The following is a 57,671-nucleotide window of genomic DNA, read 5'->3' as shown; positions in this document are numbered from 1 at the left end:
ATGACCGGGATGGCATTTCTCAGGTTGAACAGACCCTGCTTTTGTAACTCCACCACAATGGCACGGGTCTTTTGACGGTGAGGTACTGAATTGTCGTTCTGAACCTCATTTTTAATCTGGTTTACCAGAGCATTGAGCAGATCAGAGGTATCAGTTGCAAAGTACTCGTTATCGTTGCTGCTGTGCTCAGGTGACTGTTCAAAGTCGGCACACAGGATGTTAAAGAGCTCCTGCACAGGAGTTTCCAGATCAAGGTTGACGCACAGCAGGCCAATGGCCTCATTGCTGTGATTAACAATCACTGTGGTTACAGACTTCATGGCATGGCCATCACAGGATATGGTCTTGTAAGGACCGAACAGACGCTTGCGGGTGGCCTTGTACTCGGAGATGATTCTCAGAGCCTTGTCGGTTACGGGTGAGCCCAGGGTGCGGTTGGTTTTCTTGCCGTTGTGGATATATACAACTGACCTGTCGAGGTCCCGAAGTGAGTGCAGTACCACTTCCACGCTGTCCTTGAAGAACAGTCCTATCATGTCCACAATTATCTTGTACTGATTGAGAATAGTCTCGTTTTCGAGGTTACTCATAAAACCTCCAGCAGAGGGCACAGGGTAAATACGGAACCATTCACTCTAATATAAACGAGTTCATTAAAATTTTGTTAAGTGAACATCCGTTTTGTGAGTTACTTATCAAAAGTTTTAACTTAATCAAAATTAATTGAATCAATACCGCCTGAGAACACAGCCTCTGGGACCACATTGTTACGTGCTCTTTCTGCCAAAAATCCCAATCTATTATCTGCATTATGGTGCAACAGAATCATCCCTGATGTAAAACAGCTTAAACAGGCTATTTTATGCTTGAAAAAAGCCCAGTTTCAGCTCCATAACCAAATACCACCCGTGCCCTTCTCTAAAACTAAAACTGCAGAAATAAGCTGTCAAAAGTACCTGAAATGCAGTATGCAATGAGCCTGCACAGCCCCAGGCCCCCGAATATACTCTACAAAACGCAGCAAAAGGCACCAGAACTACTCTGCAGTCTCCCCGATTCACTCAACAATTGTTTAGCGAACCATACCGGCCATATCCGGCTATGCTGCTATGCTGGCCTTATCCAAGCATGCCTGCCCTATCCTTTGCCCTCATACGGCTCCTGAGGCCAGGGATGGCAGCTTACGCTGATAAATGCCTTAGTGGCCAGAGCCCGGTTGCAGCGCGTTGCACTGGCCGGTTTTGAAAAGAGCTATTCGGGCATGGCTGGGCTGGGCGCGATTGGGCGGGAAATTTTGCGGGCAGCAAAAAGCCCCTGAAATCTGAGACTTCAGGGGCTTTTTTATGACCTGCCAGTCAGGGCAGGGCTGAAGTTAAGCAATTATTACTTCTTAACTTCTTCAGTCTTGGCAGCAGTACCGGTTACGTTGATTTCTACGCGACGGTCAGCAGCCAGGCACTTGATTAAGTCCTTACGGGCCATCTTATCATCACAGCCGGTGGATACTGGAGCGGTTGAACCCAGGCCGGAAGCAGAGATGTCAGACTGAGCTACACCCTTGGCAACCAGAACCTCGGCAACAGCAGCAGCACGACGCTCGGAGAGCTTCTGGTTGTAGTCTGGGTTACCAATACGATCGGTGTAGCCAGTTACGTTGTACTGTACGAACTGCAGGTTGGAGTTCTGAGTCTCGAGGATAACCTGGTTGATAGCTTCCTGACCCTCCTGGCTTACAACAGCGCTGTCAAAGCCGAAGGTGGTGTTGGCGTCCAGGGTGTAGGTGGTGGTAACAGTCTGAGATACAGGCTCAGCAACTGGAGTGTCAGACTTGCCGCCAAATACGAAGCTTAAGCCGGCGTACATGTAGTTAACGTCAAAGTCGATGCCCTGAGTCTTCTCATCGCTGTCATAAGCGTCGAAGTAACGGTCGTAGCCAACACGTACGGACAGGCTGTCGGCAGGCATGAAGCTTACACCCATACCGGCAACTGGAACGAAGCCGTTACCGTCGTCGGTGGCCAGAGCGTACATTACACCGCCACGTAAGAAGAGGTCAGCGCCGTTGTCGTTTAAAGGTAAGGAGAAACGGGCAGATAACTCTGGGCCGTGGAGGCTGATGCTCTTGCTCTCACCTGCGTTGTCCTCGGCCTTGAAACCACCTAAGTAGTTGTAGGCACCTTCGAGGCTGAACCAGCTGCTTAAGCTGTAACCGCCGTAGATACCGCCGCCGATACCCTTCTTGTCGGTGCTGTGCCATAAGTCGGCATCATTGCCATTCCACTCGGAAAAAGCATAGCCTAAACGGCCGCCGAAGTAACCGGTGTCGGAAACAGCAGCAACAGATACGGAAGCAGTAGCTAACAGAGCTGAAGCAACGGATAAAGCTAATAAATTCTTCTTCATAAGATGATATCCCCGCAGAATACTAAATCTCCTGTTACTGTCCGCTGATTACCATGTTTTAAGGCTGAACATAAGCTGTAACAGAAAGAATCCCACATGACCTGTACTGACTTTGATGAGCGTACGGGCCTCAATTTACCCTGTGCCCCGACAGGATATTAGACATGGGGTGAGACGGAGCCTCACACGGGTCTAGTTTGACTTCTCTTCATTTCGCAATGAGAACCAGGGGCAGAACACCAGTCCCAGGCACCTCTGATGAAGAGCTTTCACGGACTGATGCTGGCGCCGGGGCGCCACAGACAGCATCCCTACTGTCATAAAAATTATAATTCAGGTTGAGAAACTGTCAAAATGCCAGGGGAAGGCAAAAGGATGTTCTCTTATTGCAGGCATTGTTACGGGATGAAAGCCGGCGCAGGACAGCTCAGGTTACATATGAACCCGTGCAAGGACCCATTTTTTTCAAGCATGTATCATGCCTGACAGTCCTGTTTTTCTGACTGTTATTTTCCCCTCAGCCAGAACATTGCAGCACCTGCATGTACTGCATGTTTTCCTCAGTTTAATGATCCGGTGCGCTCTGATACTCGTGGTGTTTGCGGGCATCAGAATAATTAAAACAAGACAGCGTACCATCTGCAGCTGACAGTTGCATTCCGCGCAGACTAAACAGGTGAGTGATGTATTTGCAGCCCTGAGACACCAACTGGAAGCTGCTTTTCAAATCAGAATCAATGAATACCTTTTGTTCACGGGAGCGGCCTTGCTGTGCACATGCTCTCCATGTCCAGATCTGATATTTATCAGCCTGAAACCATCCGGGATAACCCTGTGTCAGGCTCCGGGAATACCAGCCATGCTACTCTGTTCTTCACATAATATAAAGCGTTTTTGAACATTTTCACCCATGATGACAGTAAAGTCCCCAAAAGCAGCACACATGTCACACGTCCAACAAGGTTAAAACGCCTTTTTCATAGATACAACATACAGGTATAAAAAAATCGCCAGAGGCGACTTTCATGGGGATGGTGCTGGTTGTAGGTCTCGAACCCACGACCCCCTGTTTACAAAACAGGTGCTCTACCAACTGAGCTAAACCAGCATCAAAGTGGTGCCTATTATAGCAACTAAAAATCAAAGATCAACACAGCCCGTCAAAATTTCCAGATCCGGTAGCCCGAGCCCGTATCTGACGGGCCTGCCGCCCCCAGGTACGGTCCCTGGCACATCCGGTATCCCCAGACTCAGGTGCTGCCAGTGCCGCGCTCCGGCTCAGGCAACAGGTGCTGCCCTGGCTCCTGTTCCGGCGCTGGCAGAGCAACAGACATGAGCCCGTGGCCGCTGCGCCTTGCAGATAAACTTGTTGGGCATTGTTTGCTGATAGAATGCCCGGATAGCCCTCAGTGGGGCCACAGCCAGCCCTTTGAGTATGAGGCCAGGTACAGAATGATTGAAGAATTTACGGCCATGGAGATGAGCAAATGGCACAGACGCAAGAACAGAGCGTACTAGTTGACGGCATGGGACTGTCCTGTCCCGAGCCTCTGATGTTACTGCGCAAATGCATAAGAGAAAGCGCAGCCGGACAGCTCATTGAGCTGCGCTCAGATGACCCTGTATCGCTGCGCGATGTACCTGCATTTTGCAGCTTCATGGACCATGAGCTGGTCAGCATGCCCGATGAGGAGCATCCGCATCGCTTCTTAATCCGCAAGGGCGGAGCCTGACAGCTGCCGCTGCACGGCAGTGGGCCCGGCAGGCCCCATTACCGCGCCCACGGTCGGGCCCACGGTCGGGCCCATGGACTGGCCCATGGCAAGGACATGGGACTGCCCCGGGCATCTGCCTGTGTGGCTGGCCCCCTGCAGGCCGGGGCAAGCTCACGGGGGCATTATCACGCGTACTGGTGCCTGGGCGTGGCCATGGGGGCCGGGAGGCTGTTTTTCAGGCCATATCTGAGTGGGTGCTATCTGGCACAGGCAAGCCATTATTGAGCATTTCTGATAAAATAATGTACTTTTATCATGGCCTGGAATGCCTGTTTATGGCTTAAGGCAGTGGACTAGCAGTTTTATTTTTAGTGGTCGGACTTATACGATGTCTAATAAATATGATCTACAAACCTTTCAAGGTTTAATCTTTACCTTACAGGACTACTGGATGACTCACGGTGGTTGCATGGTAGCCCAGCCATTTGACATGGAAGTTGGTGCCGGTACCTCCCACCCTATGACTTTCCTGCGCTCTCTGGGCCCTGAGCCAATCTCCTGCTGCTATGTTCAGCCTTCCCGCCGCCCAACCGATGGCCGTTACGGTGAGAACCCTAACCGTCTGCAGCACTACTACCAGTTCCAGGTAATTCTCAAGCCATCTCCTGACAACATCCAGGACCTCTATCTTGGTTCCTTAAAGGAGCTGGGCTTTGATCCAACTGTTAATGACATCCGCTTTGTTGAGGACAACTGGGAAAACCCTACTCTGGGTGCCTGGGGCCTTGGCTGGGAAGTATGGCTCAATGGCATGGAAGTGTCCCAGTTCACCTACTTCCAGCAGGTAGGCGGTCTGTCCTGCTTCCCAGTAACCGGCGAGCTGACCTACGGTCTTGAGCGTCTTGCCATGTACATTCAGGGCAAGAATTCCATCTACGACCTGATCTGGGCCCACACTGCCAATGGCGATGTCACCTACGGTGATGTCTTCCACCAGAACGAAGTTGAGCAGTCTGCCTACAACTTCGAGCACGCCGACACCGAATTCCTCTTCAAGATGTTTGAGCAGATGGAAAAGGAAAGCAGCGATCTGCTGGCCCTTGAAAAGCCACTGCCACTGCCAGCTTATGAGCGCATCTTAAAGGCTGCACACTGCTTCAACCTCCTCGATGCCCGTCATGCTATTTCCGTAACCGAGAGACAGCGTTACATTCTGCGCATCAGAACCTTATCCAAGTCTGTTGCCGAAGCCTACTACAAGTCCCGTGAGGAACTGGGCTTCCCAATGTGCCAGCGCGGCAGATAAGCAGACTGAACCTGCCCGACTTTGTGACGCTGCTGCACCTGTGCACTCAATACCTGCACAGCACCGTGCAGCCCGGTTTTAGATTTCTGCAATTCAGATTACAGACAGTACAGTCCTGACCTTGCCCGTTTATGCCATGGGTCAGCCCATCAGGGCTCTGCCATTGAGGCCCGGGACCATTTGAGGTCTGTATCAGCCCATTGAGGCCAGGGACCATCTGTGGTCTGTATCAGCCCATTGAGGCCAGGGACCATCTGAGGTCTGTATCAGCCCATTGAGGCCAGGGACCATTTGAGTCCTGCACCATCCCTTTGAGCCATGTATCTGCCATTTAAGCCTGTACAGGCAGTTGAGCCTGCAAAACAGGATATGGTGAATGGTTTATGGTGCTCTAAGGCCAGTATCCCTGCCCTGCACCGATCAGTTCTGAATTGCCCTGTTGCTATCAGGTTAAACATGGAAAAGTTAAATTTACTCTTAGAATTAGGTACCGAAGAGTTACCTCCAAAGGCCCTGCGCAAGCTGGCTGAGTCTCTGCACGAGAACTTCGTCAGGGAATTAAACAACGAAGGCCTGAACTACTCCCAGTCCCGCTGGTTTGCCACCCCACGCCGTCTGGCCCTGATCATCAATGATCTGGACGTAAAGCAGGCTGATCGTGAGGTTGAGGTCAAGGGTCCTGCCGTTAAGGCTGCCTTTGATGCTGACGGCAACCCTACCCGTGCCGCCATGGGCTGGGCCAGCGCCAACGGTATCAAGGTTGAGGACGCTCAGCGCCTGACTACCGACAAGGGTGAGTGGCTGTACATCAAGTCCGTAAAGCAGGGTACTGAGACCAGAACTCTGGTATCTGACATGTTTGCCCGCTCCCTTGCTGCTCTTCCAATTCCCAAGCTCATGCACTGGGGCGACAAGCGTGATGAGTTCGTCCGTCCAGTTCACACCTTATGCATGATTTTCGGCAACGAGCTGCTTGACGGTGAGATTCTGGGCATCAAGTCCTCAACCACCATCAAGGGCCACCGCTTCATGGGCGCCCAGGAGCTGACCGTAAAGAATGCCGACACCTACGTTGAGCAGCTGCGCAACGAAGGTGCTGTTATTGCAGATTTTGAAGAGCGTAAAGCCTCCATCAGGGATCAGGTAACCCGTCTTGCTGACTCAGTAAATGGCAAGGCTGATCTTGATGATGCCCTGCTTGAGGAAGTTACCTCTCTGGTTGAAAACCCACATGTATTCCTGGCTTCCTTTGAGGAGCGCTTCCTTGAGGTTCCTTCCGAGGCTCTGGTATACACCATGAAGGGTGACCAGAAGTACTTCCCAATTTACGATGCTCAGGGCCGTCTGCTGCCTAAGTTTGCTTTCGTATCCAATATCAATCCTTCTGACACTACAGCCCTGATTTCAGGTAACGAGCGTGTAGTTCGTCCACGTCTGTCTGATGCCGAGTTCTTCTTCAGAACCGACCGCAAGCAGTCTCTGGAGTCCTTCTTCCCACGCCTTGAGACCGTTATCTACCAGCAGGATATTGGTACCATTGCCTACCGCTCCGGCATTGTTTCCCAGATCGCTGCCTATATCGCTCCTCAGGTAGGTGCTGACAAGGCTCTGTGTGAGCGTGCCGCTCACCTTGCCAAGTGCGACCTGGCCTCCACTCTGGTAACCGAGTTTACCGATACCCAGGGCATCATGGGCATGCACTATGCCGAGCTCGACGGTGAGGACAAGGACGTTGCTGCTGCTATCTTTGAGCAGTACTGCCCACGTTTTGCCGGTGACCAGATCCCAACCCGTCCGGTTCAGATCTGCGTAAGCCTGGCTGAAAAGCTCACCACCTTAATCGGCATCATGGGCATCAACCTCATGCCTAAGGGTGACAAGGACCCATTTGGTCTGCGCCGTGCAGCCATTGGCGTTATCCGTATCATTATCGAGAACGGTCTTGAGCTGAACCTCGTTGATATCATCAACAAGGGCTGCGAGTTCCTCAAGGACAAGTTAAAGTCCCAGGACACTGCCAGGAATGTCAGTGACTACATTTTTGCCCGCTTAAAGGCCTACTACCAGGATCAGGGTATCGGCGCTGAAATCTTCCAGTCCGTACTGTCCACCTCCCCTGTTTCCCTGCTCGACTTTGACAAGCGCGCCAAAGCCGTAGTCAAGTTCAAGGAGCTCAAGGAAGCTGAGGATCTGGCTGCTGCCTACAAGCGTGTTAACAACATCCAGGCAAAGAGCGGCCGCAACGATGCTGCCATCGATGAGGCCTTACTGCAGGATGACGCTGAGCGCAAGCTCGTTACCCATCTCAACAGCCTCATGCCAGTCATCAACGATCTGTATGGCAAGGGCGAGTACGACAAGGCCATGAGCACTCTGGCCGAGCTGCGTGACGATGTTGACAACTTCTTTGAGAAGGTAATGGTTAACCACGAAGATGCTGCCATCAAGAACAACCGTCTGGCCATCTTAAATCAGCTGAGCCTTGCTTTCTCCCGTACTGCTGACATCTCCGTCCTGTACTGAAAATAACATACTGCTTTTCCGGGGAATAACTTTCCCGGCCTTAAAAAGGGTGGCCCCTCAGGGACCACCCTTTTTTGCTGCAACTTACCGCCTCTCTGCCTGCACCTTGCCAGCAAGCAGCTGTCTCCAGACCAGGAAGCCAGCGTCATACCCGGCCACGGCCCCAGAGACCTGCTATCGTGCCGGCCGCCAGCACTGAGGCGCCATAGAGCACACTCAGCGCGCTGCAGCGCATAGTCCAGTGGAGGCCTCCTCATACCAGTCATACAGTGCTCACGCGCCGCTGCGCGCCCTGCAGGGCACCTGCAGGGCCCCAGCAGGGCCATACATGTCGCTGGCCACGGCCTTGACTGCAGCGGCAAGTGCTGCTGCAGCATCAGCTGCCGCAGCATTTGCTGTCCACTCTCAATCTGCTCATATCCCCTGACAACCTTCTCTTTGCTTATGCAGGCAGTCCGCCTGCATCTTATTTCATTTATTTATATCAATATATTATCCTGTACCTCACGCGATGGTTTATAGACCATATTGGACAAACTTTATAGTACATATATAACCGGAGCTGTTGCAGGTTGTGGAATGTTTGTGAACGCGGACATGAGGCCTGGCAGGTGATGAACAGGAGATGGTGCTCTGGACGTGGTTTAGAGCTTGTGGGATTCTGATTTAAATGACGAAAATCTGCTTGTGGGAAAAGTGAATTTGTTCTTGTGGGATTGCCATGATTTTCAGAATGTTACCGTTTACTTGCTGGCAGCAATTTTGTGCTGCGCTGTGAGATCAAAAAGTTGTGGGAAAAAGTTTTTTCTGACTGGCTGAGAGCGTACTCAATTGTGGTGGCAGTTTGCTGCAACTGCTGATGCCTGTGTGGGGCGAAAGTGCTGTCATGTGTCGGGGCAGGTATAGTGTGCGACTGCGACATAATTTTTGCTGAGATTAACTTGTGGGATGTTGATTCAATTGCGGTGCAGCAGCTGATTTCAACTTGTGGGAAAAATATTTTCGCCAGGTGAAAAGCATTTGCTTACAACTTGTGGATTACTTTTGATCGCAAAAATTTTTACTTGTGGGATGGGCCTGTTTATCAAAAGCAAATTCATTTTTAGCTGCATTTGTTCCACGTGGAACAATGCCCCAGGCCACCTGGCAGTACCCAGGTCGACAGCGCAGGGTGGGAGGCTGCTGTAAGCCTGTGGGAAATTATTTGTGACAGAAAGAACGCTGGCTCCGAGGTGCAGAGCGCAGCTGCCGGGCACTGGGAACAGTTGCTTGTGGGATGCCCTTATTTAAGCCCTTTATGGCCAATGTTCCACGTGGAACATTCCATGAGGACAGGACAGACGGGGCCTGCCAGGTATCATCCCAGCACAGGACTTTCAGCTCTGAGGCTGTGGGAAAACGCCGGGAATAAATTGCAGCTCATCGCAGCAAAAAACTTGTGGGATAGTAAAAAAATCGGGCAATGTTCCACGTGGAACAATTGCCCGTTTTATTTACTTGTGGGATGCCGATGCAAATCAAATTTGTGACAGCTCTAAAAATTTTTTCAGCCTGTTTAAGCCATTTATCTGCTTGTGGGAAAAATTTCATGATTTTTGTTCCACGTGGAACAATTGTACAGATCTCTTATTATTTACCCAGCGTGAGGGACTACTTGTGGGAAATATACCAAAATGTTCCACGTGGAACATCAGCCTGTGGGAAAGGGTAAAGAAAGGGTATTTCCAGGACCTCAAAAACACCTGGCCTGTCCCGGGTGTTCCACGTGGAACAATTATTCCATAGATACAACATATGCGTTAATTTTACCCATATATAAGCCATTTACTGCCATACATATTTCGTGCAACAGTCGTTATGGGTGTTAAAAATGAGCAGAGATCAGGGCGCAACAGCCCCATGGAGGGATGGTGTTTTTCAGGCGCACAAAGGCCGTGGAACATTGTGGGAAAATGTTCTACACCATATATCTGGACTTTGGAGTAACAGCCCGCCGCAAGCTCCCCTCCATACTGCCATGAGGGCAGACGGATCAGGTACGTTACCAAGGCGCAAGGACGCAAGGACGCGACGCGCAAAGACAGATCCTGGCCTTTCCCGGAAGGACTTTGTTGCTGGCACAGCCAGGGGAGCCATGACCGAATGAGCTTGTGGGGAACATTATTGCTTTTTGTTCCACGCGCGCAGCAGACAGCATAAACGTCAGATGCTGGCATTATTCAGGCAATGCCATGATCCGCAGTACTCAGCCCTGCAGCTGACTGCTGATCGCACCGACACACCAACGCACCGACGCGCTGGCGCACTGACCGCAGCAAAGCCCGGCTGCAGCTGTGGCTGCTGTTGCAGCAAAAGTTGCAGCCGTCCTGGGCACAGGTCAGCGGACATGAGCATGGTTGCCATGTCTGACCTGAGGTTTGTTTGAGGAGAAACTGTAAGTCCGCACGCACCCAGACCGGGGAACACTTCCGCATTTTGTTCCTCAGCAAGCTGCGCTCTTACAGATTATTTGATGGATGGATGCTGCCGTACAGCGGCCAGGCGCCGGAAAGCGGGCAGCAAAAAGGCAGCTTCACCAGGGAAACTGCCTTTATGTTGTTTGAAGCGGGCTGCTGCCCACCTTGATTCTGGTCCTGCCAGGCCGGTTATGCGCTGTTTGCAGGACCTGGCCATAGCCATGGCTATGGCTATTGCTATGGACAAGGTCAGGGCCTGGGCCGGAGCCCGGGACGTGGCCTGAGCACAGGCATGGGCCTGCGCCTGCGCCTGATGGATTAGATATCCAGGACGGCGCGCTCGGCGTTTTCGGAAATGAAGTTACGACGCTCTTCAACTTCCTCACCCATGAGCTTGGTCAGCAGGCTGTCAGCCTCGATAGCATCGCTGATGCTGACGCGCAGCAGGGTACGGGAGGCCGGATTCATGGTGGTATCGGACAGCTGCTCGGCACTCATTTCACCCAGACCTTTGTAGCGCTGAATCTTAACGCCGCTGAAGCCTTCCTTCATCAGGGTTTCATAGGCCTCGTGGAAGTTGCTTACTTCGAACTGCTTGTTGCCTGAGCGTACAAATGCGCCCGGTTCAACCAGATCGCAGATCTTTCTGTTCATATTCTTGAGCAGACCGTAGTCGCCAGAATCGAAGAAAGCTGAATCCAGGCAGTACTCGTAATCCATGCCGTGGATATGGTGAATGATGACAGGGAAGTAGTAACCGGTCTGTTCATCATGACGCAGCTGCCCCTTGAAGTGCAGACCTTCTGAAGGAATGGATGGCAGACGGGCAACAAAACCTTCCATCCACTCCTGCATCTGCTCCTGATTTGCCAGCAGCTCACGGGTAATGAGCGGGTAGTACATCAGATTGAGCAGGATGTCTTTCTGAATACGTGAAGACATCTTAGGCAGCGCAGTCATTACCTTGTTGTAATCGGTAAACAGAGACTCAAGAGCCACGCCGCTTACCGGAGCAGCCTCGGCATTAACATGCAGGCTGGCATTATCAAGAGCCAGAGAGGTGCGGTACTGCAGAGCTTCCTTGTCGCTCTGTACATAGACGCTCTGCTTGCCCTTCTGGTAACGGTAAAGAGGTGGCTGAGCGATGTAAACATAGCCGCGCTCAATGAGCTCAGGCATCTGACGGTAGAAGAAAGTCAGCAGCAGAATACGAATGTGGGCACCGTCCACATCAGCATCGGTCATGATGATAACGTTGTGGTAACGGAATTTGTCAGGATCGTACTCGTCCTTGCCTACGCCACAGCCCAGAGCGGTAATCAGGGTACCAATCTGCTGTGACTGAATCATACGGTCAAAGCGGGCCTTTTCCACGTTGAGGATCTTGCCTCGCAGCGGCAGAATGGCCTGGAACTTGGAGTCACGTCCGCCCTTGGCAGAACCGCCTGCAGAATCACCCTCTACGATAAACAGTTCGCACAGGGCAGGATTCTTTTCACGGCAGGAGGCCAGCTTGTCAGGCAGAGAGTTGATATCAAGACCACCCTTCTTGCGGTTGAGATCACGGGCCTTGCGCATGGCTTCACGGACACGGGCAGACTCGATAATCTTCATGCAGATAACTTCTGCGTCGCCTGGATTCTCCTCAAGGTAATCGTTGAAGCTGTCACCCATGGCAGCGTCAACAGCATTGGCTGCCTCGGAGCTGACCAGCTTGTCCTTGGTCTGGGAGGAGAACTTTGGATCAGGCATCTTGACTGAGATAACTGCAGTCAGGCCCTCACGGGAGTCGTCACCTGAAGTGCTGACCTTGTGCTTCTTGAGCAGGCCTGAGGCCTCAAGGAAGTTGTTCAGGGTACGGGTCAGGGTGCGCTTGAAACCCATCAAGTGAGTGCCACCGTCCTTCTGAGGGACGTTATTGGTAAAACAGAAGATGCTCTCGTTGTAGGCATCAGTCCACTGCATGGCGATCTCAATCTGGATGTTGTCCTTGTTGACGCTGCGGCAGTGGAAAATCTTCTTGTTCAGTACGTTCTTGCCCTTGTTGAGGTAATCAACAAACTCAAGAATGCCACCCTCGTGGTAGAAAGTCTGAGTCTTGCCCTCAACACGCTCGTCGCTCAGGATAATTCTGATACCGCTGTTGAGGAAGGCCAGCTCACGCAGACGCTTTTCCAGAACCTTGTACTCAAAGGTGGTAATGGAGAAGATTTCAGGGCTTGGCCAGAAACGTACGCAGGTTCCGGTGTCATCAGCATCAGCAATGGCGTCAAGAGGAGCCTCAGGCACACCGCCATTGAGGTAGACCTGCTGCCATACCTTGCCCTGACGGCGAATGGTAAGCTCAAGACGGTCAGAAAGGGCATTTACTACGGAAATACCTACACCGTGCAGACCACCTGAAACCTTGTAGGAATTGGAGTCGAACTTGCCACCGGCATGCAGCACTGTCATTACCACCTGAGCGGCAGAAACGCCCTCTTCAGGGTGGATATCAACAGGAATGCCACGGCCATTGTCCTTTACGGAAACAGAGCCGTCCTTGTGGATAGTTACTTCGATGAGATTACAGAATCCGGCAAGGGCTTCGTCGATGGAGTTATCAACGGCCTCGAAAACCATGTGGTGCAGACCAGAGCCGTCATCAGTATCGCCAATATACATGCCAGGGCGCTTTCTTACAGCCTCCAGGCCATGTAAAACCTTGATGCTGTTACCGCCGTAGTTATCTTGGACGTCTTGCTCAGACATGGTGACCTCTTTTTTGCGCACATGATGCAGCTCAGGCGGTCTGGTCTGGAGTGACCATGCCCCTGTTCAAGCTGAAAATCTTGTATTCGGATCTGTGTTTGGGGAAGAGAAGCTCTTGTTGAATATTGCTGATAAAGACCTGATGATTACACTGCAGAAGTGTATTGAGCAATATTTTCTGGGAATTGTCATCTAACTCAGAATTGAGATCATCGATGAGGTAAATGCAGGCCCTGTCGGTCTGTTGTTTGAGGAGCATGCCCTGGGCAAGTCTCAAAGCATAAACCAGCATTTTAAGTTGTCCACGTGAGAGGGTTGCACCTGCAGAAATTGTGTTGTTTTTAATACGCAGATCAGCCCTGTGACAACCATAGTAAGTATATCCCAAAGCCTTGTCTTTTTCAAGGTTTCGGGCCATAAGCGACCGCAGATCCTGGCTTTTATCCCACCCGTAATTAAGCTCAAATCTGATCTTGAAATCGGGCAGAAACTGACCAATTATTTCCTGCAGAATTACCCGCAGATCTTCAAGGTAACGAAGTCGCTTTTCGGTAATCTTTTCAGACAGCTGAGCAAGGCTTTCATCCCAGATGGAAATTTCCTGAGCAGGCGACATTATGCCTGACATCAGCGGCGCGCCACCCATGGCATCAGCCATGGCTGCAGGTCCGGCCACTGGATCGGCACCCTGGCCGTATGCAGCCCCTGATGCCGGTACTGTGGCGCCGGACAGGGCCATGCTTTCCTGGGGCGCAGCGGCTGCTGCCAGAAATCTGCTGAAAGCTGAGGTGCTGCCACCAGATGTGCCGGTGACGGCAGCGCCCGCACCGACAAAGCCCGCGCCCATGACGGCACCATCATCCCAGCCCTCGATCGGAGCGGTTGAAGCATCGGTACTCATACCGGTCAGATCAGGGTTGCCTGACAGGACATCCCCGGCAGACAGGCCTGAGACACCAGCCCCGGCAGACATGCTGTCAGCCCCTGGACTGAACCATTCAGGTCTGCCCTGAGGCACCATGGAGGACAGAGCCGGATCGGCATCAGGATATGAGGCAAATGAGCCATAGCCCTTGCGTTTGTAAGCCTCGCGGCGCAGCAGCGAATTGCGCTGCCTGAGCACCTTGCGGTAGTTGAGCCACAGCGCTTTGAACTCAGGATCGGTGTAGTAAACACCCCAGTCAATGAAGCTGCGGCGCCCCTCTGACTCCCTGGTAACCAGCTCCACACCCTGAGGATGAATGATTTGCACACAGATATGGTCAATCAAATCGACCATGCGGGCAACAGGATTGGAGTTAAGCCTCATAACCGGCTTTTCACCACGGGCACGTGACAGTCCCAGAGTGCAGTCTGTTGGCTGATTGTCCTCATTGAGCAGAGCAAAGATATTAAAGCGCTGAGAGCCCTGACGAATCATGTACTGGTATGAGCTGGTACGAAATGAACGGGCCAGCGACAGATAGTGAATGGCCTCAAGAATTGAGGTCTTGCCACTGCCGTTTGGTCCGCAGATAAAGTTAAAGCCCGGAGAAGGCTCCAGCTCGGCATACTGCAGATTACGAAAGTCATTGATTACCAGGCGCTTTATGTACATCGCTGCTCTCTCAACTGTTGAGTATGGCGCTCAAAGTGCTGTTCCCAAATGACAACAAAGCCCCTGCAGTACAGGCAATGGCCTGTCCTGCAGGAGCAGCTGCGTAACCGGTCCTGTTTTGACCGGTCAGATAATAACTGGTCATGACCGTTCTGAGCAGGCATCACACTGTCAGTGCAAAGGGCCTGAACCATGGTCACAGTCACGGGCTGTGAGCCTGCTCCCTGGTAGCTGTCCAGGGGATGGGTCCAGAGAACTGTCCCGGTACTGCCCCATGGTCACAGTCACGGGCTGTGAGCCTGCTCCCTGATAACTGTCCAGGGGCTGGGCCCAGAGAACTGTCCCGGGGCACCATGGTCACAGTCACGGGCTGTGCCCGGGTATCTGTCCTGTGCCTGCGCTTATGTTTAAACCACGATGTGGCTTACAACATAGCGAACCCTGACGCCCATTTCATTGATTTCCTCATCAGGGCGGATCATGGTGTTGTTGTAAGGAGGGCTGAAGCCGAAGACTACATTGTCAGTCTCAATGGCACCCAGGAACTCCTTGAGGTAATCGGAGTTGAGGTTAACCTCACGGTGAGCATCCTGCTCAGGGAAATCGATAGGTATGTGAGCAGAACCGATTTCATGATCGCTGTTTTGAGAGTGGATACCCAGGCTGTTGTACTCAAAAGTCAGGTTGATGTGGTTAAAGCGCTTGTTGGAGAACAGAGCAACACGCTTTACATAGGTCTTTAGATTGGAAAGCTCAACCCTGACCTCAGGCTCACACTGTCTTGGCAGAACGCCGCGTACATTAGGGTACTTGCACTTGAGCAGACGGTTGGAAATGGTGAAAACACCCACGCTGGTGGAAATAATGCTGTCGGTAACGCTGATATCGAGCATGGTGTCACTGCTGGCAATGAGCAGCTTCTGCAGCTCGGTTACGCCCCTTAAGGTCATGGAGAACTGCATCTCCTTGCTTACTGGGTTGGCCAGAGTGGTCTCAATGGCAGCCATACGGTGACCGTCCAGAGCAAAGACAGCCATCTCATTGTCCTTGAGCTCAAAACGTACGCCCTTGAGGTACTCACGGAAGTTTTCACGTGACACGCAGAACAGGGACTTGTCGATCATGAAGCGCAGCTTCTTTTCTTCAATGCTGAAATTGCTGGCCTCTTCCTGAGCGCTCTCATCATTTTCAAAGGTAGGGAAAGAAGCCTCATCCTGGAGCAGACGGACACGCAGAGAGAAGCGTGCACTGCCGGATGCGATGTTAATCTGCTCGTTTTCAGCATTGAGCTCAATGCAGACATCATCACCACTGCCCAGGACCTTGAAGAAGTCATTGGCCTTGCTGGCCTGCATTAAGAAGGAGCCTTCTGATTCACATGCACCCTCAGGCAGCGGAATCACAGCCTTAAGCTGTACGTTATTGTCAGAACCGGTCAGGGTCAGAGACTCTCTGGTTACCTTGAATAACACAAAGAGGGTCATATCGTCTGGATTGCCGTTGCTGTTGGCGGTACAGATATTGGCAACCCTGGTAACAGGGTCAATAATTGTCTGTACTGGTACAGTAAATTTCATTTGTATCCCCAGGGAGCCATCAGAACACCGATGGCATCCATATTATGCGGACCACAGTCCTTCTCAGTGAAAAATTGAAACCTGCCTGACCTGGACGGTCAGACAAGCATGAATCTGCTTGTGCTCATCACCTGCTGTGCATGAGCTGAGTCTGATTATTATCCGGCTCTGAACTTCTCAATGCTCTCAATAATCGAGCTGTAGCGGTTTCTGAGCTCTACGTTTTCGGCCATACGGCGTCTGGTTCTGACAATGGCCTCATGAACTGAGGAATGGTCTTTCTTGAACAGACGTCCCATGTCGGTCAGTGACAGTGATGCATCGCAGTCACGCACTGCACACATGGCAAAGGAACGGGCCATGGAAATGTTGGCTTTCTTGCTTGCTGACATCACATCCTGTACGGAGACACCAAAGTGCTCACATACCAGGGCGATGACGGATTCTACAGGAAAATCCTCTTCCTTAACGGAAACAATACGGCCTATCTGCCTGTTGAGTTCCTCAAGATCTACTATGGTCATGCTTTCCATGCTGTTAGCCATGGAACGCACCAGTCCTTCAATTTCACGACCGTTGGTATTCAGGTGCCATGAGATGTATTCAACACACTCATCAGTTGGCTTGATACGCAGATCATCGCTGAGCATTCTGACCATACGACGACGGTAGAAGATATCAGGCAGGCTGAGATCTACGGTAATGCCTGAGGTCAGACGTGAAATCATGTCACTCTCAACACCACTGCCTGCCAGCTCTGCAGCACTCAGGCTTGAGGTTACCACCAGACGCTTGCCTGGGGTGCTGGAGAAGAAGTCGATGATATCGGTGACAGTCCAGCGTGACTTTACAGCCTTGGTAAAGGCCTGCACATCATCAAGCAGTAATACGTCCACAGCCTCAAAAGCAGCCTTGAGATATACATGCTTGTCTGAGAAACGGTTCTTGTTCATTTCGGCAATGGACTCCACAAAGTGCTTGATGAAGTCATCACTGCTTACCAGAGCTACTCTCAGATCAGGCTGTTCACACCTGATACGGTTGGCAATGGCATTGAGCAGATGAGTCTTGCCGGTACCTGAACTTCCGGTTACCAGAACTGGACAGTGGAACACATCAGGAGATGCTACCTGACAGATATCAAGAGCACTCTTGACGGCTGCACGGCCGTTGCTGTCAAAGAACAGCTTTTCAAAAGTCTTCTTAGGGTTGATGACACGCTCTGGCAGCTCAAAGGCACTCTTTGGAATGCCTGCAGACTCAGCCATACGGCGTCTGCGAGACATGTTGGCCACCATCTCAGGAGGCAGTGGAGCCTCTGGCAGTACCGGGGTTGGATCTGAAGGATCACGCCATGCGTAATCAGGAACCATATTGCCCCATGAACCATCAGCCATAATGCCCAGATTCTGCAGGTTGTTCATATCCTGCATATGGCGCTCCTGCTGAGCCCTCATTCGGGCATTGGCTGCCTCTATGGCAGGCAGTCGGGCCAGCTCTGAGGACAGCAGAGTTCTGGTGGCAGCACTGCCACCGAGCTTCCTGAAGTCGCTGTAGCTGATAGCCTCACCAAGAGGCACCTCTGACTGATAGTGAGCATTGAGCAGCACCATGTAGTCATCATAAATTCTGCGGTCAGCCTCGCTGATACCGGCAGTAGGCATGTAAGGGAACAGCACCTTGCTGTAAGTGCTCTCACCTGCTCTGCGGGCTGCAGCTTCCTTGAACTTCTCAGGATCAGACAGATCACCATAAAGCTCATTAAAGCGTGAGCTGTTTACCGGTACTGGCAGGGATGAGGCACGTCCACGAGGACGGTTCTCACGGCCACGTCCAGGAATTACAGGGATAAGCAGCTTGTCTTCAGCCGGTACACCTGCAACATCAGCAGCCCCAGACTCAACACCTGGCAGACCAAGACCAACATTAGGCATCTGTCCTGGCATAAGAGACTGCTGGCCCATCACAGCCACATGGTTTACAGCTGCGTATGGTGACTGCAGTACACTGCGATCAGGGCTGGTCAGGGCAGTCTCGTACATGCGACGGGCATTGGCAATATCAAAGGCAGTAAGCTCAACAAGGCCATTGTGCAATCTCTGACCTGACACCAGTACCGGAGCCTCGCCAGCGCCCCTGGCAACACCGCAGGCCTGCTCTGCAGCACCCTGAGCCTGCACGGCAGTATGAGCCTGCACAGCTGTCTGTACGGCTGCCTGGGCAGGCTGTGCAGCCTGTGGAGCCTGCTGTGGCTGCACAGGGACTGCAGCTGCTGCTGGCTGTGGCTGCACGGCAGGCTGTGGGGCCTGGTGTGGCTGCACAGCTGTCTGTACGGCTGCCTGGGCAGGCTGTGCAGCCTGTGGAGCGGCCTGCATGCCTTGCTGTGGCTGCTCACTCACAACTGCATTGCTCTGAGCGGATCCGTTGTTGTGCAGCCATGGCTGAGCTGAGTAATCAAGAGCCTGCTGTAAGCGGTCAAAATCGATGTTCTGCCTGGTCTGGGCATATGGCTGCTGGGCCTGAGCATATGGCTGCATGCTCTGATGCATGCCATTGTGCATGACCGGCTGTATGCCATTGTGCATGCCCTGCTGCATCTGAGTCTGACAGTTCTCATGATACTGTGCAAACTCATTGTTATGCAGCTGTGGCTGCATCTGATTGTAACCCTGTACCTGAGCCTGGAAGGCAGACTGAGCGTGCATCTGCTCATGATGGAAGTTCTGAGCACTCAGATCCACATTGGCATAACTCTCTACCTGTGCCATGACTGCAGCAAACTGATCCTCAAGTGATCCACCATTGCCGCCAAACTGTGGCATGACCTGTGGGCCATTGTGCATATGAGAGCCCGTTAAAGGCTGCTCAGGCATGAGCTGATCCTGTGGCATTACCTGGTTTTCAGGCATTACAGGTATGGTGCCTGCAAAGGCATCAGGGCCAAAGGCAGCATCAGTATGAGGCTGGGCACCTGTAAATAAAGCGTTGTTCTGATCCTGCTGATAAGCACCTGTGTACTGGGCAGCACCAAATGGATCAGCCTGAGGCTGAGTCTGTGGCACAGGCAGTGGCTGGTGCTCTTGCAGAGGCTGAGCGACCTGCTCCATGGCAGGAACAGCTGGCTGTGCAGCTGCAGATGCTGCAAAAGCGTCAGACGTTACGGCTGCCATGTCGCTGGCCGCTGCGTACTGTCCGGAATCAGCCTCGCCAAAATCATAAGCGTCCTGGTCTACGTTCTCAGGAACGAAATCATCGTGAATCTTATCTGCAGCATCCTGCTGGGCAGTGTGCTCATCAGTGCTCTGAGCAGTATGAGCAGCCTCAACCAGCTCCTGTACGTCCTGCACAGCTGGCTGCTCTGCAGCGCTGTTGTCATCACAGGTGCTTTCCATAACGTTATGGGCAGACTCTGCAGCCTCAGCTGGTGCAGCTGGTGCAGCAGGCTCAACCGGCTCAGTGGCAGTGGCTGGCCCTGCAGCTTGAACTGGGGCTGCAGGCTCTGCAGGCACAGTGGTCTCAGCCGGGGCAACGTCAGCAGCTTCGGCTGGAGCTGCCTGGGCGGCTGGCTCAGCTGCGTCGGAGGCGTCAGCCTGAGCGTCAGCCTGGGCGTCAGCCTGAGCGTCAGCCGGGGCGGCCGGCTCAAAGCCAGGGAAGCTGTCAGGGGCAACAATCAGATGGCTGAATGCGGCCTTAAGGTCGTCCTGCAAACGTTCCTCAAGTGATCTGGTGTCGATTTCACCCAGGCTTTCCAGGGTGACATTTTCACGGTGCGGCAGCAGCAGTGAAGGATCGACATAGAAAGTGTCCCAGATGCTGGCACAGATATGCTCATTAAGGTCGTCGTTAAGACCGTTGAGTCTTAACTCCATGGCACGCAGCTCATCATAGCTGGCACCATTGAAGCCCACGCCATTTTCAGTTGTGCCTGGTAATGCAGGTACTGCTGAGCCCGGAATTGAGCTGCGCAGTTTTGCCAGATCCACAGCTGCTGAAGACTTGCTTTCAGGAACAAATCTGTCATCAAAGCCCTTATCGGCCATGCCGGATGCAAGGGCAGCAGGAAGAGAAGACTGGTCGCCTAAAATGGCTGCATATACGGAAGTTGCAGCCGGGGCAGAGCTGTCAGCACTCTCAGGAGTAAATACAGATACAGAGGCCTGATCATCGCCAATAATGCTCTGGGTTACCTGCAGATCAGATGCAGATGTGCCTGAGCTCAGGGCAGCCATACCCTCAAGAGGGGTAATGGCAGCATGGTGAGTGTTCTCGGCACAAGGCAGGAAAGAGTCATCAAACAGGCTCATGGCGGCGCTGGCACCGGACTCGACATTGATAGAAGGTGCAACCCAGGTACGGGCAGCCTGAACAGCAATGTCCTCATTGACGGCACCGGCCAGACTGAGGTCACGGCCCATGGCAGCAGCCATGTTCATTCTGCGCTCATTGATCATGGCCATAAGGGCATCAGGTTCAGCACCTGTTGAGCCTGACTGCATATCATGGGCGGCATCAGCAGCCTGATCCTCAGGCAGAGGAACAGCAGATCCGTCAGCATTGGTAAGAGCAAATGGTGCACGCCAGCCGTCAGCTTTTTCAGATGCGGACTGTCCCTCGTTTCTGAGGTAATCGCGCTCGAGCATGCCATCGCGTCTGGCCTTGTCGTTGACATCAAGACACATGCCTTCAACAGCAACAGGCTCAGCATGAGCAAGACGGGCATAGAAGGCCAGTACAGCCTCATTTTCACATGGAGACTGCTTGAATACAGGAGTATCAAAGCTGTTGTAGTCTGAAGTGTCTACAACGTTGATAACACGACCGTCAGCACCTGCAGCCACATCACAGGCACTCTGGCCTGCACTGTCGGCACCTGCCATAACAGCAGCACAGATACTGTCAGATTCACAGACCTCATGACGGCTCCATGAACCGTCATGGGTCTGGGAGCCCGAAGTCAGCAAGTTTTCAGAAGATAATTCATCGCCGGCTACAGCAACGGCGGCCTCAGCGGCTGTGCCGGTTGCGGCCTCAGCATCAGCTGCGGCTGCTGCTGCGGCTGCTGTAGTTGCAGTTTCAGTGTCGTCCTGACAGCTAATATCCTGGGCACAGTCGTCCTGGCCTGCGGCTGTAAGGTCAGCAACTGGCTGTGAAGATTCGTCGTCAGCAAGGTTAAAGAGGACATCATCAGCCTGAGAGTCATCAGCAGACTCGTGTCTGATGTCCAGAATGGTACCGTCAGTGATGGCTGCCTGGTTGTTGCCGGCATCACCGTCAAAGGATGCCAGAACCTCGTCGGACTCAGGGTCTTCGCCCTGGTCAGCAAGGTCATCCATGGCGGAGACGACTGGAGCAGCGACAGCTGCGACCGGGACGGCGCTGGTGCGTGGGCCGTAGTGGGCAACGGCGGCGCAGGCAATATCGTAGATTTCCTGATCGCGTACATTTACCGGTCTTGGGGAGGCAGCAATAATGCTGGCAGCCTCGAGAGTTATGTCGGCCCAGATAAAGTCTGAAATAGCCACGCTCTCGTCAAAGCGCAGCTCCTTATTACGACGAATGCAGGCAGCACGTGAAGAGAGCTCATAGTAAGCCTCATCAAGAGTCATGACCTCATCAAAATCGTCGGCCTGTGCACTGCTCCAGCCGCTGATCTGCTCAATCTGCTCTGCCAGAGACAGACCGTTGAGACCGTGGACGTTTTCTTCCCCGGCATCAGCGCTGTAATTGAAACTGTAACCGTTCTCAACAGCAAGAGAGATATCCTCACCTGACCTGACCAGATGATGAACCTGATGAGCAGCGTCTTCGTAGGTCCACTCTCTGTAGATAGCAGGTGCCTTGAGATTGATACCGGCTGCAGCTGCAAACTGCATCTCCAGTGAATCAATGCAGTAGACAGTAGCCTTGCGCAGATCAGTGGCCGGAACACGATAGTTCTCAAGATAGAGGAACATACCAAAGCTCTTGGCCAGGAGGATGTTTGGATAGTAGGCCTTCTTGGATGAAGACGGACGTGAGTAATCACTGCCCTGCTCCACCTTGACGCCAGCCATGAACATACCTTGCTCAATAGCACGCTTAGGCAGTCCTGGCACCTTGGCTGTATTGAGGTTGAACTGAGCTGCAAACTCGCGGCGGCTGGCCTGCTTGTCACGTACAAAAGGTCTGAGCGTGATAAATGAGCTGTCATAACACATAAGGTCAGACAGCAGGCACTTGTAGGCCACGTAATTGGCACCGGCAAGACGTGCAATGACACGACGGTCAGTAAGATCCCTTGCTGCAAGGCCTCTGACAGTACGGAAGTTGCGGTAGCTGTCTATTACCTGGCTGCCCCATGCAGAGCACATGATGACTTCACGTAAAGTAAAGACAGGAGCGCCGTCCCAAGGCATCTGACCATAAGGTCCCTCGAGGCTCAGACGGTGCTTGACGCACTGCTCAATGGTGTAGCCCTCGGTGTACAGACCGTCAAAGCGCATAAAGCCAAAATCAGAGCCATGACTGTCCCACTTGCGGGCAAAAGCCAGCATTCCGTTCTGGCGCTCTGCAGCAGGCTCGGCTTTGATGTTGAAAGCATCCCTTCTGACAGAATCCCATACCATGGAAAGTCTCATGCTCAGAGCATCACGACCGGCACCGTATGCTGACGATACAGCAGTGACGTCCTCAGCATTAAATGCTATGGCAGTGGTGCTTTGAACAGGGTATGACTGACCTGTCTGGGCAGGGTATGACAGACCTGTTTGAACAGGGTGTGACTGACCTGTCTGAACAGGGGATGACTCACCTGACTGAGCGCTGTGCTCAGGTACAGCCCAGCCGGCAACGACAGCAGTGTTGCCCTTATACTGCTCTACAAAAGCAACAAGAGCGCGACCAACACTGTCATTCTGGGCAGCAGCACGCTGCTCCTCAGTCATGGAACCAAGCCTCAGAGCTCTGGTGAGACTGTCAAGAGAGTTGCTCAGATCTGCACGGACATCAGCTCTGCCGTCAGTTACAGCAGTAACGACTCTGTAAAGATAAGGATAGACAGTATTATTGCGCTTCTGCTCTTCAAACAGGGCGGCAGACTCTGCAATCTGCTCAGGTCTGTAAATGGTTAATGAGCCGTAAATATCAGTTACTACTTCATTGCCTGATTCATTTACGTGGAAGGCCAGTTGAGGTAAATACAGCTTTCCGGTATCAACAATCAGTCCTCTTGAGACAGCCCAGGCCATAAATTTCTTATAGAGCCTGAATCTGTAATCAGGAGCAATTTCAGTACGATCGGCAAAGTGACCGCCAGCTGGCAGATCTTCAATTTGCTCGTCAGCAAGCGCCATAAACTCAGCGAACATGCCATAGCCGGCTATACGCAGAGGGTCTGCAGATGCCGCTGCTGCGGCTTTCATTGAAGCAAGTTCTGCCTGATAAGCAAAATCGGAGGCAGCACCGGCAGCCGAAGCATTTGCTGCCGGTACGGACTGATCTTCAGTGGCAACAGAGCCGGCTGCAGCACAGGCTGCACCGGCTTCACCACTGGCAGAAGCTGCATCGGAGCGGTTAACCGGTGCAGCTTCATTCTGCTCAGCATCAGGCAAGCCTGCGGTATGACTTTCCTGAGCTGTCAGATCAATATTGTCTGCCACAGACATGGCATGCCCGTAAGCAGCCTCACCGTTGCGGTCCAGTGAAGCGCTCATGTGAGCCATGGCCTCTGCAGATCCTGCATTGCTGCCGGCTGCAGCTGCACCATGTGCTGCTGTGGTACGACCTGCAGTTACGTCCATGAAGGCCTGGGCCTCCATGTTCATACTGCTGTCAGCCTGTCCGTAATCTGCAGATGCACCAGTGCCCACAGCCTCAAAAGATGAGGCCGTGCCGGCACTTGCTGAAACATTGCTGGAATACTGACAGGCAGTGTCATCTGCACCGTCCTGTGAACCATCCTTGCAGGTTGACGGTTCACTGGTGGATACAGATGCGGACTGGACTGCCATGGTGTCATGCTCTGGATAAGATGACTCCACAGGCAGTTCATTACTGTTATCTGATGACTGAGCGGTCTCAGCAGAGGCTGAGTTCAGTCGGCAGGACTGTGACTGTCCTGAAGAAGAAATGCCGCTGGCGCAGTCGCCCTGAGGCTGCTGCGCGGCATGAGATGAAGACATGCCTGATGCACAGTCAGCCTGAGGCTGCTGCGCGGCATGAGATGAAGACATGCCTGATGCACAGTCAGCCTGAGGCTGCTGTGTGGCATGAGATGCAGACATGCCTGATGCACAGTCAGCCTGAGGCTGCTGTGTGGCATGTAAGGATGAAAGGGTATTACCGCCTGCGGTTAAGCTGCGGTTATCAGAAAAAGTGTTTCTGTGAGCTGTTAAAGGTTGAGCGAAGGCGTGAGCAGCTGCACCGGCAGCGCCCATAGGGATGTTCACAGATGGTACGGCACCATCCATGGCAATGCATGGAGAAACGGCGAACACAGAAGAGCCGATGTCTTCGCCATCGGCGACCTCGAGGCTGATACCTGCAAGTGTCTGACGATCGCACAGGCTGCCGTTGCGCTGCAACAGCTGATACTCCCTTGAGGACACTGCCTCCAGGGAAAAGCCCAGATCTTTGACACCAAGAATAGCCTTCAGTTCGAGATAAAAGCGCCAGCTGTACGGGGCAAAAGTCCTGTACACATATTCACCTGGGCAGATAAAACGAACTTTGCTCAGATCCTCATCGTAGACCATGCCCACTTCAGTGAAAAACAGTCTGATTATCTGAGCTTCAAGGTTTTCTTCTGTGGCACTGGCAACGCGCAAAATGGCGCGGCGCCATAATAAAGAGGATTGCATCCAGCTTTAAGCCATCCAGAGCCTCTGCATATCACCCCCGCCACCTACTTCAAAAACAGCACAACAAAAGGCAGTGCCGCTTTTGAAGTAGAAGCGTGTACCGGGAATCTTTATGCAAGCTTATCCAATAAGAAATCACAGAGGGAGCAGGACGCTCCTTGAAACTTCCAGTTCTTGTCTCCACCGGAGGACATGTGCACAACAGAGTACGCAGCAGTCCTGATGGAACAGTGGACCTGGTCTCAGCCCGAAACTCGTCAGCATCCCCTGTTATTCCTGCAAGACAGGTTATGAGCTCGAATTTCCGTCATGGAGCTGTCCAGTCCTGAACAGACACCATGGCCATGCACCGCACGATAGCAAGTTCGCCGTTGCAAAAGGCTGTTTGAATTGATCACGCCGCCTGAGGGCTGTCAGGGCCGTGGCAGCATGGTTACCAGTTGATCTGATCTGTTTGCACTACGCGCCAGACGCTGTTTTCAGGGCGCACTTACCAGGGCCGTGGACAATGGTCCGGCACGGCAGGCGCAATACTCCAACAACACGAAAAGCACCCGTAATGCATTTTGTTCAGTGAAAGATCAGTGCCCGAGGCGGGCAGGTCACTGGTTTAGTGATATCAGATCGCAGCTTTTGATAATGCCAGGGGCATTACAGGAAAACCGCTTTTCCTTTAGCTCTATTACGACACTGTAAAAAGATGAGAGTCTGAACAGGTCAGATCTTCAGGAGAACTGCCGATTCCCGGCGAATGCGGAAAACTCTGCAGCGTTGGTGAAAAAATTTCCCTGGTGTGTCCCAGTGAAATCAAAGTGTCCCATTTTAGCATTTTTTCTGCGCAAAAAGGATCAATTTTTATCAGCTCTATCGTCCCTGGCGGCCCATTTTTACGCCCTTTGGCTAATAAACGCCATTCTGTGATGAAAAAAAACTCCACGTCAACGAAAAAGCCCTGTGAACAGCCAGGATCAAAATAAATGCCAGGTCTGGCAAAAAATCGTGATTAAGCTCATGTTTATGAGCTTTCACTGTTATTGATTAAAAAATATAACAGTTTGAATTTATTTTGAACAAATGCCCCAAATCTGATCCTGGCGATTCCCGGCGTCAGCGCCGCCACTGCGGCCACTACGGGGAACTCCGTACGGCCCGCCGGGCCCTGCGCGCCCCTGAACTGCCCTTACAGTCCCTGGCCGAGTGCGGCTCAGGGAGGACGATGCGCTCTGATCGGCAGCTGGCTGCAGCCGCAGCTGCGCCCCATGGTGCCAGAAAAATGGCTTAAACAGGCTAAGGCTGAGCCGTGTTCAAAAACCAGGTACAGCTGACGGTCGCCCTGCGACAGCGGTGCAAGGCGCATCGCACGCACCACACGCAGCGCAGGCACCGCGAGGCGGCGTACAGGCAGAGCGTGGGAGGTGGTTAGAAAGCGCTCTTATAATAAGCTGCGTAACCAGCTTTATTGTCTATTTCATAAAGCATACTTGCTTTTATTATTTTTATTGAATTTCAGTGCTTTGGGGCGCTGAGATCGTTATGCTTTTTATGAAAATTTATAGAGCTTTTCCTTATGTAAAGGTACTGTGATTTTGTCCCCCACAAGTTTGCGTGCACGTGCACGGTCATGAAATCTCACCACGTGCACGTGCACGGCGCTGTTTTGTCGGGCTGCCGGGACAAATTGCCTGTGTATTTTATGGCCGTGTGGTTTTGGGATTTTTTGGTGATTGACCTGCTGGTGGGGTGATTCATTTCCGGCCAGGATGGCGGTGACAGAAAATACCCTGGCTGCGCCACTTTTTCCCGGCTGCAGATCTGCCGGGAATAAATGGTGCACTGACAGGGATGAAAATGCCTTAAATAAGCACCTGTGTCCTGAGCAGTCCAGGGCGCATGCCTGTGGGAAATTCAGGGCTGAGTGGTCATGAGCGTACTTACAGTAGCCAAATAACTGTGAAAAATCTTGATCTGTACCGTACGAACACTGTAAAATGTGCATTTCAGTAAGTTTGCCCCGTCAATAATGGCTTATTTATGGGCCAGGTGGGTAAAACTGCACCAGATTTTTTCTCAAGGATCAGGCGACGGCCCAGAGCATGCTCGTCTGATCCTTGACTGTGTTTACGACGGATGTTTTCTCCATCAGAGCTGCTCGTTGCCTCAGGCGCGTTACCACTCTCTAATCCGGAAGATGTCCGAGATGACACGCTACTTGATTAGCTGAATGCTGTTGAAGCATCCAGTGCCAGACTGCAGCGCCGGGCTGCTGCGCGGTACTCAGAATACTGAGGTGCCTCAGCCCTGACGAGGTAACAGAGTCTGGGATTGCATACTTACCAAGGCACTGTCGGATGACAATGCCATCCTCTGGAGAAATACTCAAATGAAGCGTACTTTTCAGCCAAACGTTTTAAAGCGTAAGCGCACCCACGGTTTCCGTAAGCGTATGCGTACTGCTGATGGCCGCAAGGTTCTTTCCCGTCGTCGTGCCAAGGGCCGCAAGCGTCTCTGCGTCTAATCTGAAGATAAATGCCTAATTCTGCTTTTCCCCGTGAGCTGAGACTGCTCAGCTCCGAGGAATATAACCAGGTATTTAAGAAGCCCGTGCGTGCCGGTGGTAAAGGCATGCTCATTCTTGCCTGCAAAAATGAGCAAACCACCCCACGGCTCGGGCTGATTGTCCCTAAAAAGGTCCTGAAGCGAGCCGTATGGCGCAACCGCGTCAAACGACTGGTCAGAGAATCTTTCAGGCTCTCACAAGATTCCCTTCCTAATGTAGATCTGGTCTTTTTAGCACGACCAGGCATAGGTGACATCAGTAATCACGATATACGTTCAACTCTAGACAGGCTATGGGCTCAAATCTCTCGCCAGTTGGGCAGTCGGCGATCTTAATGATCCGAACCTATCAAAAACTTCTAAGTCCATTATTAGGTCAGCATTGTCGATTTTATCCAAGCTGCTCGCAATATACCTTAGAGGCCATTCAAGAATGGGGTCTTGCTAAGGGAATGTGGCTTGGCGCCAGACGTATCGGACGCTGCCACCCCCTGAATGAAGGCGGCATCGATCCCGTCCCTCGCAGGTCGGACACCGATCCCGACCTCAAGACCAGGACACAGCCAGACGGCGTGGACGATCCTGTTTCCCCTCAGTCATCTGACAAGTCACATTAAAAGCTCCTTTCATCGGCAGGACATTGTATCTGCCAGCAGCAGGACCTGTGATGCGCTCAGAACTCATATCATGATTCCCTGTCATCAAGCACATTGAATACAGACCCTGCGGTTATGGAAAGATGTGATCTCTGTCGCTGTAAAGCTGCAGGTGAAAGTGCATATGAATGCCGCTGCGCGGGTATAATAATCGCCACTTTTATCATGGCTGTCAGGAAGCAAAAGCACATGTTCCGGGCACATGCTCTGAGCATCAGCTTTTGCTTTTTGCATCATTGGACCAGGGCTTTTGCATTCCCGCAAGGGGATGACTTAACGCCAGACAGACACCATCACCCCTGACAGGTTTCAGAGAAACTTGCCGAGTTCCTGCACAGGCTAAGTACTTAAGCATCATGTGAACGGTGAAAGCCCGTCATGCGATGGAACTGTACCGCTGCTTACAGACTCTGCCAGAGCCTCTCCTGCAGGAGCGCACGGGCTGACCAGCAATGCCTGGCCGTGATGTCAACGTGCGAAATCTATATTGGGCTAAAAACGGTTTGTTGCGATGGAACAACAAAGAAACATACTTTTCATTCTCTTTTTAACCCTGACCCTGTTTATTTACTGGGCCTGGGAAAGAGATAAGATCGACATGGAGCAGCAGGCTCAGATCCAGGCTCAGCGTATTGAGCAGATCGCCGCTGCTGAGAGCACTCAGGGCTCCGTAGGCAAGCTTGTCAACTTAAGCTCTGACACCCTGAAGCTCGCTATCTCCTCCGTTGGCGGTGACATTGTTGACGCCAAACTGCTCAAGGTTAAGCAGGAGCAGTTCAAGGATGAGCCTTTCCACCTGCTGATGAATGATCCGCTCTTTGTCTATCAGTCACAATCCGGTTTAATCGGTGCCAACGGTCCTGATTCCAAGGCCCGTCCAACCTGGACCGCCACAGCTGACAGCTATGAGCTCAAGGAAGGCGAGGACAAGGTCAGCGCCGTACTGCACTTCACCCAGAAAGGTGTTGAGTACACCAAGACCTATACCCTGACCCGTGGCAGCTACGTGGTTGACGTCAAGTACGACGTGGTCAACAACACCGATAACAATCTGTCCATGGCTTTCTACGGCCAGTTAAAGCAGACTGTTGATGCCTCTCTTAATGAGCAGCCTGGTGCCATGATGGTGGCCGGTGCCTACCGTGGTACTGCCTACTCCACAGACGAGACCCGTTACGAGAAGAACACCCTTGAGGATCTGGTAGAGCTATCAGCAGACAAGCAGCCTCTGAGCGTGCCTACCACCGGTGGCTGGGTTGCCATGATTCAGCACTACTTCGTATCTGCCTGGATTGGCGATACCACCGAGGGCGTCAAAAACGTAATCTTCTCCAACTCCGCAAAGAAAGGAGCTGAGGCCATTATCGGTATCCGTACCGAGCCTGCTGTGATCGATGCCCACTCCAGCCATGAGTTCAAGGCCTCCATGTGGATCGGTCCAAAGAGCCAGGACGAGATGGAGAAAGTCGCTCCTAACCTCGATCTGACCGTTGACTACGGCTGGTTATGGTTCATCTCCATTCCACTGTTCAAGATCCTGGAGTTTATCCACGGTTATATTGGCAACTGGGGCTTCTCCATTATTCTGCTGACTCTGGTAGTACGTGCCATTCTGTTCCCACTGACCAAGGCCCAGTACACCTCCATGGCCAAGATGCGTCTGCTTGCACCAAAGATGCAGGAGCTGCGTGAGCGCTGCGGTGATGACCGCCAGAAGCTCGGTCAGGAGACCATGCGTCTTTACAAGAGCGAGAAGGTTAACCCTCTGGGCGGCTGTCTGCCATTACTGGTTCAGATGCCAATCTTCATTGCCCTGTACTGGACCCTGATGGAGTCTACTGAACTGCGTCACTCTCCATTCATTTTCTGGATTAAGGACCTGTCAGTTTACGACCCATACTTCGTGACCCCTATTCTGTACGGTATTTCCATGTATGCCATTCAGAAGATGTCACCAACTCCAACTACTGATCCGCTGCAGAAGAAGGTCTTCATGGCCATGCCACTGGTATTTACTTTCATGTTCTGTACCTTCCCTGCAGGCCTGACCATTTACTGGCTGGTGTCCAACATCTTCACCATTTTCCAGCAGGTTATTATCTTCAAGTCTCTGGAAAAGAAGGGCTTACACTTCAAGAGCTAATCAACAATAACTGTTGATTCTCAGCCATAAGCGCTTAATATTAAGCCTCAGACCCCAAGCTGAACCCAGCAGGATAATCAGCAAAGGTCTGAGGCTTTTTCTTTGTCACACAGGAGCTGCTGACATGTCCGACTTTGCCGATTCCATTGCAGCCATTGCTACTGCCCCAGGCCGTGGCGGTATTGCCATTATCCGTATCTCCGGACCAGGCGCGCTGTACGCAGCAAGCCAGATAACCGGTAAATGGGCAGACAGCGCCCCTGATGCAGCCATGGATGGCAGCACCCTTGACGCAGCCAGGGATGGCAGCGCCCCTGCCAGTTGCGCTGCTGCCAGCGCTCCAGCCGGTGAAGCTGGCGCCGGCACCGCTCAGAGCACCTTCAGTATCTCAAGGGGAGACTGCGCTGCCAGCGATACAGGCACAGCCGCCTGCAGTGGCGGCGCTTGTGCAGTAAGCGCAGGCGGCGCTGACAGCGCCCGCGCCGCTACTGAACGTCAGGTATATCCATTCAGGCCGCGCTATGCCTATTTCTGCAAGTTCTACGATGGCGATGAGGTAATTGATGAGGGCGTGCTGCTGTACTTCAAGGCTCCTCATTCCTACACAGGTGAGGATGTTATCGAGCTGCAGGGCCATGGTGGCAATGTGGTCCCTCAGAGAGTGCTCAGCGCTGTGCTCAAAATCAGGGGCGTACGTCAGGCTGAGCCTGGTGAGTTTACCCGCCGTGCCTTTTTAAATGGCCGTATGGACCTTACTGCGGCCGAAGCTGTTGAGGATCTGATTTCTGCCGGTTCTGAAAGCGCTGCCCGTGCCGCTCTGGCATCCTTAAGCGGTGTCTTTGCCCGCCGTCTTGATGAGCTTACTCAGCGCCTTACTACTTTCAGAGTGCGCATTGAGGCCTGCCTTGATTTCCCTGAGGAGCATGAGGACTTCTTTGACTCAGGAAAGGCCGGAGATGAGCTTACTGCCCTGCTGGGCCTTGCCCGTGATGCCCAGAGCATCGCCGCTCATGGTGTAAAGCTCAATGAGGGCGCCCGCATTGTGCTGGCAGGTCAGCCTAATGCCGGTAAATCATCCCTGCTCAATGCCCTTGCCGGTGCTGACAGGGCCATTGTGACCAATATTCCAGGTACTACCCGTGATGTACTGACAGTCAACATAGAAATAGGCGGCATACCCGTAACCATTACCGATACAGCCGGTATTCGTGATACCCCGTCTGATGAGATTGAGGCCATAGGCATTCAGCGCGCCCTTGATGAGCTGCGTCAGGCCGACCTGATTTTGCTGATGATAGACAGCTCCCGTCCGGCTCTTGATGCCATTGAGGCCCTCAACCATATCAAGAAGGTCTTTGATAACCCGCGCAATCTCATTGTGGTCAAATCAAAGCAGGATCTGCCTGCTGATGAGCAGACTGCAAAGCTGCTCAGCAGCGAGCCGCTCAACCAGTACCCTCAGCTGTCCACCTCCACCAAAACAGCTGATGGCCTTGAGCAGCTGCGCAGCCGCCTGCAGGAGGCTCTGGGCATCATTCCAACAGAGGGTGTGTTCTCAGCCCGCCGTCGTCACCTGGGTGAGCTCGATGAGTGCTATCAGGCCATTGAACGCGCCTGCGGCATGCTTGAGCTGGGCGACCTGGTACTTACCGCCCGTGAAATCACTCTGGCTCAGAATCACCTGGGTACCATCACAGGCAAGGTCACCTCTGATGACATCCTGGGCATTATTTTCTCCACATTCTGTATAGGAAAGTAGATAGCGCCCGCCCCGCACGTCGGCCGTCAGGCATGCCTGACGGCCGGCTGGGACTGCTGACATGTTCTCCTGCAGGAGCTGCATGGTCTGGCCCGGTCTTATTGCCCGGCACTGAAAAAGGCCCGGCCCCTGAAAAAGGGACCGGGCCTTTTTTGATGATCCATGACAGGCAGGCACAGGCTTAAAGCTGATAACATTAGCTGCAGACAGCTGCCCCCGGGCGCAGCCTGCCAAAGCGTACGGGAACAGCCTTACTGCATCCGATAAGGCATGCCATGGCCTGCATGACAAGGAGACTTGAGTGAACCTTAACCACCTAACTGGCCGCCATGCTCTGGGCTGGCTCAGAGCCGCTCAGGCATCAGGACAGAAGGCCTGTGACCAGTCAGGCAGCTGCCTGATGCTCCTTACTCCCTGCCTTGTCTATGACAACAGCAGCTGGTATCAGATAAGCTCATGCCCTGCCCTCAGGATGCGCTTTACCTCTGACAGCGCTCCGGGTTTACCAGGTGCCCTTGCAGGCACCATAGTCAGCTTTATCATCAACTCAGTGCCCGTGCACGAAAATGACCATGCCCACAGTGCGCAAGGCGCCTCAGAAGCACTCAACAGCCAGGCTCCGGGCACAGCCCCTGGCAATGCTCCGGGCACATCCCCAGGCAATGCCCCTGGCAGTACACCTGGTATTGCGCCCGGCATTGCGCATGGCAATGCTCTTTACCATCACCAGGCTCCCATGTCAGCAGGCAGCGCTATCCTTTCAGGCATGCCTCTGCCACAGCAAAACAGCCAGACTGCAGTTGGCAGTGCAGTGGGCAGTGTCGCTCTGGAAAACATTTATGGACCTGTCTTCAGTGCCTTCATGACCGATGAGCCTGGCTATGGCAGGCACATGGCCACTGATGCCAACATCACTGTTCAGCCCGTTATCAGCAACGGCACCCTGCAGCTGCCCGGCTGCCAGGACACTGATGCAGAGAGCACTAATAACTACGACCAGAGCCAGGTCATCTCCTATATCCAGACCATACGTACCCTCAAAGAAAAGCTTGCCAGAGCGCAGTCACACAGCGGCGGCCAGCAGCAGGTGACTGCGCCGGCACCAGCGCAAGCGCAAACACCAGCGCCAGCGCCTGCCCCTGGCGCCCCGCTGCAGGAAAATGACGAAGCAGCCGCTCAGACAGCTGCAGATCAGGCGGCGGCTGCAGCGCATGCTGCTTTAGAGCGGGCCGGCCGTGAGCTCAGTCAGAGGACAAGTGAGCTTGAGCAGACCAGAGCAAGGCTCAAAGAGCTGGAGGGCCGTGCCGCCTGGTATCAGCAGGAGCTCAATAAGCTCAAAAGCTCTGCTGCCAGCACCGCCCACAGCACAGGCGTGGGCGCTGTTGCAGCCCGGGCAGCTGCCGCTGCCACTGCGCCAGCTGCTGGCTCAGGATCGGGCGCGGGTGCCGTCTATGGCGCAGCCACAGGCCCGGCCTGCACTGACAGCAGGATGCGGCTTATTCCCTCTGACAGCATCAGGGAAGATGATGCTTTTAATGATGCCCAGGCAATTATCACCAGAGTGTGTAAGACCTTTGCCCGTGATGGTATTGAGCTTGACCGTGATGATGCGGCCAACTACCTGATCTGCCTTACTCAGGGCATGATGACAGTATTTGCCGGACGCAGCGGTTCAGGCAAAAGCACCCACTGCCGTCTTCTGGCAAAAGCTCTTGGTCTTGATGCAGTTAATACCAGGGCGCTGACGGCTGCTCCATCCGTCCCGGCCGCTCAGGCGGCTCCGTTCGCCGCCGCTGCACCTGCTGTCCCGGCTTACCCTGCTTACCCGGCTGCCCCTGCTGTCCCGGCTGCCGATATCCCACTGACAGCCTCACGCTTTGTCGAGGTGGATGTTGAGGCAGGATGGAGCTCTCTTAAGGATTTTATAGCCTATTTCAATCCTGTAAGCCGCCAGCTTGAACCTGTTAACAGCACACTCTTTGAGGCACTTGGTGATCTTGATGCTCAGCATGAGCATAACAGGCTGCACCCGCGTATGGCATACCATGGACAGGCTCCTTTTGTGCTGATGTTTGATAATGCCGATCTGAGCTCCATGGACCATTACCTCTCTGCCTTTTTCAGAGGCTGCGACGGCCTGCCTTTAAGACTTAATTTTGGTGGTGGCCGCGATCTGCATATGCCTGAGAGTATGCGCTTTTGCGCCACCGTCAGTCAGAGCTCCTGCCATATTCCTCTGAGCACCAGACTGCTCGAACGCAGCTGGGTGATAAGCCTCAAGGTACCTCTGTCTGATGTAAGAGGCAGCTTGAGAGGCCAGTTCAAGGTCATTCACAGGACACCGCAGCATCCTGATCCTGTAAGCGATGATGACATGCCTGTGGCGGGCACAGTAAGCATGGAGCAGCTGCGCCGTGCTTTTGGACCGGGCAATACCCCGGCCTTTGAGAAATACAGTGAGGTCAAGTGGGATGATTTGCTTGAACTGTTCAGTCAGGCCGAGCTGAACATGCCGCTGACAGCCCGTACCATAAAAATGATTAGTGGCTACTGCTCAGCCGCGCGCCGTCTGATGACAGGAGCGGACAGTAAAAACTCCCTGAAGGCTCTTGATTACGCTGTGGCCCAGAAGATACTGCCAGCCATTTCAGGCTCGGGACGCCGCTATGAGATACTGCTGCGATCTCTTTCCGGAGAGTGCACTCCTGATTTCATGCCTCTGTGCTCCGCCCATATCCGGCGTATGGCTGATAACAATCACTCGCCACTGAAGTTCTACTCATTCTTTTCCTGATTAATATCCAGTGAGGCAGATCTGCCATGACCTCAATCCCAGGCTCAGTAAATTCCTCTGCATCTGTCTGTGAGGCTGATATCTCCGCCAGCACAGTTTCTGACATCAGCGCCCCAGGCAACAGAGCCTCTGGCAACGTCTGCGCCGCCGGCACTGCTGGCCGCACCGCCACTGACGCTAACATCGCTGGCGGCCGCTGCAGCAGCGCCGCCGCTGACGGTAACGCAGGCGACGGCAGCCAGGGTCAAACAGTAAGCCCGTCTTCTTTCAAAGTGGCAGGCGAGGTAAGGATCTGCCAGGCAGCCCGCCCATGGGCTAAAAGCTATGCAGGCAAAAGCAGCTATGCCACGACAGCTGAGAGCAGTGATGACAGCGCTCAAAGCAATGCTCTGTGCCTGCCTTTGACCACTGTACAGCCTGTCCGTCCGGCCCGTGCTCTGGGTATATGTCCTGTAGTTAATGAAAATGGCACTTACCATATTCACATGAAACTCAATGAGGCTCTTATTGTGAACATGGCCCTGAAAGAAGGCGGTCATGAAGAGGAGGATGAAGAGCAGACCCGTCTCATGGGCAGTGAGCTCAATGCCCTTATTGAGGAAGCCGCTGCACGACGCGCTACTGATGAGCAAAGTCCGCTTAAGGTCATCAGTCTCAAGATTAATGACATGTTCTGCGGTCGCTGCTCTACGGGAGCTTATGACCCTGATACCGGCATGCGTCAGGTTGTCTGGGAATTTCCTGATAACAGCCATTTCCTGCAGAACCAGAAACTGCCTTTTTTAAGGCAGTATGACCTTGTCAGCCTGCAGCTGGACATCACTCTTGATGACGACCGTCGCTGCCATCTCTACTCTCCATGGCTTATCTGTACCGGTCGATTCCAGCGCGACAATGACAACCTCAGGGAAATGATCGCCACACTGAGCACCAAAGCCCAGTCACCGGCCCTGGAACTGATGTTTCCTGAGATTAAGTACACCGGCCGTGGACCAGAGGACTGCATAAGTAATGGCATGCCAGAGTATCCGGCATTTTATGGCTATACCCGCCTTACCAGACATATCTGCGATGTCTGTCAGCAGAATCTGACTTCACTTGTGCAGATGCTGCAGTTGTCTGAGCTCAAAAATAAGCGCTCAGCTCACAGCATTGCAGCTGCCGCACTGGCTTCAGCCTGCGCGCAGGACGATACAGCAGGCGCAGACAACGCGCAGCCCGATGCTGCCAGTGACAGCACAGACAGCGCCTCAAACGGTGCTGATAACAGTGCTCTTGCTGATGCCTGCCATGAGATCATGTGCTTTGTTTTCAGTGTGCTTACCGTCAGCAGGAATAACCTCAAAGCAGTGGCTCAGTACCGCCTGAAAGAAGAAGCCTCAGAAATCTCAAACGGCGCCTGTACTGGAGATGACTCCGATACTGGAGGTGACGCCTGTACTGGAGATGACAGCGCCACAGCTGCTGATGACACTGACAGCACAGAAGCTGATGGCCGGTACATGGAGAATACGGGCGCATCCGCTGAGGCACTGAACTCTCCTTACGCTATTGTAGAGCGTCTACGTAATGAAACCTTCAGCGCCGATATTGCCCTTCTTGAATCGGCAGTACTGCGCCTTGAAAAGATACTCGACACCCTTGAGCAGGCTACTGGCAGCCAACCGGCTCTTATGTATAAGATACCTGCATGCAGGCCTGCATACACTCAGGTAGAAGCATGCTCCAGGATATACAGGCTTATGGACCAGTGGTTTACCGGCTATGAGGTTGCATGTACTCCTGTACCTGTAATACATGAACGCTCTACCATTGACCGTATCTTTGAGTACTACTGTCTGTACACCATTTTGAGCATGCTAATGGAGCAGGGCTTCAAGGCAGATATATTCACACCATCGTGGCGCTATGAGTATCTGCTCCATCAGAAGAACAATGAGCCTGATTACAGCACAGCAAATACCTATCGCCTGTTCAAGTACAGAACAGTCATTAACCTGTACTACCAGCCGGTGATATCAGGCTCATACTTTGAAAACGGCCTGCCCCTTTTCCGTACTGACAACAATGGCTCCACCACGGGCTCCAATGGGGCGGATCTGAACTTTTTCAATCCTGACTTTGTCATGCGGGTTACCCGCAGCAGCGATAACTGGGCAAACAAGCTCAATGATGACTATGTGGTGCTGGACTCAAAGTACTCACGCGCTAATAACATCATCAGAAACTATCTGCCTGATCTGATTAACAAATATGTCATCAACATGACCTCAGCTGTTACCAGCAAGCAGCCCCAGCCACCAGTAGCAAGGAACAACAGTATCCCCCCTGGAACCGTTCTCAAAACGGTACAGGATGAGCACAAAGTGATTTTCAAAGACATTAAGGACACGCGCCCCATTTCCATGGTTATTGCCCTGCAGGGACGCGTTGAAAGTCGCACTGTTGACCCTTTGAAAGCTGTAACCATGGCAAAGCATGGTAATAATGAGTTCAAAGAAAGCATCTTCGATATTATGGACAAAGTAAGTCTTAACAAAGACTCAAGTACATCTGGAGCATCAGTGAGCCAGGCAGAGAGTGGCACAGATGAAAAAGACTCACTGCATGGCCCGGTATGGATTAAACACAGCTCTCCTCTGGCCCAGATTTTCGCGCCACCGTCAGCTGGCGCTGTAGTGGAGATCAACAGCGTACAGAAGAGTACAGAACTGCTGTGGAACACCATTACTGCAACCCTTACCTATCTCAAGCCGGAGCCGCCCCAGACTCAGGAAATCAGCTCTGACAAAGAACCCGCCTCAGACAAAGAGCCCGCCTCAGACAAATAACCCGCGCTGTCGGCATCAGCCGACAGCCAAGCCCCACCTCATGTCCTCCTAAAATCCGACCTCCCACCTGACACCTGCCACGCCCTTTCCAGCCCTGCAGGAAAGAGTATGACAAAGCAGCAGATTTCGCATATGCGCTTGATGCAAAAGTTCACACAAATACGATAAACACGCTGTTTTAAAAATAGATCTAGATACTAAAGAGTGTTCACTGAGTCGAGTGGTTCCTGGAGAAGGAATTCGTATCCCTGCTTTTCCTGGCTGAGCTCTCCTGCTGCGTATGTCCTCGCACCTGGTCTCATGCCCAGGCTCCATATGATGGTCGCCATGGGCTTGCTGGCTCCTCTCAATGCAGCTGGGCAGCGCCCTTTCCAGGCATGCAGGGAAAAGTATGGCAAAGCAGCAGATTTCGCGTATGTTTGTGATGCAAAAAGTTAAATAAACACGATAAATATCATGTTTATAAAACAGATCTAGATACTAAAGCTCGGTCATTGATTTGAGTGGTGGCTGGAGAAGGAATTCGTATTTTTGCTTTTCCTGGCTGAACTCTCCTGCTGCGTATGTCCTCGCACCTGGGGTAATGCCCTGGCTCCATATGATGGTCGCCAGGAGCTTACCTGAGCCACTCCATGCGGCTCGGCAGCACTCTTTCCAGGCATGCAGGGAAAAGTATGACAAAGCAGCAGATTTCGCATATGCGCTTGATGCTAAAGCTCAAACAAACGCGATAAATATCATGTTTATAAAATCGATCTAGATACTAAAGGTTGTTCGTTGCTTCGAGTGGTGGCTGGAGAAGGAATTCGTAGTCCTGAGCTCAGCTTCTCCAGGCTGGGCGCTCTTGCTGCAGGCATTCCTTCACGTCCTTTCTGCCAGCTTCAGCATGGCTGGTGCTCCTGGCCATGTGTCGCATCTCATCGCGGCTGAGCACAGTGCAACAACTGTATTTCCTTTGATTTCCCACCAAAGTACTCAGTATTGCTGCTTTTTGCATATCTACATGTCTGCAAAATCACGGAAAGCACGATAAATATGCTGTTTTAAAAATAGATCTAGATATTAAAAGCTGTCTTTTACCATGCGGCGATGCCAGGAGTGTCTGTTCGCCACCAGATGGCAGCTTTTAGCTGCGCTGTAGCGCATGCGCAGGTGCTGTCGCCGGGAATCACCAGGTTGATGCCTGCAGGGCTCTCCAGCGTCGTCTGAGAGCGCTGTATGGCACCTTAAGATCACCATGACGGCTGCAGCATGATTTGCCCTGGCGATCCCCAGGTTCTCCCAAGGAGCTGTAGTCGGGCTGCAAGATATGTAGCTGCCATGGGGGTAGATTCCCTGGGCAGGCTACGGTGTCAGAGCTTGTGGGAAACTCAAAATCTGCAATTTTACTGTTTTTCAATAGTGCCCACTTTTAAAACCTGATTCATGCGGGCTTAATCAAGTATTCTAGATACAATACATCCATGTAAATCATTGAGTTTGAAATTTTGTAGATCGGTGAGACTCATATAAAAGCTGTTACACAGGCTGATTATGGTATTTTTGACAAAAATTTGGTCATATTTACTATACACAGACTTTAACTATAAAAGATCAATATAGTGTACTTTTAATTATATCGATATTCCATTATGGTACATGTATCTAGTTATATGCTTTGACTAAATTATTGTCTTATTACCGTAACTACCATTTATAGTACTCTGGCATACATATTCTTTATCTTCAATATTATTAAAATCACGTCATTTCTCACGAAAATGGGCCCATTTTCGTTGAAATTGCCATGGTTTTAAGCTCTTAAGGCCTGTTTTGACGTCCGCTTGCCCGAGCGGTCACCGTAGGGCTCTTCGCTGTATCTGCACCTGTATTTCGACTTGATCTAGATACGTCATATATGACGTAATGTCATGATTTTATGTATACAGCTATATTCATCAATAATTACCATTATTCCCTGTATTTATCAGGTTTTTATTATTTACACATAAAATAACAGTATTAGCGTCTATGGTCTGGCTTCAGGTTAATTTAGTGTATGATATACTTATTATCCTAAACATTCATCTATGTGAAAAATTTACAAACAGTGTAAGAAAGCTATTCCGTGATCGATCGAGGTGATCATAAGTTTTACAGATTATCTGACCCTGAGCAGGGTACGTTTTTTTGGAGGGTGTTTTTTCTGGAATTTGTGGGCAGTATGACCGTGCAGCGGAGCTTTTGAAGGAGGTGCTGCCGTATGCCCACTGGGGATGGGCCAGTGTGATTGATACTCAGGAGGGCATTGTGGTGACAATGTGCTGGCTGCAGGCGTCAGGGTTACAGGGTGACAGGATGCAAAGTGACTCTGTCATGGCCGTTTGCAGGCTCCAGGTCGCTGCTGGAGCGGCTTTAGTGGCTATTGGGATGTGTATGAGTGTGCTGGCTTGAGCGTTGCTCAGTGACACGCTCAGGGCCGTCTTTGAGATGGCTGTGATGCGGCCGTGATTATGTAGTGATGAGGGAGATTGCGACTTAGTCTGCTGACTGCATGACTATGGTATGGATGTGCAGCGCTGTGGCGAAGCGTCAGAGCCTGGTGGGCGCTGGATGGAGAGGAGTGGCGGGCTTTTGTGTAGCTGGTTTTGCTGTGCTTGGTGTGGATAAAGTAAGGGCCGTAATGCGCTGGTGGCATTACGGCCCTTACTGTTTTTTACAGGGTGAAATCCGGGAGTTATTGTCTGTCCTGCTGATTGCGTCCTGCTGATTGCCAGACTATGCCTTTTCCTGCTTTTCTGGCTTTGCCTTATTTTCTGGCTTTGCAGGCTTTGCCTGCTTTGACTTTGGAGCAGTGAGGTCTGGCAGGTCGGCCAGCACCTTGTCGCACATTCTGATGTAGCTGGCCTTGAGCTCGGAAACGAGGGCGTCATAGCCGTCTTCCTTCATGGTGCTGTCTTCAGAGCAGGAGTTCTCATAAACACACTGGTCCTGAGCGTCCAGTACTCTTAATGACATGGCCGTCAGGGCGTGACCGTTCATGGTTCCCTGGAACTTGGAAACAAAGATTCTGATCTTAAAGTCCCTGAGCATCCGGGCCTTGTCGCTGCTGAGCAGACGGTCGGCAAAAAGCACACTCAGCTCATTGTCCAGCTCGGCACTGTAACGGTAGTTGCGTGCCGGACGCAGCGATACATCGCTCATCTGCAGTACAACCCCGCCCTGAGTGAGCGGAGCTGCCAGGGTAACTTCTATATTGTATCCGGACTGAAAGGCAGCCGGCTGCACATCCTGAGTCAGGCTGTAGCGGTCAAAATGCACCGGTTCACCGCCCATGGTACAGGCACAGAGCATTACAGAGGTGCTGCACAGCGCAGCCAGAACAGCAGTGCGTGCTCTGAAGCTTAAAGTGGTAAGAGTCATTACCTTAATCCTGTTAACGTGCCTGCAGGTGCAGGCTGCGCAGTTGTTGTAATAAAAGCGGCCAGGCTTACGGGGCCACCGGCCCTGCAGCCTGTGCTGGCGCAGATGCTGTGCCCGCCGCCACTGCATGCGCGGCGGCAGGTGCCGCTGCTGCTCCTGCATGCGCGGCGGCCGGTACGGCTGCTGCTCCTGTAGCAGTTGATGCCGGGGCTGTGGCAGTGGCGGCCATGGCTGGCAAGCCTGCTGGTTGTGGGCTATTTGTCAGCGGCGCGTGGTACCGGGTCGGCCGGGCTGCCAAAGAGTATGGAGGCCGGGCTCTGACCTGCCTCGGTCATGGCCGGAGCCAGATCCTGGAGGATCTGCTCTATGTTATTGAGGTTCTGATGCAGTGACTTATAGAGTTTGGTATCTGGTCCATAGCCCTTTACTGAATTGTTGAAGTTGGCAAAGGCATCGGCCAGCTTGGAAATTACCTGAGTGCGCTGTACGGCATCATTGGAGCCGGTAAAGGCATTCATGGCTGAGGTAAAGGCGCGCAGGCTGTTTTGCAGTTCTGTAGACAGACCGGCTACGTCAAACTCGTTCATCTTGGCCATAAAAGCATCAAACTGGGCGCTCAGTGACTGCATTGGGATCAGCGGTATCACATTATAGCTGTTATAGGTCAGCATGCCGTTGTGAGTAGTGGTGCCCTTGATTTTGAAGATATCTCGCGATGATGTGCACTTGTTCTTGGGATCAACAGTCAGATCGATCTGATTGTTGCTAAGAACCATGTTGGCAGATCCCACACGGGCACAAAGAGCCGATTTTTTCAGATTTTTGTTGAAAATTGCGGCTATCTCTTCCTTGTTGTTGCGGCTGCTGTCGATGGAAATCAGAACCGGCAGGGCCTTGGCGGTGAAGACATCAGAGCCGTTTTCAAACCACGGGGCTCTTACCACCTCACCTACCTTGACGCCACGGTAGTACACAAGTGAGCCCGGTCTGATGCTGTGGATGGAGTCCTCAAGCATGACCACATACATAAGTGAGTTTTCCAGGGCCGAAACACGGGCATCAGCACGTTTGGTAAACAGACGGAAGGAGGTATTGTCCGGTACTGAGGAGCTGATATCCATATTGTCGACAAAGTTGTCGAAGGTGATGCCGCCTACCATCATATTGTCCAGTGATTCGGTACGCAAAGTGGCTCCGGCCATGTTGATATCAAGCTCAATACCTGAGCTGATCCAGAACTTGGTGTTGAGATTGACAAGGCGGTCATAAGGGCTGCGGATAAAGGCGCGGTACTGAATCTGCTGATTGTCGATATCAAGGCGGGTATCAGTAATGGCACCTACATTAAAGCCACGGAAAGTAACAATATCGCCATTGTTGAGCTTGCGTGAATCATTGGAATAAAGGGAAATCATCACGCCTTCTTCATTGGCCTGACGTACAGGAGGCGCATCAAGGGCAGTAAACTCGGTGCTGAATGCATCTGAAGTGCCCATGGACAGCTGAATGTATGAGCCTGACAGCAGGGTGTCGAGGCCTGAAATACCGGCACTTTCAATACGTGGCTTGACCACCCAGAAACGGGTGTCAGCACGCAGCATGTCCTCGGTATTGCGGTCCATCTGTACGGTCAGAATGGTATTGCGGTAATCAGGAGAGAGCACCACATCAGTTACCACACCAATGGTTACCGAGCGGGTCTTAATCAGGGTCTTGCCCTCTTCGATACCGTCAGCACTAGGCAGGGTAATATGAATGACAGGACCGTTGTTAAAAGTACTGTTCCAGATCAGCACGCCGGTAAGCAAAAGAGCAATCAGAGGCACCACCCAGATAAGGGAGAAGCGGTTAGGCTTTTGCTCCTGAGCTGTGCTGGAGCTGCCCACTTCCTGAGCTACGGCATTGGTTACTATGTTTTTCTGAGAGTTGGCCATGATCTATTACCTGATACAGTGCCCATAAATTCTGTTTACTGCAGTAAGGCTGCAGCGCCCTTTTTATATCTGCCCGGCCGCCTGCCATGGTCTTGCCTGAAGTTCCGGCGGCCTGACTGCGGGATGGTTACGTTTTTCGGCTTACTGAGTTTATCTGTTGCTCTTATCCTGCCCGTCAGACTTTGAGTCCGAGCCCTGCCGGGCAGCCTTATCTGCAGTAGATGAGGCTGCAGCTGCGCCCTGAGCTGCAGCTGCGCCCTGAGCTGCAGCTCTGGAGGCTGATGATGCCCTGTCAGCAGCTGCTGTGGCAGCTGGCTCCCTGTCGGGACCTGATGATTCAGCGGCAGCCTGAGCAGATTCAGGGGCGGGCGCTGCAGGCTCAGAGGTCTGTGCGTCAGCTGCGCCTCTGGCGCCCTGCAGAAGCTCCCAGGCACGTACCAGTGACTGGCGCTGACCGGGGCTGAGCACGGCTGCAGAGGCTGCCTGTGCAGCACTGCCGGCGGCCGTGACGGCTGCAGATGCAGCTGCTGCTGTGGCTGATGCGGCAGCAGCTGTGGCTGTGGCCGCTGCAGTTTTAGCGGCAGATACTGCAGCTGAAGCCGGATTATCATCTGCAATCACATGACCTCTGTCATCTAACAGGGTCTGTGGCCTGGTACCAAGGGCATGATCCCACAGCAGGCGCTCATCATATTCCTCGGCGGCAATCATGGTCAGCAGTACAGTGAAACTGAAGAAGATAATGGCCATACCCGGGCTTATGGTCAGCAGGCCGGACATGCGCACTACCGTAGACATGATAATGACCACAAATACGTCAATCATGGACCAGCGGCCGATAAAGAGAATGACGCGGTAGAGTTTGTTGAATCTTCCCGGATTGCGGCGGAAACCGTAATGGGACACGTAAAGCAGCCACAGTATGCACAGGATCTTGAGCATGGGAATGCAGATACTGGCAATGAAAATAACCATGGCCACAAAGTATGAATTCATCTGCCACAGTGAAATCACACCATCGATAATATTCGAGCCTGTTGCTGTTCCCAGGTAGTCAGTGACCATGATGGGATAAACATTACTTGGCACGTAGATAATTACGGCAGCCAGCAGCAGAGCAATGGTTTTCTGATAGCAGCTGGGCGCACGGTAGTCATTGGAGTGATGGCAGCGCGGACACTCCACCTCTCCCTGATAAAGATAGCGGTCGTCAGCGCTGGTCAGGGAGTTGAGCTCACTGGCGCTGAGCGTACGGTTGCGTCTTTTGTAAACCATGCCGCAGTGACGGCACATGATAAGGCCCTGATCGATACCGCGCATGCCAATATGGGCATGGCGCAGCTCAGTATCATTGCGCTCCAGAAGATTCCAGATACGGTAAGGACTGCCCCGGCTGTAACACCACACCATGAGCATGGCAAAGAGAATGGCCGAATAAAAACCTGCATGGAAGTCCACTTTGGCCAGTGCCACCAGCTTTACCAGGCTTACTACTACGCCCAGAATAAACACATCCACCATGCAGAAGCGGTGACAGAACATGTAGATATTGGCTATGCGTCTGGTCACCTGCAGCCTGAAAAAGACTATGCCTATTACAATAAGGTGCATTACCAGGGGACAGAAAAAGGTAAAGAGAATGCACAGATAGAGCAGTATGGACCAGTCACGGCTCAAAATTGTGACAATGGAGGTAAGTGACATGGACTGACTGATGCCATATGAGGAAATGCTCATAAAAGGCAGAGTCAGTGAGGTAAAAAGCATGATGACCGAGGCAATGGAAACTACGGCCAGGTTTTCCAGAGTGCTTTTGGAGCCCGAGCGAAGCAGGGAATGGCACTGAGGGCAGACACAGTGAAAGCCCTTGCGATAAGGAGGCAGCTGAACCACCAGATCACATGAACGGCAGAGCAGTTTTGACTTGGATTTTTGCATTAATCGCCTCGAATTCCCCATGCCGCATACGGCCAGTACCCATATTCTTTTCCGTCCTGAGCCCCATAACCTGGCAGCTGCTCCCGCGCATTAGGTGGCGGCAGAGCCTGCATGACGGCAGAGGCTTCTGCACCAGCATTGGCTGCTGTTGCTGCAGAGCCTGATGCGCCGTTCGCACCTTTGGAGGCGCCCGCTCCAGATAAAACATGTGTTCGCATCAGACAGCACACCTTTATCTGCTGACGGCTGGACAGCGCATATTATCCAATACATTAAGCATGACGCACTTTCAATTTTGATTAATATGTCAGCCAAAAGCGCAGAAATATCACAAAAACCAGCTCTTCAGGCCCAGGCAGGAGCGCCAGGCGGTGCTCTGGAAGCACCATATTGCTGCAGCACACTCTGGCAGCTGCCGGCCCTGCACAGTAAGGACAGAGTCACCTTGATGTCAGTCAGTATAGAGCCTGCAGACATCATGACAAACACCATATTTCTGAATTTTTTATCCCTTGATACCGCCATACAGACCCTTAACGGGCTCTTAAAACAGGCCATCACAGCCGCATACATGCCGCCAGAGCAGCTCCGATGCTCATACATGACATCATGCCTGGGGTCCTGACCCACCATAATCTCAACAGCGCCATGCATAAGTAGAGCAGCAGGAGAGCTGCCTGCAGCAACCTGGGTACATAAGGCAAAGGGCTTTATCAGAAATATCAGAATATTATTTTGTTATGAGCTCAGACCTGGGATAAGTGCAGCTGAGCATTTCAGGCCATCAGGACGCAATTGATAATATTCCAGGCATGGATCAGATTGCTGGTATGGGACAGCTGCCTGGTATGGGACAGGATGTGGGAAAAGGATGGGACAGCAAGGCTGCCTATGGCAAAGAGGCTTTGCCTGACACAGGGAATACGTCAGCCACCGGGCTGCTGCCCTTGCTGAGAACCAGCGTCAGGCCGCCGGGCTGCACCTTGCAAATTTGTGCGCCTGGCGCCGGGATGCTGCCTTTGCTGTGAGCCGTAGCCTGGGCTGAGATTGGATGGTGGGAGGGATGGTATGGGGAGGGTACGCTCAGGCTGATGCGTTCGGGCGGGCGACCATGCCCTGTGGGCATGGGCATGTCATGCCATGTGGACATGGGCATGGGCATGTCACTGTCAGACGAAGCCTTCGGCCAGGATAATTTTGTCCTGGGCCAGGGACTTTGGCACATCAATAATGCGCTGGTTGGTTGAGCCTCTGAAGTCTATCTCAAGAGAGTGCTTTGACTGCACATAAGGACCGTCCACCACTACATCAAGCTGCTCAAGCAGGGAGCGGAATTTGTCATCACGCTCAAGCTTGTCAAAGGTATAGCCCGAATATGACCACACTGAATATCCCTCAGCCTTTAAAACCCTGGCCAGGATGGCAAGCGCTCCTGCCTGGATAAAAGGCTCGCCTCCTGAGAAGGTAACGCCGCTAATCAGAGGATTTTGCTTTATCTCGTCGTAAAACACTCTGAGTTTGACATCAAGGCCGCCCTTGAGAGGCTGAGACTGAGGATTATGGCAGCCCTTGCAGTGGAAAGGGCAGCCCTGGGTGAAAATTGTGTAGCGTATGCCCGGACCATCAACAATGGACTCAGTAACTACTCCGGCAATTTTCAAAGTGGTACTGTCTAAAAGCTTTAAATCTTCGCTCATGCAATCTTCCCCCAAAATTATATACTCAGTGCCGCCATGCAGGACTGCCTGCGCTTGCGGCGGCGCAGCGCCTGGCAATGCCATGCCTTGCCTGGCAGGCGCAGGCATGGCAGGACGGAGCCTTAACTGCCAGAGGCCTGTGACTGCTGAGCGTACACGTGCACACCACACCTGTAACGCAAAGCAAAGGCCTCAGGTATCAAATTACTTTAACAGCAGAGCTTATGGCCTGTAATTCTAATAATAAGCGATTACGGCATCTGATTTTTACAGGCCCAATGCAAAATTGTTACTGTAAGGCCATGGCCTGATATCCACACCACGGATAAAACAGTGCCCGCTGTGAGCAGGTCTCACAGCGGGCCTGATTATGATTGCGTGTAAGGTATCTGCCCTGGGTGCCAGGCCTTTGCAGTTGCATTGCAGGGACCGGGACAGAGCCTGTGGCAGATCCTGCTGCTACTTGAGGTGCAGGTGCTTGACCCTGTCTTTTTCCTCAGCGCGCTTGCCATTGTTAAAGCGGTCCAGAGAACCTACCAGATATCCGGTTACGCGGCGGATACGCTCAAACTTGACGCCCTCACCGGCAATGCCGTTTTGTACCTTTACTCTTGTAATCATATTTGCTCCCAGAAATGCCTGGCTGCGGCCCCTGTCTGTCACCGGGCGCTGCAGCCGTACCCAAAGGCCGGCAGCTGCCGGTCCTGTTACTGGAAAATCTCACTCATGCCAGCGGCCTGCTCTGCAGTGCTGTGCTCTGCTGTTGTGCAGGCTGCAGCATGCGGGCGCCGCTGCCGTAAGGCAGGCGCCAGGCCAGCCCGGCACCGGCAGAATGCTGGTGCCGGTCTGACAGGTCAGGCTCAGCCTCTGCAAATGCAGTCGACGCCCAGCTTGCTCAGGCGCTCTATGGTCACACCCTCGCCATCCTTACGGCCGCACTTAGGGCAGACATCATTAATCACGCCCACATAGCCGCATACAGGGCAGCGGTCGACAGGGTGATTGATGGAGCCGTAGCCTACGCCGCAGTCGCGCATGTAAAGCACCACACGCTCAAAAGCATCAACATTGCGGGTCAGATCGCCATCCATTTCGACATAGGAAATGGCACCGGCATTACAAAGCTCGTGGAAGCGTCCCTCAATGCGGATCTTGTCAGCTGCGCTGATGTTGTAATAAACAGGCACATGGAAGCTGTTGGTGTAGTAGGAGCGATCGGTTACGCCCTTAATCTCGCCGTAGATCTTGCGGTCAATATTGACGAAGCGTCCAGACAGGCCTTCAGCCGGTGTGGAGAACAGGGAGAAGTTCAGACCTGTTTTGGCTGTATGGGCATCAGTAAGCTCACGCATATGTCTGATAATGGAGGTGCCAAGCTCAAGAGAGCTCTCGCTTTCACCATGGTGATGACCGGTCAGAGCTACCAGAGCTTCGGCAAGGCCGATAAAGCCCACTGACAGTGAGCCGTTTTTGATGACATCACGGATCTTGTCATCCCAGTGCAGACGGCCTGAATCAATCCACACTCCCTGTCCCATGAGGAAAGGGTAATTGTAGACATGCTTTTCGGCAATGATTTCAAAGCGGTCCATGAGCTGCTCAAAGACCATGTTTACGGTACGGTCCAGAGACTCAAAGAATTTTGATACTGATCCATGGGCCTCAATGGCAAGGCGTGGCAGGTTTACTGTGGTAAAGGACAGATTGCCACGTCCTGGAATAACCTGTTTGGTCTTGTCGTAATCATTGCCAAAGACACGGGTACGGCAGCCCATTACGGCTACCTCGGTCTCAGGATGGCCCTCAACGTAGTACTGGCTGTTGTAAGGGGCATCAAGGAAAGAGAAATTAGGGAACAGACGCTTTGCGCTGACCTTGCAGGCAAGACGGAACAGATCGTAATTAGGATCGCCCTCAGCTGTGTTGACGCCGTTTTTGACCTTGAAGATCTGTACAGGGAAGATAGGGGTTTCACCACTGCCAAGGCCGGCATCAGTGGCCAGCAGCACATTCTTCATAATCATGCGCTGCTCGGCTGTGGTACCGGTACCGTAATTGATGGAGGAAAAAGGTACCTGAGCACCGGCGCGGCTCTGCATGGAATTGAGGTTGTGGATTACCGCCTCCATGGCCTGATATGTCTCACGGCTGGTCAGCTTGTGGGCCTCCTTGAGAATGTAGCTGACGGTATCACCGACATCCTCATTCATGGCGCTTATGGCCGGCAGTGCTGCCAGGGCTGAGAAAATAATGGCCTGAACCTCATCGGAAAGCACAGTATCGTGCTGCTCATAAAGCTGCTCGATCTGCTTTTTGAGATCCTCAAGATCAGCCTCGTCATCACGCAGCACAATGCGAATAACCTGGCACAGATGCTTGATATAGGACTTGACCACATAAGGGGCCAGATCGTACTCAAACATGGGAATGGACTGACCGCCATGCATGTCATTCTGATTGGACTGAATGGCAATACAGGACAGGGCGGCAGCGGACTGAATGGACTGAGGCTCACGCAGGAAGCCGTGACCTGTAGAAAAACCGCGTCTGAACAGACTGGTAAGATCAATCTGACAGCAGTTGATGGTCAGCAGGTAAAAGTCCAGATCATGGATATGGATAGAGCCATTGGAGTGAGCTACTGAGTGCTCAGGACGGAGCACATAGCGCTTGACGAAGTCCTTGGAGCCCTCGGAGCCAAAACGCAGCATCAGGCCCATAGGGGCATTGGCGTCGATATTGGCGTTTTCGCGCTTGAGATCCATGTCAGCTGAGGACTTGGAGGTCAGATCACGGTAAATGCGGGTCAGATCAGCATTGTAGGTACGCACATTGGTACGCTGCTGACGGTAGATAATAAAATTCTTGGCCACATCAGAAAGATTGTTTCTGACCAGCACGCGCTCAATAACATCCTGAATGTGCTCAACATCAGGCGCACCTTCGTCCTTGAGGTCGATTATTTCCACAACCTCGGAGGTAAGAGCCTCAACCTGACGGCTCTCCTCATCGCTAAGCTCCTCACCCGGACGCACGGAGATCAGCGATTTCCTGATGGCATTGGCAATCTTGTTACGATTAAAGGCCACCTTGCGGCCATCGCGCTTAACGATATATCTCATATTCCGGCATTCTCCGCGTAACGAAAGTGGTTCAGTCAGGCCCGCAAGGGCCATACCGGCCCAGCTGCATGCTGCTCACTGCAGCGTGCGCTGCAGCCTGGGCATCAGCTCATGGCTGAGGTCTGCACGCTGCGCTCCTGACTTATCTGCATGCCCGGCTCTTCACAGAGCTGAGCATACTCATGAGCACTCCTCTGTTAAGGCCTGTACCTGACAGTATCCGGATACTCAACAGTCAGGGCCGGCCATCACAGGCGGGCTTATACCCATCATGTACCTGCCAGAGGAAAAATCATATATGCCTGGGGCTTAACTGTAACCCTGCCCCTCAGGGTAAGTATTAACTGCAGCCGGGCATCCAGGACCTGCCCATGCCCCGCTGCCTGACATACCGGCTCCCTGGCATCACGGCAGCCTGGTTGCCATGCAGCCGGGCATACGGGCACAGTATGTGTCCGGGAGGCTGCCCCGGCCTGAGCATTTGTCCGGGGTCCTGATGCAAGGAGCAGGAGGCACCCGTGGGACTGCAGTATGGTGCGGCATGCACTTAACAGGCAAAAATAAAGGCGTCCCGGGACGCCATCATAAGGACATGACTGCCTCTGGCAGCATGCCGCACACTTACGCCTCAGGTCCTCACAAAAGACCTGGACGTGCCAAAATCAGGAGTACCGTCCTTTAAGACAGCTCCTGCCTGTTTAATCTGTAACCCATTGTCAGGGTCTGACAGCACCACCATGCACCGGGACACAGTCCTGGGCACAGGGTTATACTTGGTGCCATTACTGACCGTCCCCGTAACAGTCCGTCAGGCAGCATGAGCTGCCGGGCAACAGTTGCAGGAGCGGGCGCTGTTAAGGCCATCAGATAAGCATACCGGCTTTATGGGCTGCACTGTGACACAGGTCTAAGCACAGGCCCGTCGACCTCACAGTCAGGTCAGGGCCATTAAGTTAAGGCATCAAGTTGCAAAAAAATATCACTGATATTTTAGGGCAAAAGCCCCTCAAGGTGCCGCCCTTTTTTTGGATTTATTTCCTTAAAACTTATTGACATGCCGCTGAGGGCCGTCGTTATGGCCGCTGTGACCTCTGATTTTTACAGGATGGAACATGTACTCACTGGATATCTTCTGCGATGTCATCGACAACTATGGCGATGCCGGCGTATGCCTGCACCTTGCCCGCACCTTAAGCTCCTCCTGTAAGGTGCGTCTGTTCTGCAACAACATGCAGGTGCTTGGCACTCTGGTTACCGACTCTGATCGTGACAGCTCCACCCTGAGCCTTGTCAGCTGGGAAAATCCCCCTCAAAGCTATGATCCGGCCGATGCCGTCATCAGTGCCTTTAACTGCCGCTTTGACAGCACAGTGCTCAGCGCTCTGCAGCAGCACCGCTCCAGCCTGATTATCAATCTTGACTATCTCAGTGCCGAAAGCTGGGTCGAAGACTGCCACAAAATCCCGTCCTTTGTTGACGGCCTTGAGGTCTATTACTACTTCCCGGGCTTTACCGCCCGCACCGGCGGCCTCAATATAGACAGCACCTTCAGAGCTCAGTGCCTGCAGCGCCTGCAAAACGCGCCACTGACCAGCAGCGCCCCATGCTCATCTCAGTCCGGGCAGCAGCTGCAGCCTCCGCAGCTCAGGCAGCATACGCAGCTGCAGCCGCAGTCCCAGGCTGCGCTCTGGCCGTCGGACGCAAAGGAGAACGCCCGCACCATTACCCTCTTTGGCTATGAAAACGATGCTGTGGGAGCTTTTATCGATGCCTGCGGCCGCAGCCGCCGGCGCACTGAGATAACTGTCTTTGCCGGCCTTGCTCAGGACAATCTCAGACGCCTGTACGGACAGAACTTTGCCCCTGGAACCATCACAGCTGTTAACGACAGGGTCAGCATAACCTGCTCACCTATGGTTACTCACGAGCACTATGACCAGATCCTGCTCAACCACGACTTTAATCTGGTCCGAGGCGAGGACAGCATAGTGCGCGCCATGCATACGGGCATACCATTTCTGTGGCATATCTACCCTCAGGATGAACAGGCCCATATCACCAAGCTAAAATCCTTCCTTGAGCGCATGGAGCAGATAAACCTTGAGATTGCCGGTACTTTTTCCCACAGGGACACCAGACCAGGCGAGCTCCATTCAGCTCAGAGTACAGGCTGTCCTGACAGTCCCCTTGAGCACAGCCCTGCCTGCGCCATGAACAGATCAGCCTTTGTATCCGTCAGCAACGAGGATGTGCGCAAGGGCATGAAGCTGATAAGCTCAACCATGCTGGCCTACAATGGTGGCGCCCCATGGGATGACAGTTTTGACCTGGACGGCTTTATTGCCTGCACAGCTCCTCTTTACCATAACTTTGCGCTTTACCTGTGCTCACAGCGCAGCCTTACCGAAACACTGATGGACTTCATTAACGAAAAACTGGCCAGCAGATAATACGTGGCCTGACCTGTACGCCCTGCATTCAAAAAGGCTGTATTTATGCCTTTTGTATGAGTTTCCCACAAGCTCCATAGCCCCTTAAAATGGCTGCACCTGGCATCCAACTGTGCTGCGTACTTTGACCGGCCGGACAGCGGGCCTTATGTAAGGTCAGCTGCTCCCGGGGCGGGTGGCGGCGGGGCTGATGAGCGGGACATGCGGGGCGGGCGGGCTGAAAACGGCATATTCAGGCCATATTAAGGCGGTCAAAATTAGCATTTGCTTTGAAAAACAGGCTGAATATAGGGTATAATTTAAGGCTGTTGTTTTCACGCCGGGGCCATTTAATGGCAGCTGAACCGGTGGCTGAACAAAGCTTGAGGACAGGGAAATTATGCGATTGAACCGGCCATGGTGTCGGCAGCGCCCGCCCCGTCCGACAAAAAGATTTCAATTATCCTGCTCAGGTCAGGATAAGCGGCAGAAAAACAAGTCATCACCGACGCGCTGACTGTCATGGACAGTAATCAGCAAGCGTCATGACCTGCCGGTATGAAGCTTAAGACTGATGTAAGCCCCCGGGCATGCATCAGCAGGCAGCGGCACCACAGGACGGCCAAGTACCGCATCTGACAGCGCTCTGCCTCCAACGAATACCAAGTTCTCTAACAGGAAGTTTATTTCATGAAGATTGCACAAGAAATTCGTGCCGGCAATGTGATCATGCTCAACGGCAATCCAATGGTTGTTCAGAAGACCGAGTACAACAAGTCTGGCCGTAACGCCGCTGTTGTTAAGATGAAGCTGAAGAGCCTGCTGTCCGATGCCGGTACCGAGACCGTTTTCCGTGCTGATGACCGCATCGATGACGTTATTCTTGAGCGTAAGGACTGCACCTACTCCTACTTCAACGATCCTCTCTATGTATTCATGGACGAAGAGTACAACCAGTACGACGTTGAGAAGGACAACCTGGGCGACGTTTTAAACTACCTCGTAGACGGCATGGAAGATGTCTGCCAGGTAACTTTCTACAATGGCAAGGCCATTTCCGTAGAGCTGCCTATCTCCATCGTACGTGAGGTTGAGTACACCGAGCCAGCCGTACGTGGCGACACCTCCGGCAAGGTAACCAAGCCAGCCCGTCTGGCCGGCACCGGCTATGAGTTAAGCGTTCCTGAGTTCGTAAACATCGGCGACCGTATCGAAATCGATACCCGCACCAACGAGTTCAAGAAGCGCGTTTAATTTCAAGGGACTGACCGCTGTCATCTGACAGATAAGGTTTTTCCGGTACCCCTGACCTGCAAAGGCCAGGGGTATTTTTTTGCCTGCAAATCCCCGTAAGGCCCCCTTCACTCTCCCGCCCCATCCCAACGAAGCCATACCAGGGCAAGTCCCAGGCCAGGAACAGGCCAAGGCAAGCCCCAGGGACATGCTCCGGATCTGTCCGCCCGGGCATTTACCCACAAGGCCTTATCATCCATCTGAGCGGCCAGAGCATACTGCCAAAACCAGAGCACAATGCCAAAACCAGGGACACTAAAATACGCTCTGTAAAGCATTCTTACCGTGAGCTCAGCTGCAAAAGCAGCACAGCATCATTGTCATAGGCAGCGCCTGGGATTACATTAGAAGTCCCTGCATGCTTTAAAGCGCGGGGCGGATCCTTGGGGCTGAGCTCTCAGGGCCCACTTATGGCGCCGCCCAGGTTATGGCCGCGCCACAGGGATCTGCTGACACAATGAACAGATTTTGAGCACCGGCAAGACGTCCCGTCAGGCCGGTGCTCCTGCTGCATATTCAGGCCTTTGCCTTATCTTTGCCCCCCTCATGTATCCATCCGCCAGACACAGGGCGCGCATCCAGGATTTCACATGCTTGTGAGCACTTCCCTAAAAAGCTGATAAACAGGCCATTTTATGGCTTGTGGGATCGCTGTGGGAAAAGGCCGTTTACTTGTGGGTTGACTGTGGGATTCGTTTCACAGTGCTTTTTCCCCTGTTGGAAACTTCCTGTTTTCCCACAGGAATCCCACAGGAAAACCACAAGTGAAAATCCCATATCCATGCGCCTTTGAGGCACTAACCCACAGATTTTTGCTCTATAAAGATAAAAAGATCCATATACGTACATTCTATGTATATATAAGATCTTATAAGCGCAGCGCACAGCGCGCGCTCAAGCAACCAGGCTCCCAGGGTCACCCTCAACCATAAATCCAGGACCAGCGTCCACCTGGTATCACCAGGCAGACAAGGCACACCATGACATGGCATGAACCAGGACAAATTCCATCCAGGACTGACCAGGTACTTTTGCCGCCACTCCAATATCCAGACCAGCAACTCTGAGTTAGCAGCCTGCCCCTCCCATCCCAGTCTCCAGGTAAACCCGCCTGCTCGGTGATCCCCGGTTCACTGAAGATCACCGCTACCGGCTTACCAGGCTATCCCCATCTCCAGGACGCTCAGCAGTGCAGCTCAGTGATCAGCCACTCCACAGCTCAAGGCAGTTCCTCACACACCCCAAATCCTGCAGCCGATGCGAGGGCAGCTACCAGCGCTTAACAGCGCACTGGCCAGCAGATCCCCATCTCCAGGAGGATCGCCAATGACGCCTTAGCTCCCAACAGGCCGTTGCTGAGAGAACAGCTACCAGCGCTTAACAGCGCAGCGCACTGACCAGCTGATCCCCATCTCCAGGAGGATCGCCAGTGACGCCTTATCGAACAAACTGGCTGCTGCTGATATACCAGCTACCAGCGCTAAGCAGCGCACTGATCAGCAGATCCCCATTTCCAGATGGATCGCCAGTGATGCCTTAGCACCCAAACAGGCTACTGCTGATAGACCAGCTGCCAGCGCTTAACAGCGCAGCTCACTTAACGGCGGATCCACCATCTCCAGAATGATTACCAGAGACGCCTTATCGAACAAACTGGCTGCTGCTGATAGACCAGCAACCAGCGCTTAACAGCACAGAACACTGACTAGCTGATCCCCATCTCCAAGAGGATCGCCAATGACGCCATAGCACCCAAACAGGCTGCTGTTGATAGACCAGCTACCAGCGCTTAACAGCGCAGCTCACTTACCGGCCGATCTCCCATCTCCAGGAGGATCGCCAGTGACGCCTTAGCTCCCAACAGGCAACTCAGATCCGGCTATAAACGTTCAGCAGTGCAGCTCAGTGATCGGCCACTCCACATCTCAAGTCAGCTCATCAAATACCCTACATCCAAAATGCAGTCGTTGAGAAACCAGCTACCAGCGCTTAGCAGCACATGACTGCTGTCAGCTGATCCCTGTCTCCAGGAAGGTCACCGCTGCCCCATAAGCTTCAAACAGGCAGCTGTTGGGGGAATCGCTGCCTGTGCACCTGCTGCAAAACTTCACTTTACCGTCACAGCAGGGGCATCGGAGCTTTACAGCAGGCTTATGGATGGTCATTGTCTGTGGGTAGACTGTGCGTCGCCCCTCAAAAGCAAAATGCAGCTGCTGACGGTAAGGTGGGACAGCTGGCTGGCAGTTCACTGTGCATTTCATGGCTGCTCCCTTGCGACAGCAAGACACACTGTACTGTAAGCAATGAGCCGGTAAGCTCACCTGCAATGGAAGCTGTGTCCTGATTGCAAGACTCCAGGGGATTGAACGAAGCCGGGGAGTGCTGCTGCAATACATGATTTGAAAGTCGTGTTTAAGATGCACCTTATCTGTCAGACTGACAGTCTGGTGCAATATTCCAGAGAGGGCCTGGGGCGCGGGCGGGGCGGCTGCCAGAGGGTGGTTCTCAAAGAATGCAGGCTGGCCTCCTGGATTGCGCTGGAGACACTCAAGGCTGCCCAGGGCTGTCATTACCCTCTGAAAGTAAGCGTGCGCTCTGTGAGCATCCTGGAGGGCTCTTTTAAACCTGGCTGATCCGGCGCCCGCACCACACTGTTACCCTGGTGGGAAAATCAGCCCCTGGGGTACATCCGTGACAGGCTCTCAGCCAGCCTTGACCTCTCAGGGCACTGATGGTCCGTTGCTGTTGATGCTCTTTATGGGCAGTGGCAGTGAGTCTTCAGCTCTGTGGGAAAATCCGGACGATGGACTGGCAGTCATGCTAATGGGCTGGCAGTCATGCCCGGACATACCCGTAGCAAAGCGGACTTATGGATGGGGCTGTTTAAGGCCTGATGGCAAAGGTGCTGCTGACAGCTGATGTTCTGTTGCTGGATATGCAGGGCGGGCTTGTCATGGCATCACAGCTGGTGATTTTGGGCCCTGGCTGATATCTGGTACCGGCTGAGACGTGTGCTGACAGTATCTGCGCCTGTGGGGAAATCAGGCTGGCTACTGAGAGAGCTTATGGTTTCATTGCAGGGAGGCTATGTACTGGTGGCAGAGATGGGCTGATTTTCCCAAAAGCGGCAGGGAGCGGTGCTGCGTTTGCTGGCTGGCTGCGCTGGTGCTCTTTGAGTGGGCCGTCTGCCTGTGGGCAAATCTGAGGGGCCGGGCGTAGGGCTGATGGCCTGTGGGAAAATCAGGCTGTTAAGATGTCCGGGGGCCGGTACTGAGCTCCTGGGAAATCCAGGGGCTGTCCGGGGCCTGGGTCAAATGGAAATGCTTTGCAAAAACAGGATTTTTGTCACATTTTTGCAGTAAAATATCGCGCGCTCAGATTAGCTGTGCAGCATGTTTTCCCTGGGATTTAATGCTCAAAATGAGCCTCCTTCCGGCTGGGGATGCTGCAGGATCGCCAGGGCACTGCCGCACAATGCAGTGGCTGAGCCGGGAACCTGCCGGGGGCAGGTCGAGTTTTATCTCCGTACAGGTGAGGAAAAGCCATGTCATTAAGAGAGTTTGACGTAATCGTAGTGGGTGCCGGTCATGCCGGTATCGAGGCTGCCGGTGCGGCTGCCCGCATGGGTTGTAAAACCCTGCTGTTAACCCACAATCTGGAAACTGTCGGTGAGATGTCCTGTAATCCAGCCTTTGGCGGTATTGGCAAGGGTCATCTGCTGCGCGAAATCGATGCCATGGGTGGTATCTGTCCACAGGCCATTGATCGTGCCGGTATTCAGTTCCGAACCCTCAATTCCTCCAAGGGACCTGCTGTACGTGCTACCCGCGCTCAGACTGACCGTCACCTGTACAAAGAGGTGATGCGCAAGACCCTGGCCTCCTATCCAAATCTGACTCTTTTCCAGCAGCCTTGTACAAAACTGCTTTTTGATGGCGATACCCTCTGTGGT

Annotated in this window: 28 protein-coding genes and 1 tRNA gene (2 of these 29 running past the window's edge); 15 read left to right on the top strand and 14 right to left on the bottom strand. The window is 52.8% G+C overall.

All coding sequences use genetic code 11. The annotated features are described in order from the left end of the window. The 3 genes from MXE41_RS01350 to MXE41_RS01340 all read right to left on the bottom strand — a co-directional run. On the bottom strand, positions 1 to 590 hold the 5' portion of the coding sequence (locus tag MXE41_RS01350) for a PAS domain-containing protein (RefSeq protein WP_247099086.1). The gene continues 91 nt to the left of window position 1, outside the view; the window shows 590 of its 681 coding nt (coding positions 1-590); it begins with the start codon at positions 588 to 590; the stop codon falls past the left edge of the window. Positions 591 to 1,383: 793 nt separating this feature from the next. Next, positions 1,384 to 2,403, bottom strand: coding sequence for an OmpA family protein (locus MXE41_RS01345; RefSeq protein WP_247099085.1), 1,020 nt, complete (start codon positions 2,401 to 2,403; stop codon positions 1,384 to 1,386). A gap of 1,032 nt (positions 2,404 to 3,435) precedes the next feature. After that, positions 3,436 to 3,511 (bottom strand) — tRNA-Thr (locus MXE41_RS01340). A gap of 379 nt (positions 3,512 to 3,890) precedes the next feature. Between MXE41_RS01340 and tusA the strand changes: the two genes are divergently transcribed. From tusA to glyS, 3 genes are all read left to right on the top strand, one after another. Beyond that, positions 3,891 to 4,136, top strand: coding sequence for a sulfurtransferase TusA (gene tusA, locus MXE41_RS01335; protein ID WP_246976234.1), 246 nt, complete (start codon positions 3,891 to 3,893; stop codon positions 4,134 to 4,136). A gap of 370 nt (positions 4,137 to 4,506) precedes the next feature. Beyond that, entirely contained in the window at positions 4,507 to 5,424 is a 918-nt protein-coding gene (gene glyQ / locus MXE41_RS01330) for a glycine--tRNA ligase subunit alpha (RefSeq protein ID WP_246976236.1), read from the top strand. A gap of 456 nt (positions 5,425 to 5,880) precedes the next feature. Continuing rightward, complete coding sequence (glyS, locus tag MXE41_RS01325; RefSeq protein ID WP_247099084.1) at positions 5,881 to 7,947, top strand: glycine--tRNA ligase subunit beta; 2,067 nt, start codon at positions 5,881 to 5,883, stop codon at positions 7,945 to 7,947. 2,774 nt (positions 7,948 to 10,721) lie between these two features. On the opposite strand, the gene gyrB is transcribed toward glyS, so the two are convergent. The 4 genes from gyrB to MXE41_RS01305 all read right to left on the bottom strand — a co-directional run bounded on the left by gyrB (position 10,722) and on the right by MXE41_RS01305 (position 25,165). Continuing rightward, on the bottom strand, positions 10,722 to 13,154 hold the full coding sequence (gene gyrB, locus MXE41_RS01320; RefSeq protein ID WP_247099083.1) for a DNA topoisomerase (ATP-hydrolyzing) subunit B: 2,433 nt from the start codon (positions 13,152 to 13,154) through the stop codon (positions 10,722 to 10,724). 31 nt (positions 13,155 to 13,185) lie between these two features. Further along, positions 13,186 to 14,751, bottom strand: coding sequence for an AAA family ATPase (locus MXE41_RS01315; RefSeq protein WP_247099082.1), 1,566 nt, complete (start codon positions 14,749 to 14,751; stop codon positions 13,186 to 13,188). A 407-nt stretch (positions 14,752 to 15,158) separates the two neighbouring features. Further along, positions 15,159 to 16,328, bottom strand: a complete 1,170-nt coding sequence (gene dnaN / locus MXE41_RS01310; RefSeq protein WP_246976249.1) for a DNA polymerase III subunit beta — start codon at positions 16,326 to 16,328, stop codon at positions 15,159 to 15,161. A 158-nt stretch (positions 16,329 to 16,486) separates the two neighbouring features. Next, positions 16,487 to 25,165 carry a DnaA/Hda family protein gene (locus MXE41_RS01305; RefSeq protein ID WP_247099081.1) on the bottom strand — a complete coding sequence of 2,893 codons (8,679 nt, stop codon included), beginning with the start codon at positions 25,163 to 25,165 and terminating at the stop codon, positions 16,487 to 16,489. Between the two features lie 158 nt (positions 25,166 to 25,323). Between MXE41_RS01305 and MXE41_RS01300 the strand changes: the two genes are divergently transcribed. Next, positions 25,324 to 25,494 carry a hypothetical protein gene (locus MXE41_RS01300; RefSeq protein WP_247099080.1) on the top strand — a complete coding sequence of 57 codons (171 nt, stop codon included), beginning with the start codon at positions 25,324 to 25,326 and terminating at the stop codon, positions 25,492 to 25,494. Between the two features lie 353 nt (positions 25,495 to 25,847). Here the strand turns inward: MXE41_RS01300 and MXE41_RS01295 are convergent, their stop codons facing one another. Then, positions 25,848 to 26,102: a hypothetical protein gene (locus MXE41_RS01295; protein WP_247099079.1), complete on the bottom strand. Its 255-nt coding sequence runs from the start codon at positions 26,100 to 26,102 to the stop codon at positions 25,848 to 25,850. 1,443 nt (positions 26,103 to 27,545) lie between these two features. On the opposite strand from MXE41_RS01295, the gene rpmH reads away from it, so the two are divergent. The 7 genes from rpmH (at position 27,546) to MXE41_RS01260 (ending at position 37,904) form a co-directional block, all read left to right on the top strand. After that, entirely contained in the window at positions 27,546 to 27,680 is a 135-nt protein-coding gene (gene rpmH, locus MXE41_RS01290; protein ID WP_246976261.1) for a 50S ribosomal protein L34, read from the top strand. Positions 27,681 to 27,691: 11 nt separating this feature from the next. Continuing rightward, complete coding sequence (rnpA, locus tag MXE41_RS01285; protein ID WP_246976265.1) at positions 27,692 to 28,057, top strand: ribonuclease P protein component; 366 nt, start codon at positions 27,692 to 27,694, stop codon at positions 28,055 to 28,057. After that, on the top strand, positions 28,015 to 28,338 hold the full coding sequence (yidD, locus tag MXE41_RS01280; RefSeq protein ID WP_246976268.1) for a membrane protein insertion efficiency factor YidD: 324 nt from the start codon (positions 28,015 to 28,017) through the stop codon (positions 28,336 to 28,338). Before rnpA ends, yidD begins: the two co-directional genes overlap by 43 nt. A 550-nt stretch (positions 28,339 to 28,888) precedes the next feature. Next, positions 28,889 to 30,520, top strand: coding sequence for a membrane protein insertase YidC (yidC, locus tag MXE41_RS01275; RefSeq protein WP_247099078.1), 1,632 nt, complete (start codon positions 28,889 to 28,891; stop codon positions 30,518 to 30,520). 124 nt (positions 30,521 to 30,644) lie between these two features. Beyond that, complete coding sequence (gene mnmE / locus MXE41_RS01270) at positions 30,645 to 32,279, top strand: tRNA uridine-5-carboxymethylaminomethyl(34) synthesis GTPase MnmE (protein WP_247099077.1); 1,635 nt, start codon at positions 30,645 to 30,647, stop codon at positions 32,277 to 32,279. Between the two features lie 301 nt (positions 32,280 to 32,580). Then, positions 32,581 to 35,073, top strand: coding sequence for a hypothetical protein (locus MXE41_RS01265; RefSeq protein ID WP_247099076.1), 2,493 nt, complete (start codon positions 32,581 to 32,583; stop codon positions 35,071 to 35,073). 26 nt (positions 35,074 to 35,099) lie between these two features. Then, complete coding sequence (locus MXE41_RS01260) at positions 35,100 to 37,904, top strand: hypothetical protein (RefSeq protein ID WP_247099075.1); 2,805 nt, start codon at positions 35,100 to 35,102, stop codon at positions 37,902 to 37,904. A gap of 2,757 nt (positions 37,905 to 40,661) precedes the next feature. Here the strand turns inward: MXE41_RS01260 and MXE41_RS01255 are convergent. The 3 genes from MXE41_RS01255 to MXE41_RS01245 all read right to left on the bottom strand — a co-directional run bounded on the left by MXE41_RS01255 (position 40,662) and on the right by MXE41_RS01245 (position 45,178). Further along, on the bottom strand, positions 40,662 to 41,306 hold the full coding sequence (locus tag MXE41_RS01255; protein ID WP_247099074.1) for an ABC-type transport auxiliary lipoprotein family protein: 645 nt from the start codon (positions 41,304 to 41,306) through the stop codon (positions 40,662 to 40,664). A gap of 254 nt (positions 41,307 to 41,560) precedes the next feature. After that, positions 41,561 to 43,240, bottom strand: coding sequence for an MlaD family protein (locus MXE41_RS01250; protein WP_246976286.1), 1,680 nt, complete (start codon positions 43,238 to 43,240; stop codon positions 41,561 to 41,563). Positions 43,241 to 43,390: 150 nt separating this feature from the next. Continuing rightward, the gene (locus tag MXE41_RS01245; RefSeq protein ID WP_247099073.1) at positions 43,391 to 45,178 is read right to left on the bottom strand and encodes a PqiA/YebS family transporter subunit; all 1,788 of its coding nucleotides are present in this window, start codon (positions 45,176 to 45,178) and stop codon (positions 43,391 to 43,393) included. An 812-nt stretch (positions 45,179 to 45,990) separates the two neighbouring features. Here MXE41_RS01245 and MXE41_RS01240 point away from each other — a divergent pair. Then, entirely contained in the window at positions 45,991 to 46,206 is a 216-nt protein-coding gene (locus MXE41_RS01240) for a hypothetical protein (protein ID WP_247099072.1), read from the top strand. 141 nt (positions 46,207 to 46,347) lie between these two features. On the opposite strand, the gene nrdG is transcribed toward MXE41_RS01240, so the two are convergent. From nrdG to MXE41_RS01225, 3 genes are all read right to left on the bottom strand, one after another. After that, positions 46,348 to 46,875, bottom strand: a complete 528-nt coding sequence (gene nrdG, locus MXE41_RS01235; protein WP_246976295.1) for an anaerobic ribonucleoside-triphosphate reductase activating protein — start codon at positions 46,873 to 46,875, stop codon at positions 46,348 to 46,350. A gap of 459 nt (positions 46,876 to 47,334) precedes the next feature. Further along, positions 47,335 to 47,496, bottom strand: a complete 162-nt coding sequence (gene nrdD / locus MXE41_RS01230; protein WP_246976298.1) for an anaerobic ribonucleoside-triphosphate reductase — start codon at positions 47,494 to 47,496, stop codon at positions 47,335 to 47,337. 239 nt (positions 47,497 to 47,735) lie between these two features. Then, complete coding sequence (locus MXE41_RS01225) at positions 47,736 to 49,997, bottom strand: anaerobic ribonucleoside triphosphate reductase (RefSeq protein ID WP_247099071.1); 2,262 nt, start codon at positions 49,995 to 49,997, stop codon at positions 47,736 to 47,738. Between the two features lie 1,112 nt (positions 49,998 to 51,109). Here MXE41_RS01225 and earP point away from each other — a divergent pair. From earP to mnmG, 3 genes are all read left to right on the top strand, one after another. Then, a complete protein-coding gene (gene earP, locus MXE41_RS01220; RefSeq protein ID WP_247099070.1) occupies positions 51,110 to 52,447 on the top strand; it encodes an elongation factor P maturation arginine rhamnosyltransferase EarP in 1,338 nt (445 codons plus the stop codon). A 669-nt stretch (positions 52,448 to 53,116) separates the two neighbouring features. After that, positions 53,117 to 53,680: an elongation factor P gene (efp, locus tag MXE41_RS01215; protein ID WP_246977082.1), complete on the top strand. Its 564-nt coding sequence runs from the start codon at positions 53,117 to 53,119 to the stop codon at positions 53,678 to 53,680. A 3,583-nt stretch (positions 53,681 to 57,263) separates the two neighbouring features. Beyond that, on the top strand, positions 57,264 to 57,671 hold the 5' portion of the coding sequence (gene mnmG, locus MXE41_RS01210) for a tRNA uridine-5-carboxymethylaminomethyl(34) synthesis enzyme MnmG (protein WP_247099069.1). 1,491 nt of this gene lie beyond the right edge of the window; the window shows 408 of its 1,899 coding nt (coding positions 1-408); it begins with the start codon at positions 57,264 to 57,266; its stop codon lies off the right edge, out of view.

Origin of the sequence: Anaerobiospirillum sp. NML120449, assembly GCF_023051105.1 — a bacterium.
Taxonomy (GTDB): domain Bacteria; phylum Pseudomonadota; class Gammaproteobacteria; order Enterobacterales; family Succinivibrionaceae; genus Anaerobiospirillum.
Note: the sequence above shows the minus strand (reverse complement) of the source record. Positions and strands in the feature narration are given on the sequence as shown.

What these genes read in the sequence shown, in the direction of transcription:
- rpmH (WP_246976261.1), top strand. Translation starts at nt 27,546, where the DNA reads ATGAAGCGTACTTTTCAGCCAAACGTTTTAAAGCGTAAGCGCACCCAC.
- MXE41_RS01345 (WP_247099085.1), bottom strand. Translation starts at nt 2,403, where the DNA reads ATGAAGAAGAATTTATTAGCTTTATCCGTTGCTTCAGCTCTGTTAGCT.
- tusA (WP_246976234.1), top strand. Translation starts at nt 3,891, where the DNA reads ATGGCACAGACGCAAGAACAGAGCGTACTAGTTGACGGCATGGGACTG.
- glyQ (WP_246976236.1), top strand. Translation starts at nt 4,507, where the DNA reads ATGTCTAATAAATATGATCTACAAACCTTTCAAGGTTTAATCTTTACC.
- MXE41_RS01250 (WP_246976286.1), bottom strand. Translation starts at nt 43,240, where the DNA reads ATGGCCAACTCTCAGAAAAACATAGTAACCAATGCCGTAGCTCAGGAA.
- rnpA (WP_246976265.1), top strand. Translation starts at nt 27,692, where the DNA reads ATGCCTAATTCTGCTTTTCCCCGTGAGCTGAGACTGCTCAGCTCCGAG.
- nrdD (WP_246976298.1), bottom strand. Translation starts at nt 47,496, where the DNA reads ATGATTACAAGAGTAAAGGTACAAAACGGCATTGCCGGTGAGGGCGTC.
- MXE41_RS01240 (WP_247099072.1), top strand. Translation starts at nt 45,991, where the DNA reads ATGGATCAGATTGCTGGTATGGGACAGCTGCCTGGTATGGGACAGGAT.
- glyS (WP_247099084.1), top strand. Translation starts at nt 5,881, where the DNA reads ATGGAAAAGTTAAATTTACTCTTAGAATTAGGTACCGAAGAGTTACCT.
- nrdG (WP_246976295.1), bottom strand. Translation starts at nt 46,875, where the DNA reads ATGAGCGAAGATTTAAAGCTTTTAGACAGTACCACTTTGAAAATTGCC.
- MXE41_RS01305 (WP_247099081.1), bottom strand. Translation starts at nt 25,165, where the DNA reads ATGCAATCCTCTTTATTATGGCGCCGCGCCATTTTGCGCGTTGCCAGT.
- yidC (WP_247099078.1), top strand. Translation starts at nt 28,889, where the DNA reads ATGGAACAACAAAGAAACATACTTTTCATTCTCTTTTTAACCCTGACC.
- MXE41_RS01260 (WP_247099075.1), top strand. Translation starts at nt 35,100, where the DNA reads ATGACCTCAATCCCAGGCTCAGTAAATTCCTCTGCATCTGTCTGTGAG.
- MXE41_RS01245 (WP_247099073.1), bottom strand. Translation starts at nt 45,178, where the DNA reads ATGCAAAAATCCAAGTCAAAACTGCTCTGCCGTTCATGTGATCTGGTG.
- MXE41_RS01225 (WP_247099071.1), bottom strand. Translation starts at nt 49,997, where the DNA reads ATGAGATATATCGTTAAGCGCGATGGCCGCAAGGTGGCCTTTAATCGT.
- gyrB (WP_247099083.1), bottom strand. Translation starts at nt 13,154, where the DNA reads ATGTCTGAGCAAGACGTCCAAGATAACTACGGCGGTAACAGCATCAAG.
- MXE41_RS01255 (WP_247099074.1), bottom strand. Translation starts at nt 41,306, where the DNA reads ATGACTCTTACCACTTTAAGCTTCAGAGCACGCACTGCTGTTCTGGCT.
- earP (WP_247099070.1), top strand. Translation starts at nt 51,110, where the DNA reads ATGTACTCACTGGATATCTTCTGCGATGTCATCGACAACTATGGCGAT.
- MXE41_RS01315 (WP_247099082.1), bottom strand. Translation starts at nt 14,751, where the DNA reads ATGTACATAAAGCGCCTGGTAATCAATGACTTTCGTAATCTGCAGTAT.
- dnaN (WP_246976249.1), bottom strand. Translation starts at nt 16,328, where the DNA reads ATGAAATTTACTGTACCAGTACAGACAATTATTGACCCTGTTACCAGG.
- efp (WP_246977082.1), top strand. Translation starts at nt 53,117, where the DNA reads ATGAAGATTGCACAAGAAATTCGTGCCGGCAATGTGATCATGCTCAAC.
- yidD (WP_246976268.1), top strand. Translation starts at nt 28,015, where the DNA reads ATGGGCTCAAATCTCTCGCCAGTTGGGCAGTCGGCGATCTTAATGATC.
- mnmE (WP_247099077.1), top strand. Translation starts at nt 30,645, where the DNA reads ATGTCCGACTTTGCCGATTCCATTGCAGCCATTGCTACTGCCCCAGGC.